This window comes from Cohnella nanjingensis (assembly GCF_014212125.1).
Taxonomy (GTDB): Bacteria; Bacillota; Bacilli; order Paenibacillales; family Paenibacillaceae; genus Cohnella; species Cohnella nanjingensis.
In genome coordinates this window covers 1-46,400 of sequence record NZ_JACJVP010000074.1, presented here as the reverse complement: position 1 = coordinate 46,400, position 46,400 = coordinate 1, and the positions used below count along the sequence as shown (strand labels likewise).

Annotated in this window: 38 protein-coding genes and 2 pseudogenes; 31 read left to right on the top strand and 9 right to left on the bottom strand. The window is 64.3% G+C overall.

Features of this window, described 5'->3' with window-relative positions:
* The first annotated feature begins 6 nt into the window (after window positions 1-6).
* Entirely contained in the window at window positions 7-138 is a 132-nt protein-coding gene (locus H7C19_RS32620) for an IS3 family transposase (protein WP_281385085.1), read from the top strand.
* A gap of 109 nt (window positions 139-247) precedes the next feature.
* On the opposite strand, the gene H7C19_RS32615 is transcribed toward H7C19_RS32620, so the two are convergent.
* The 3 genes from H7C19_RS32615 to H7C19_RS32605 form a co-directional block, all read right to left on the bottom strand.
* On the bottom strand, window positions 248-1,465 hold the full coding sequence (locus tag H7C19_RS32615) for an MFS transporter (RefSeq protein ID WP_185673269.1): 1,218 nt from the start codon (window positions 1,463-1,465) through the stop codon (window positions 248-250).
* 68 nt (window positions 1,466-1,533) lie between these two features.
* Window positions 1,534-2,325 (bottom strand): TrmB family transcriptional regulator, encoded by a 792-nt coding sequence (locus H7C19_RS32610; RefSeq protein ID WP_185673268.1) that lies wholly within the window; start codon window positions 2,323-2,325, stop codon window positions 1,534-1,536.
* Between the two features lie 249 nt (window positions 2,326-2,574).
* On the bottom strand, window positions 2,575-3,117 hold the full coding sequence (locus H7C19_RS32605) for a DUF1572 family protein (protein WP_185673267.1): 543 nt from the start codon (window positions 3,115-3,117) through the stop codon (window positions 2,575-2,577).
* Window positions 3,118-3,323: 206 nt separating this feature from the next.
* Here H7C19_RS32605 and H7C19_RS32600 point away from each other — a divergent pair, with 206 nt between their 5' ends.
* The 5 genes from H7C19_RS32600 (at window position 3,324) to dnaJ (ending at window position 9,016) form a co-directional block, all read left to right on the top strand.
* Window positions 3,324-3,791, top strand: a complete 468-nt coding sequence (locus H7C19_RS32600) for an N-acetyltransferase (protein ID WP_185673266.1) — start codon at window positions 3,324-3,326, stop codon at window positions 3,789-3,791.
* Between the two features lie 153 nt (window positions 3,792-3,944).
* Complete coding sequence (hrcA, locus tag H7C19_RS32595; RefSeq protein WP_185673265.1) at window positions 3,945-4,970, top strand: heat-inducible transcriptional repressor HrcA; 1,026 nt, start codon at window positions 3,945-3,947, stop codon at window positions 4,968-4,970.
* Window positions 4,971-5,098: 128 nt separating this feature from the next.
* Window positions 5,099-5,701, top strand: coding sequence for a nucleotide exchange factor GrpE (gene grpE / locus H7C19_RS32590; protein WP_185673264.1), 603 nt, complete (start codon window positions 5,099-5,101; stop codon window positions 5,699-5,701).
* Between the two features lie 50 nt (window positions 5,702-5,751).
* Window positions 5,752-7,611, top strand: a complete 1,860-nt coding sequence (gene dnaK / locus H7C19_RS32585) for a molecular chaperone DnaK (protein WP_185673263.1) — start codon at window positions 5,752-5,754, stop codon at window positions 7,609-7,611.
* A gap of 277 nt (window positions 7,612-7,888) precedes the next feature.
* A complete protein-coding gene (dnaJ, locus tag H7C19_RS32580) occupies window positions 7,889-9,016 on the top strand; it encodes a molecular chaperone DnaJ (RefSeq protein ID WP_185673262.1) in 1,128 nt (375 codons plus the stop codon).
* A 193-nt stretch (window positions 9,017-9,209) separates the two neighbouring features.
* On the opposite strand, the gene H7C19_RS32575 is transcribed toward dnaJ, so the two are convergent.
* A complete protein-coding gene (locus H7C19_RS32575) occupies window positions 9,210-9,635 on the bottom strand; it encodes a nuclear transport factor 2 family protein (RefSeq protein ID WP_185673261.1) in 426 nt (141 codons plus the stop codon).
* Between the two features lie 195 nt (window positions 9,636-9,830).
* Between H7C19_RS32575 and H7C19_RS32570 the strand changes: the two genes are divergently transcribed.
* The 12 genes and pseudogenes from H7C19_RS32570 (at window position 9,831) to H7C19_RS32515 (ending at window position 22,435) form a co-directional block, all read left to right on the top strand.
* Complete coding sequence (locus tag H7C19_RS32570; protein ID WP_185673260.1) at window positions 9,831-10,781, top strand: helix-turn-helix transcriptional regulator; 951 nt, start codon at window positions 9,831-9,833, stop codon at window positions 10,779-10,781.
* Between the two features lie 253 nt (window positions 10,782-11,034).
* Window positions 11,035-11,847, top strand: coding sequence for a DUF427 domain-containing protein (locus H7C19_RS32565; RefSeq protein WP_185673259.1), 813 nt, complete (start codon window positions 11,035-11,037; stop codon window positions 11,845-11,847).
* 38 nt (window positions 11,848-11,885) lie between these two features.
* Window positions 11,886-12,638, top strand: coding sequence for an IclR family transcriptional regulator (locus H7C19_RS32560; protein ID WP_185673258.1), 753 nt, complete (start codon window positions 11,886-11,888; stop codon window positions 12,636-12,638).
* 138 nt (window positions 12,639-12,776) lie between these two features.
* Window positions 12,777-13,508, top strand: a pseudogene (locus H7C19_RS32555) (ABC transporter ATP-binding protein); the annotation flags it as partial.
* A 36-nt stretch (window positions 13,509-13,544) separates the two neighbouring features.
* A complete protein-coding gene (locus tag H7C19_RS32550; protein WP_185673256.1) occupies window positions 13,545-14,201 on the top strand; it encodes an ABC transporter permease in 657 nt (218 codons plus the stop codon).
* A 50-nt stretch (window positions 14,202-14,251) separates the two neighbouring features.
* Window positions 14,252-15,145: an ABC transporter substrate-binding protein gene (locus H7C19_RS32545; protein ID WP_221469597.1), complete on the top strand. Its 894-nt coding sequence runs from the start codon at window positions 14,252-14,254 to the stop codon at window positions 15,143-15,145.
* A gap of 52 nt (window positions 15,146-15,197) precedes the next feature.
* Window positions 15,198-16,544 carry an LLM class flavin-dependent oxidoreductase gene (locus H7C19_RS32540; RefSeq protein ID WP_185673254.1) on the top strand — a complete coding sequence of 449 codons (1,347 nt, stop codon included), beginning with the start codon at window positions 15,198-15,200 and terminating at the stop codon, window positions 16,542-16,544.
* Window positions 16,541-17,278: a cyclase family protein gene (locus H7C19_RS32535; protein WP_185673253.1), complete on the top strand. Its 738-nt coding sequence runs from the start codon at window positions 16,541-16,543 to the stop codon at window positions 17,276-17,278. The genes H7C19_RS32540 and H7C19_RS32535 overlap by 4 nt, the downstream gene beginning before the upstream one ends.
* The gene (gene ertB / locus H7C19_RS32530) at window positions 17,275-18,984 is read left to right on the top strand and encodes a thiourocanate hydratase (protein ID WP_185673252.1); all 1,710 of its coding nucleotides are present in this window, start codon (window positions 17,275-17,277) and stop codon (window positions 18,982-18,984) included. The genes H7C19_RS32535 and ertB overlap by 4 nt, the downstream gene beginning before the upstream one ends.
* Window positions 18,962-20,077 (top strand): thiohydantoin desulfurase, encoded by a 1,116-nt coding sequence (gene ertC, locus H7C19_RS32525; protein ID WP_246470172.1) that lies wholly within the window; start codon window positions 18,962-18,964, stop codon window positions 20,075-20,077. The genes ertB and ertC overlap by 23 nt, the downstream gene beginning before the upstream one ends.
* Entirely contained in the window at window positions 20,067-21,623 is a 1,557-nt protein-coding gene (locus H7C19_RS32520; protein WP_185673250.1) for an HAL/PAL/TAL family ammonia-lyase, read from the top strand. The genes ertC and H7C19_RS32520 overlap by 11 nt, the downstream gene beginning before the upstream one ends.
* The gene (locus H7C19_RS32515) at window positions 21,620-22,435 is read left to right on the top strand and encodes a DUF427 domain-containing protein (protein ID WP_185673249.1); all 816 of its coding nucleotides are present in this window, start codon (window positions 21,620-21,622) and stop codon (window positions 22,433-22,435) included. Before H7C19_RS32520 ends, H7C19_RS32515 begins: the two co-directional genes overlap by 4 nt.
* Window positions 22,436-22,492: 57 nt before the next feature.
* On the opposite strand, the gene H7C19_RS32510 is transcribed toward H7C19_RS32515, so the two are convergent.
* The 4 genes from H7C19_RS32510 to H7C19_RS32495 are packed head-to-tail and all read right to left on the bottom strand — an operon-like array spanning window position 22,493 to window position 26,607.
* Window positions 22,493-23,596 carry a GerAB/ArcD/ProY family transporter gene (locus H7C19_RS32510; RefSeq protein ID WP_185673248.1) on the bottom strand — a complete coding sequence of 368 codons (1,104 nt, stop codon included), beginning with the start codon at window positions 23,594-23,596 and terminating at the stop codon, window positions 22,493-22,495.
* 11 nt (window positions 23,597-23,607) lie between these two features.
* Window positions 23,608-23,841, bottom strand: a complete 234-nt coding sequence (locus H7C19_RS32505) for a hypothetical protein (RefSeq protein ID WP_185673247.1) — start codon at window positions 23,839-23,841, stop codon at window positions 23,608-23,610.
* Between the two features lie 5 nt (window positions 23,842-23,846).
* Window positions 23,847-25,052, bottom strand: a complete 1,206-nt coding sequence (locus H7C19_RS32500; protein WP_185673246.1) for a Ger(x)C family spore germination protein — start codon at window positions 25,050-25,052, stop codon at window positions 23,847-23,849.
* A 31-nt stretch (window positions 25,053-25,083) separates the two neighbouring features.
* Window positions 25,084-26,607, bottom strand: coding sequence for a spore germination protein (locus H7C19_RS32495; protein ID WP_185673245.1), 1,524 nt, complete (start codon window positions 26,605-26,607; stop codon window positions 25,084-25,086).
* Window positions 26,608-26,755: 148 nt separating this feature from the next.
* On the opposite strand from H7C19_RS32495, the gene H7C19_RS32490 reads away from it, so the two are divergent.
* From H7C19_RS32490 to deoC, 8 genes and pseudogenes are all read left to right on the top strand, one after another.
* Complete coding sequence (locus tag H7C19_RS32490) at window positions 26,756-26,908, top strand: YfhD family protein (protein WP_185673244.1); 153 nt, start codon at window positions 26,756-26,758, stop codon at window positions 26,906-26,908.
* On the top strand, window positions 26,905-27,249 hold the full coding sequence (locus tag H7C19_RS32485) for a hypothetical protein (protein WP_185673243.1): 345 nt from the start codon (window positions 26,905-26,907) through the stop codon (window positions 27,247-27,249). The genes H7C19_RS32490 and H7C19_RS32485 overlap by 4 nt, the downstream gene beginning before the upstream one ends.
* Before the next feature lie 221 nt (window positions 27,250-27,470).
* Window positions 27,471-28,457, top strand: a complete 987-nt coding sequence (prmA, locus tag H7C19_RS32480) for a 50S ribosomal protein L11 methyltransferase (RefSeq protein ID WP_185673242.1) — start codon at window positions 27,471-27,473, stop codon at window positions 28,455-28,457.
* The gene (locus H7C19_RS32475; RefSeq protein WP_185673241.1) at window positions 28,458-29,147 is read left to right on the top strand and encodes a site-2 protease family protein; all 690 of its coding nucleotides are present in this window, start codon (window positions 28,458-28,460) and stop codon (window positions 29,145-29,147) included. It begins immediately after the preceding gene.
* A gap of 94 nt (window positions 29,148-29,241) precedes the next feature.
* Window positions 29,242-30,009, top strand: a complete 768-nt coding sequence (locus tag H7C19_RS32470; RefSeq protein WP_185673240.1) for an RsmE family RNA methyltransferase — start codon at window positions 29,242-29,244, stop codon at window positions 30,007-30,009.
* Window positions 30,010-30,015: 6 nt separating this feature from the next.
* Window positions 30,016-31,368 carry a tRNA (N(6)-L-threonylcarbamoyladenosine(37)-C(2))-methylthiotransferase MtaB gene (mtaB, locus tag H7C19_RS32465; RefSeq protein WP_185673239.1) on the top strand — a complete coding sequence of 451 codons (1,353 nt, stop codon included), beginning with the start codon at window positions 30,016-30,018 and terminating at the stop codon, window positions 31,366-31,368.
* 93 nt (window positions 31,369-31,461) lie between these two features.
* Window positions 31,462-31,806 (top strand): annotated as a pseudogene (locus tag H7C19_RS35900) (NUDIX hydrolase); the annotation flags it as partial.
* Window positions 31,807-31,923: 117 nt separating this feature from the next.
* Window positions 31,924-32,607, top strand: a complete 684-nt coding sequence (gene deoC / locus H7C19_RS35895; RefSeq protein WP_446681765.1) for a deoxyribose-phosphate aldolase — start codon at window positions 31,924-31,926, stop codon at window positions 32,605-32,607.
* Between the two features lie 21 nt (window positions 32,608-32,628).
* Here the strand turns inward: deoC and H7C19_RS32455 are convergent, their stop codons facing one another.
* A complete protein-coding gene (locus H7C19_RS32455; RefSeq protein WP_185673237.1) occupies window positions 32,629-33,612 on the bottom strand; it encodes a Na/Pi cotransporter family protein in 984 nt (327 codons plus the stop codon).
* Window positions 33,613-33,750: 138 nt separating this feature from the next.
* Between H7C19_RS32455 and H7C19_RS32450 the strand changes: the two genes are divergently transcribed.
* The 5 genes from H7C19_RS32450 to H7C19_RS32430 all read left to right on the top strand — a co-directional run.
* The gene (locus H7C19_RS32450) at window positions 33,751-35,136 is read left to right on the top strand and encodes a class I SAM-dependent rRNA methyltransferase (RefSeq protein ID WP_185673236.1); all 1,386 of its coding nucleotides are present in this window, start codon (window positions 33,751-33,753) and stop codon (window positions 35,134-35,136) included.
* A gap of 1,267 nt (window positions 35,137-36,403) precedes the next feature.
* Window positions 36,404-39,940: a helicase-exonuclease AddAB subunit AddB gene (gene addB, locus H7C19_RS32445; protein WP_185673235.1), complete on the top strand. Its 3,537-nt coding sequence runs from the start codon at window positions 36,404-36,406 to the stop codon at window positions 39,938-39,940.
* The gene (locus H7C19_RS32440) at window positions 39,937-43,923 is read left to right on the top strand and encodes a UvrD-helicase domain-containing protein (RefSeq protein WP_185673234.1); all 3,987 of its coding nucleotides are present in this window, start codon (window positions 39,937-39,939) and stop codon (window positions 43,921-43,923) included. The genes addB and H7C19_RS32440 overlap by 4 nt, the downstream gene beginning before the upstream one ends.
* A gap of 22 nt (window positions 43,924-43,945) precedes the next feature.
* Window positions 43,946-45,130 (top strand): exonuclease SbcCD subunit D, encoded by a 1,185-nt coding sequence (locus tag H7C19_RS32435; RefSeq protein ID WP_185673233.1) that lies wholly within the window; start codon window positions 43,946-43,948, stop codon window positions 45,128-45,130.
* Window positions 45,127-46,400 (top strand): AAA family ATPase (locus H7C19_RS32430; RefSeq protein WP_185673232.1); only part of this gene is annotated, 1,274 nt, incomplete at its 3' end. The genes H7C19_RS32435 and H7C19_RS32430, both read left to right, overlap by 4 nt.

The following is a 46,400-nucleotide window of genomic DNA, read 5'->3' as shown; positions in this document are numbered from 1 at the left end:
TACTACCTGAATACATACAGCACGTTTGAAGAACTAAAGAAAGACATTGAAGCCTACATCCACTTCTACAACAATGAGCGTTTGCAGGCGAAATTAAACGGCCTCAGTCTCATGGAATACAGGACGAAGGCCGCCTAATACTTTACTTATTTGTACTGTCTACTTGACGGGGTGCAGTTCAGACCGGGGCAGCCTCTTTGCCTTCGTAGCCGTTTAACGCGGCGTTAGGGGTTTGCTGCGGAAGGCGTCAAGCATTCGCGCGAACGTCGGCGTCCTTCGGCAGGAACAGCGTGAAGATGCCGAGGAGCGGCAGATAAGCGCACATCTTCATGATGAAGGCGATGCTGGTCGCGTCGGCGATCTCGCCGAGCAGCGCGGATCCGATGCCGCCGAGACCGAACGCGAGGCCGAAGAACAAGCCGGAGACGAGACCGACCTTGCCCGGCAGCAGCTCCTGGGCGTAGACCACGATGATCGAGAACGCGGACGACAGGATGAAGCCCGCGCAGATGCAGAGGACCGCCGACCAGAACAAGCTGGCATACGGAAGCGCGATGGAGAACGGCGCGGTGCCGAGAATCGACAGCCAGATGATGTTGCGGCGGCCGAAACGGTCCGCGAGCGGTCCGCCGATGAAGGTGCCGACCGCGGAAGCGGCGAGGAAGGCGAACAGGAACATTTGGGCGTGCTGCTTGGTCACGCCGTAGTCGTCGATGAGATAGAAGGAATAGAAGCTCGTGAAGCTGGACATATAGACGTGCTTGGAGAAGACGAGCAGCACGAGGATGCCGATGGCCCACTTGACCTTGCCCGGCGTCAAGAGAGAGCGGGATTCGGTCTTCGGCGCGGCCTTGCGGCGCGGCGTCAAGCTCTGCGCGCCGTACCAACGGGCGACGAAGGATTGGATCGCGATGCCGGCCACGGCCGCGATGACGAACCACATGACGCCGTGCTGTCCGAGCGGAATGAAGATCAGCGCCGTCATGATCGGACCGAGCGAGCTGCCGATGTTGCCGCCGACCTGGAAGATCGACTGGGCGAGCCCGCGGCTGTTCCCGGCGGCCAAGTAGGCGACGCGGGACGACTCGGGGTGGAAGATCGCCGAGCCGATCCCGAGCGCGATGACGGACAGCAGGATCGTCGCGAAGTTCGGGGCGAGCGCGAGCGAGAAGACGCCGAGCAGCGTAAAGCAGACGCCGAGCGGCAAAATGTAGGGCCGCGGCTTTAGGTCCGAGAACCAGCCGACGACGGGCTGCAAGAAAGAAGCGGTGATGTTCATCATGAAGGCGATCAAGCCGATCTGGCCGTAGCTCAGACCTTGCGTATCGCGCAGAACGGGGAAAAGGGCGGTAACGGTAGACTGCATCGTATCGTTCAGCAAATGCACCGTGCTGATCATGAACAGAATCGGGAAGACGGTGGCTGAAACGGGTAGCGCCTTGGCGGCGATGACTTTGGCTGACATGCGGATACTCCTCTCTTCGGATAGCGGGGTGCCGCGCGAACGGCGGCGGGGAGGGGGCCGGGATCCCGTCAGGGGATCTCCCAGCCCTTCTCGGTGCGGTAATGGTTGAGCAGCTTCTCGTAATTGTCGCCGTAAGCTTCGGCGAGCTCGGCTCCGAAGTCGCGCTCCATGTCCATCATCAGAATATCGTGGTGGAACGCCTGCGTGAGCATCTCCGTGACGGACGGGTGATCGGTCTCGAGCGCCGACATCTTGCGGGAACCGCCGAACGCGCCGAGGAAGCCGGCTTTCCAGTCGCACAGCACGTAGAAGCTGCGGGCGTCGGTGGCATGCCACATCTCCATGCGCTTGTGCGTGAGAACGTGCTTCAGCTTGGATTGCACGGGTCCGAGCGTGATGGCCACGACGGTGACGCCGCGCCGCTCCGCTTCGAGCAGCAGGTCCTCCACGGCGAGGAAGTCCTCCGACCAGATGTCCACGATGATCGTGCGGGCGGCGCTGAGCACCATGCGCTTGATCGCCATCCGTACGGCGTCGTCGCCCTGCCAATTATAGAAGGCGGGAGCGGCAAGCGGGGGCTTCAGCTCCTGCATGAGCGCGTCGGCGGTCTCGTCGAACTCCGAGCGCAGATACTTCACCACCTGTTCGATCGGGACTGCGCTGTAGCGGACGGGATCGCCGTCGATCGTGCGGCAGACGCCCTTGTCCGTCAAGGAACGCAGCGCGGCGTAGACGTTCGTCCGCGATATCGAGACGCGCTTGGCGACCTCGTAGCCGCTCAGCTGCGCTTCTTCGTGAAGCGTCAAGTAGCAGCGGCCTTCCAATTCGGAGAAGCCGAGCTTCTTCAGTCGTTCGAGCATCTCTCTGCATCCTCCTTTGCTAGTCGTACTGAACAATACGACTGGTTAGTAGTATGTCAAAATACTACTTCCGGAGGCGCGACCTGTCAACCTTTTTTATCCGCAAACATGCGAAAAGCGGAACAACCCGGCGCGGATATCGCCGGGTTGTTCTACTATTAATAGAAGAGGCGCATGCGAATCGCCGTCTTGGCCATCCACCGAACGCTTAGTCTTCGCGTCATGCCCAGGGAGGCGGCTGCCGTTTCCTCACGGCTTCTTCATGCCGTCGTTAAAGGTTTGCGACTGTCCCCTGGGGATGCTGAGGGTCTCCCAACCATCCGCCCGGTAAGCTTTGGCGGCATAGACGATCTGGCCGACGTGGCCGCCGTAATGCGAGATCTGGCGATGAATCGCCTCGACGACGGAGTGCGCTTCTCCGCGAATCGTCACGGTGCCGTGAACGTCCTCCGGCGCGAGCGATTCCAGCGCGCCGAACAAGATCGCCCACCCGCGCTCCCATTGCGCGACGATGTCGGCGTGTCCTTCGGCGTCTTCCATGAACTCTTCGTCCCGGTTGCGATCCGGTTTTTCCCCGTCGGTCGCGAGGAAGTCCGTCCAACGAGACGCCATATTGCCCGCCACATGCTTGACGATGACGGCGACGCTGTTGCTCTCCGGAGCGGGCGTCCAGCGGATGCCCGCGTCGTCCAGCTGACGGAGCGCGCCGTCGCCAAGTTTCTTCATGCTCTTGAACGTTAGAATGGACGATGCCAGCAGATGGGCGGCTAACGATGGGTTTGCATCGGTCATGGCGAATTCTCCCTTCCGTTTTCTTGATCATACACGAAGGCGGCGGCGTTGTCCGATGCGTTTTTTTATCGGCGAGATCACGAAATCTTCGCATGGGGGACATTTTATGCTTGAGAATAAATTCGGTATGTTGTATATTTATTCACATCATCCAACGATCAAGGAACGCCTAGCGATCATGGAACGCCGGAAAGAAGGGACCTCTAGTGAACGCGACCATCGCTTGCCGCAAAGCGGAAGCCCGCGACGTCGAAGCGCTGTATGAATTGATTCAAGATTATGCCGCCAAAGGCATCATGCTGCCGCGATCCCGCGAAGCGCTGCTGCGGCATATCGATTCTTTTGTCGTGGTCGAAGACGGTCCCCGCCTGATCGGCTGCGGCTCGCTGTTCCGTCTGGGCGCCGATCTCGTGGAGATTCGTTCGCTCGGGATGACGGAAGGTTACAAAGGAATGGGCCTGGGCTCGATGATGGTCGACGCGCTGATCGAGGAAGCCCGCCGGATGGGCATCCCGAAAGTCATGGCTCTGACGTACGAGGTGAGCTTCTTCAAGAAGAACGGCTTCGACGTCGTGAGCAAGGAGATTTTTCCCGAGAAGGTGTGGACCGATTGCGTCCATTGCACCAAGCAGCATAATTGCGACGAGATCGCGGTCGTGCGCGTATTGGATTGACGCCCCGCTGCACGGGTGCGTGACCTATGCCTAGATCTATGCCAAATCGAACCGATCGTCTTGACAACGACCGGAACGGTTTGGTATTTTTGTTATAGCGATTAGCACTCGACCGATTTGAGTGCTAACGGTTAAAGGGAAGGGGACGACGAGATGTTAAGCGAACGTCAACGGATGATCTTAACGGCCATTGTCGACGATTATATTCGCTCCGCCGAACCGGTGGGGTCGCGCAGCATCTCCAAACGGAGCGACGTTCTATTCAGCCCGGCCACCATCCGCAACGAGATGGCCGATCTGGAGGAATTGGGCCTGCTGGAGCAGCCCCATACGTCCGCCGGTCGCATCCCTTCTATTAAAGGATATCGTTATTACGTGGACCATTTGATCCGCCTGGGCGGCGTGAAGGAGCAGGACGCGCGGACCATGCGCAGCTTCTTCGCCGAGAAGATGATGCACTGGGAAGGCGCCGTCAGCCATGCGGCTACCATCTTGTCGCAGATGACGAACTACACCTCCATCGTGCTCGGTCCGGAGATGTTCCACACGACGCTGAAGCACTTCCAGCTCCTCCCGCTGAACGAGACGTCCGCCGTGGCGATCATCGTCGCGAATACGGGGCATGTGGAGCACCGGAACGTCTCGATCCCCGAAGGCATCGGCATGGACGACATCCAGAAGATCGTCAACCTGCTGAACGACAAGCTGACCGGCATTCCGTTCTTCCGTCTGAAGGCGGTGCTGCACAGCGAAGTCGCGAACGAGCTGAGCCGCTACGTCGATCATTGCGAGCATATCATGACGATGCTCGAGCAATCGATCGAGGAAGAGACCGAGCCGAAGGTGTACTTAAGCGGCGCGACGAATATCCTCACCCAACCGGAATTCAAAGACGTCGACAAAGTGAAGGGCATCCTCGACATGCTCGAGGAGACGCCGAAGCTGATGCAGCTGTTCCATTCGCTGCCCGAAGGGATCCAGGTGCGCATCGGCACCGAGAACGCGCTCGAGGCGATCAATCAATGCAGTCTCATCACCGCGACCTTCTCCGCCGACGGCCAGGCGCTCGGGACGATCGGCATCCTTGGACCTACGCGAATGGAGTACGGCAAAGTAATTAGCTTGCTGAACTACTTGTCCAAGGATATGACGCAGATGTATAGTCGTTGGTACAAATAACCGTCGCCGCCAGAAGACGAAAGCCTGACGCCGCCGGACCGGTCCAGGGTATATCCGGAGAGAACCCGAGGCACGGTAATGCGGTACGCAAGGCGCAGGCACTCATGAGATGAAGGAGCCGGGAAACGATGGAACAAGATTTGAAGCAAGAAACGTTCGCGAGCGAAGCGGACGTTGGATCGGCGGAAGCGGAAGAGCGGCAGGCGCAGGACGCCGCGGCCGGGAACGAAGGCGTGTCCTCCGCCGATCCGGAGACGGGCGGCGCGGAAGCGGGCGAGGATGATCCGAAGTACGCGGAGCTGAAGCGGCTGGCGGACGAACATTACCAGCGCCAGCTTCGCGTGCAAGCGGACTTCGACAACTTCCGCCGCCGGACGCAGAAGGAGAAGGAAGAGCTCGCGCAATACGCTTCGCTGAAGCTCGTCACGGCGCTGCTCCCGGTGATCGACAACTTCGGCCGGGCGCTGCAGTCGGGCGGGGAGTCCGCCGACGCCGGGTCTTTCGCCAAGGGCATCGACATGATCAACCGTCAGCTGTGGCAAGTGCTCGAAGCCGAAGGACTGAAGCTGATGGAGCCGGTCGGGCAGCCGTTCGATCCGGAAGTCCACCAAGCGATCATGCAAGTCGAATCCGACGAATATGAAGAAGGCACCGTCGTGGAAGTGGTACAACCGGGATATTGGCTGAAGGATAAAGTCATCCGCCCGGCTATGGTCAAAGTCAGCGGTTAATCCCGACATTGGAATTCATACGCGTGAAGACGTGAGGAGGAACATTAGACATGAGTAAAGTAATCGGTATCGACTTGGGCACCACGAACTCTTGCGTAGCGGTCATGGAAGGCGGCGAAGCCGTCGTCATCCCGAACCCGGAAGGCAACCGCACGACCCCTTCGGTCGTCGGCTTCAAGAAGGACGGAGAGCGCATCGTAGGCGACACGGCCAAGCGCCAAGCCATCACGAACCCGGACCGCACGGTTAGCTCCATCAAGCGCCATATGGGGACGAACCACAAGGAAACGATCGACGCCAAAGACTATTCTCCGCAAGAGATCTCGGCCATTATTCTGCAGAAGCTGAAATCCGACGCGGAAGCTTACCTGGGCCAGACGGTCACCCAGGCCGTCATCACGGTGCCCGCTTACTTCAACGACAGCCAACGCCAGGCGACCAAGGACGCCGGCGCGATCGCCGGCCTTGAAGTGCTGCGGATCGTGAACGAGCCTACCGCGGCCGCGCTGGCCTACGGACTGGAGAAAGCCGAAGATCAAACGATCCTCGTCTTCGACTTGGGCGGCGGCACGTTCGACGTCTCGATCCTCGAGCTGGGCGCCGGCTTCTTCGAAGTCAAAGCGACGAGCGGCGACAACCACCTCGGCGGCGACGACTTCGACCAAGTGATCATGGAATGGATGTCCGCGGAGTTCAAGAAAGACCACGGCATCGACCTGCTCAAGGATAAATCCGCGGTTCAGCGCCTCAAAGACGCAGCGGAGAAAGCGAAGAAAGAGCTGTCCGGCGTCCTGACGACGACGATCTCCCTGCCGTTCATCACCGTGGTCGACGGGGTTCCGCAGCACTTGGAGCTGAACCTGTCCCGCGCGAAGTTCGACGAGATCACGGCTTCCCTGGTCGAGCGCACGATGGCGCCTACGCGCCAAGCGCTGTCCGACGCAGGCCTGAACGCCTCGCAGATCGACAAAGTCGTCCTGGTCGGCGGTTCCACGCGGATTCCGGCCGTTCAAGAAGCGATTAAGCGCCTGACGGGCAAAGAGCCGCACAAAGGCGTCAATCCGGACGAAGTCGTCGCGCTGGGCGCGGCTGTCCAAGCGGGCGTCCTCACGGGCGACGTCAAAGACGTCGTGCTGCTCGACGTCACGCCGCTGTCCCTCGGCATCGAGACCGCGGGCGGCGTGTTGACGAAGATGATCGACCGCAACACGACGATCCCGACCAGCAAGTCCCAAGTGTTCTCCACGTTCGCCGACAACCAGACGCAGGTCGAGATTCACGTCCTGCAAGGCGAACGCGCGATGGCCCGCGACAACAAGACGCTCGGCCGGTTCATCCTGAGCGATATCCCGCCGGCGCCGCGCGGCGTGCCGCAGATCGAAGTCAGCTTCGACATCGACGCCAACGGCATCGTCAACGTATCCGCGCTCGACAAGGGCACGGGCAAGAGCCAGAAGATCACGATCACTTCCTCCGGCGGCCTGAGCAAGGAAGAGATCGAGCGCATGCAGAAGGAAGCCGAGCTGCACGCCGAAGAAGACAGCAAGCGCCGCGAGCTGATCGAGGCCAAGAACGCAGCCGACCAGCTCGTCTACTCCGCCGACAAGGCCGTCAAGGACCTGGGCGACAAAGTCGACGCGGCCGACGTCGAGAAGGCGAACGAAGCCAAGGAGAAGGTCAAGAAGGCGCTGGAAAGCGACAACCTGGAAGAGATCAAGGCGGCGACCGAAGAGCTCTCCGCCGTGGTGCAGGCGCTGTCCATGAAGGTATACGAGCAAGCGGCAGCCGAAGCCCAAGCGGCGCAAGGCGCAGGCGACGGCGCAGCGGACGCGAACGCGGGCGCAGGCGGCGCGAAGAAAGACAACGTCGTCGACGCCGACTACGAAGTCGTGGACGAAGACAAGAAATAAATCATAAATTGGTTGTGTAACCAGAAAGTCAAAGCCGGTTCCTTTTGGAGGTCTTCCGTTAACCAATCCTTTGAATCCCGAAGAGGTATGTAACTCCTGAAAGAGTTTACGTCCGCTTTTGCGGAGCCCATTGCCACCTTATCATCTCATCATCGGCAATGGGCGGAGCAACGCGGCTGTAAGGAGTTGCATGCCGTCAGAAGGCGGATTCAAAGGATGACGTTAACGGATTCCCTGCAACGGAACAAGCTTTGACTTTCCTCATGGAGGTGGAGGAGTGGCGGACAAGAAGGACTTATACGAGACGCTCGGCGTCGGCCGGAACGCCTCCGCGGACGAGGTCAAGAAAGCGTACCGTAACTTGGCGCGGAAGTACCATCCGGACGTGAACAAAGAACCCGACGCGGAGAGCAAATTCAAAGAAGTCAAAGAAGCGTACGACGTCCTGAGCGACGACCAGAAGCGCGCCCGTTACGACCAGTACGGCCACGAGGACCCGATGGCGGGCTTCGGCGGCGGCGCGGGTGGACAAGGCGACTTCGGCGGGTTCGGCGACATCTTCGATATGTTCTTCGGCGGCGGAGGCGGCGGACGGCGCGATCCGAACGCGCCGCAGCGCGGCAACGATCTGCAATACACGATGACGATCGAGTTCAAGGAAGCGGTGTTCGGCAAAGAGACCGACATCACCATCCCGCGCACCGAGACGTGCGATCACTGCCACGGCAGCGGCGCGAAGCCGGGCACGAAGGTCGAGAATTGCTCGACCTGCCGCGGTACCGGTCAGCAGGAAGTGGCGCAGAACACCCCGTTCGGCCGGATCGTCAACCGCCGTCCTTGTACGACGTGCGGCGGCCGCGGCAAGATCATCAAGGAACGCTGCAACGTCTGCAGCGGCAGCGGCCAAGTGAAGAAGCAGCGCAAGATTCACGTCAAGATCCCGGCCGGCGTGGACGACGGCTCGCAGCTGCGCGTCAGCGGCGAGGGCGAAGGCGGCGTGCGCGGCGGTCCCGCAGGGGACTTGTACATCGTGCTGCGCGTGAAGACGCACGACTTCTTCGAACGCGACGGCGACGACATCTACTGCGAAGTGCCGCTGACGTTCACCCAGGCGGCGCTGGGCGACGAGATCGAGATCCCGACGCTTACCGAGAAAGTAAAGCTCAAGATTCCGGCGGGTACCCAGACGGGCACCTACTTCCGGCTGAAGGGCAAAGGCGTGCCGAAACTGCGCGGCTACGGCCAAGGCGACCAACACGTCAAGGTAACGCTCGTCACCCCGACGAACCTGAGCGAAGACCAGAAGGACTTGCTGCGCGACTTCGGCTCCAAGAGCGGCGAGTCGACCCACGAACAGCATCAGTCCATCTTCGAACGGATGAAAAAAGCGATACTCGGCGATTAAGCGGCGACGCGCATTTGCCGGTGAAAGGCCTCTCGTACCCGTTAGGGTGCGAGAGGCCTTTTTTGGATTGGCGGGGGAGAAAGGAGGTAGAGGCGGTTCGCAGGGAAGGCTTTCGTCAAAAATTCTCGGCTGACCGGGCGTCGCCCTGGCGCAGAGCAGGGGAGTAAGGCTCGTTGTTTTTGGGATAACAAGATCAGTTTTCATATTTTTTTAGCGGCATACCTACGTACTCTCTGAACGACTTGATCCGGTCGCGCTCGAATTCGAAAACGACCGTGAGCTCATTCCGATAAGGCTGGCTGTTCAAAGTCCCTTCCGCCTGAAAGACCACCATCCCAAAATGCGCATCGGCAAGTTCGATCAGGGGAGTAAGCTTCACTTGCAGAACTTCTCGTTCAAAGCGAACCAGTTCTCTAAATCGCTGTTTGCCTGCTTGTTTCTCTCGCCAATCCTCGAATGGCAAAGGAACGGAAAACTGAAAGTCCTCGGTCGCCAGCGCGAGAAAATCGGAAGTGTCTCCTTCCTCAAATGCAACGCGGAAAGCCTGAAATGCCCGATTGCATGGGCTTGAGAAATACGGCTTCCCCGCCTTGCCGTTGTCGTTCCCATTTTCGATCATCGTTCGTTTCGTCTCCTTTTCGATAGAGGCAAATAGGGGGTTCACAATGGGCATTCCGAACGGATTCGCCCTTGTCATTAAGCATTTATCCTTTCCTCGCGAGCGAAGGACACTGTAAGAATATCCGATAAACATGACAAGTGCTTGCATGTTTATGTGCTACCATAGAATAAAAAAAGAGGAGGGGGAGGACGATTGCATAAATCCCAACGTTTAATTCGATTGATGATGATCGTTCATGCCAAAAAATCCTTTACCATCGCGGAGATTGCCTACGAACTGGGCGTTTCGCCGCGAACGGTTTCCCGAGATTTAATGGAGCTTGGCGAACTCGGGGTCCCGCTTTATTCCATACAAGGACGCGGGGGAGGCTACAAACTTCTAAACGAACGCGCGCTTCCGCCAATTACTTTTATCGAAAGCGAAGCGATCGCCATCTATTTCGCCGTCCGGTCCCTTCATTATTTCGGGGCGCTTCCGTTCGGCGATCAGGCCGAGTCGGCACTGGATAAGTTCTATCATCATTTGCCGTCGGATGCGAAAAAACAAATCGACCGGTTAAAAAATAAAGTCATCATTTGGAGTCCCAACCGACCGATGTCCGACGCCTGTCTTACCGTTTTACTGCAAGCCGTCATGATACGGTCTGCCGTTACGATTGCGTACCGTTCAAGCGAAGGCGGCGTGAATACGAGGGATATTCAACCGATTGGGCTCTATTCGGACCGCGGATATTGGTATTGCCCGGCATATTGCTTCGCTAGGCGAGCCATTAGACTCTTCCGGGCGGATCGGATCGCGGAGGCGAAGTTGAATAATTCCCTTACCTATCGCGAGGATGCGGATCGCAAGTCTCTGCTCGACTGGGAAGAGGAAGAACTGGATCATCAAGAAAAGATCCTCTTTCGTGTTCGCTTAACGCAGGCCGGTATAAGGAAATTGGAGCCCAACGGAAGATTCGAAGGGTTCATCGAACGTCAAGATGACGGCAACGGATTCATTCGCATGTCCATTCCGATCAAGAAGCTGGCATTTTACACGGACATGATATGGGCACTGGGACAAGACGCCAAAATCGTGGAGCCCGCCGAAGCGATAGCGCACATCAAGCGCAGCATCGCCGACATGGCGAAACTGTACGATTAAAGAGGGGATAAATTCGTATTCCCATACCTGCGTACGGCTTCGCGAATTCGCTCGCGCAGCTCGGCCCGCGCAGCTCGCGGGCTCCTCTTTTTCGCTATGTCGGGCGGTCTAACCGCTTCTTTCTCCACGCCTCATTTAATTCCGTCTAAAAAGGTAAGAAAAGTTTGAAAAACCCATTGTCATCCTGGAAATCCCATGTTATCATCTGTATACGATAATACATTATCTATATGTGATAAAGGAGTGAGCGCGTTTGACGAAGCAGCATGTTCGACTGGACCGTACGCCGAGATGGATACGGGTCCGATTCGGCGAGGAGACGATCGCCGACAGCAAGCAAGCCATCGTCGTGCACGAACGAGGTCATTTGCCTGTGTACTACTTCCCCGAAGCGGACATCCGCACGGATTTGCTGACGCAGACGTCCCATTCCACGTATTGCCCGTTCAAGGGCGACGCCACCTATTATTCGATCCAGGCCGGCGGACGGACGTCGGAGAATGCGGTCTGGCGCTACCGGGATCCGATTCCGGGCAGCGATGGCGAAGGACTGAAGGGGTACTACGCGTTCTACTGGGATCGCGTCGACCACTGGTACGAGGAGGAGGAAGAGATCTTCGTCCATCCCCGCGATCCCTACAAGCGCGTAGACGCCATCGCGAGCGCCCGCCATATCCGGATCGTCCTGGACGGCGAGGTACTGGCCGATAGCCGCCGTCCCGTCATCGTGTTCGAGACCGGCGTCCCCGTGCGCTACTACCTGCCGAAGGAAGACGTCCGCGAGGAGCTGCTGACGGCGACCGACCACGCGACGAGCTGCCCTTACAAGGGCGACGCGGTCTACTGGAGCGTGAACGCGGGCGGCCGGACGCACGAGAATGTCGTATGGAGCTACCCGTCGCCGATCCCGGAGATTCCGAAGATCGCGGGATTGCTGTCGTTCTACAACGAACGCGTAGAAGTTTACGTGGACGGAGAAAGGGAGCCGGAACCGCAGTGGCACCGTTCGGCGCTGGACTTCTTTAACGCAAGCGAGATTCGGGCCGACGGGGTTACGACGCCATAAACGTACTGACCTGATCACAGGAAGAAACGGGAGATCCCATGAACGGAACACAGACACTAAGCCGGGCGCTCGACATTCTGTTCGCGCTGTCCGAAGCGGAAGGCACCCTCTCGGTGAGCGAGATCTCCGAGAAGGTGTCGATCCCGGAGAGCACCACGTACCGCTTCCTGCAGACGCTGGAGCAGAACGGCATCGTCGAACGCCGCGGCAAGCGGCAGATCGCGCTCGGCCTCCGAATACTGGATCTGGCGCGAAGCCTCAACCAGCAGATGCAGAAGGATCTCCTCTCGTTGTCCTTGCCGCTGATGGAGCGTCTCACCGCGGAGACGGCGGAGACGACCGCCTTGTTCGTCCGTACGGGGAGCGACGTTATCTGCATTCAGAACGTGCGCAGCAAAGGGCTGATCCAATTCGCCATCGAGAACGGCCGCATCCTGCCGCTCCATTCGGGGGCGTCGGGCAAAAGCCTGCTCGCCTTCGAGAGCGAGAAGCTACTGGCCCGCACGGTCGCGGCGGTCGCGAACGCGGCGGAACGGCGGGCGCTCGAAGCGGAATTGCAGACCATCCGCGCGCAAGGGTACAGCCTCACCAAAGGGGAGGTCGACCCCGACGTGTTCGCGATCTCGGCGCCCGTATTCGGCGCGCAAGGGCTCGCGATCGCGAGCCTCTCGATCGCCGGGCCCAGCTTCCGCTGCGACGAGGCCGGCGAACGCCGGATGATCGCCCAGCTCCGCACGGCGACCGACCTGCTGTCCCGCAAGCTAGGCTATCTTGGCGTCTCGGCCGAATGAACGGACCGAGGCGCGCGCATCAAGGATAGGCCCACCTAACGTTAGGAGGCCATGTCATCCCGATCGGGGAGGCATGGCCTTTTCGCGTTTCGAAGGGCGCTGTCCATCCCATCTACGAAACAGAAAGGAGCGATGAACATGGGCGAAGCCGCCGTCGAATTCCGCGGCGTCAGCAAACGGTACGGGACCGGTTACGTCTTCGAAGAACTCGCCTTGACGATCCCGCGCGCGCGCATCGTCTGCATCATCGGCCCGTCCGGCTGCGGCAAGACGACGCTGCTGAAGCTCATCAACCGGCTCATCGAGCCCGAGGCCGGCGAGATTCTGGTCGAAGGCCGGCCGATCGGCCGGCAGAATCCGGTCGAGCTGCGCCGCAACATCGGCTATGTGATTCAGCAGATCGGGCTGTTCCCCCACATGACGATCGAGGACAACATTACGGTGGTCCCCCGCCTGAAGGGCGAGAGCCGCAAGCGGCTGGACCATCGGGTCGACGAGCTGCTGTCGCTCATCGGCCTCGCGCCGGACCAGTTCCGCAAGCGATATCCGCACGAGCTGAGCGGCGGCCAGCAGCAGCGCATCGGAGTCGCCAGGGCGCTCGCGGCGAATCCTTCGATCATCCTCATGGATGAGCCGTTCAGCGCGCTCGATCCGATCAGTCGGGTGCAACTGCAGAAGGAACTGATCAAGCTGAACGAGCAAGTCAAGAAGACGATCGTATTCGTGACCCACGATATCGACGAGGCGCTCAAGATAGCCGACCGGATCGTCCTGCTGAAGGACGGCAAGCTCGTGCAGGACGACGCTCCCGAAGACTTGCTGAAGCGGCCCGCGAACGCTTTCGTCCGCGAGTTTCTAGGCACGGAGCGCTTCGCGGCGAATTTCGAGATTTAGAAGGAGAACCTCATGGATCAATTCTGGAACACGCTGCAGGCCGATTGGCCGCTCATCATCGACAAGACGCTGGAGCACCTGTATCTCTCGGCCGTCTCCGTCCTGATCGCCTGCCTCGTCGCCATCCCCGCGGGCGTCCTTCTGACGCGATTCAAACGATTGGCCAACGGCGTCATCACGGTCGTCTCGGTCATCCAGACGATCCCGAGCCTGGCGCTGTTCGGATTCATGATCCCGCTCGTCGGCATCGGCGCCAAGCCGGCGATCATCGCCTTGACGCTGTACGCGCTGCTGCCCATCGTGCAGAACACGTTCGTCGGCATCAGCGAAGTCAATCCCGCGCTGACCGAAGCCGGCGTCGGAATGGGGATGACCCGCTGGCAGGTGCTGCGCATGGTGCAGCTGCCCATCGCCAGGAGCGTGATCATGGCGGGCGTCCGGCTCGTCACCGTCCAGACGATCAGCATGGCGACGATCGCCACCTATATCGCGGCCGGCGGGCTCGGCGACATCATCACGCGGGGCATCACGATGATCAATACGATCACTATTTTCGAAGGGGCCGTTCCGGTCTCGCTGCTGGTTATTCTCGTGAATTTGCTGCTGCTGGCTTTAAACCGCGCGTTGACCCCCAAGGGGCTGCGCGGCCAAAGAAAAATAAACGGATAGGGAGAAAGGCGAGGGAATCCATGACGACAAGCCGGATCTTATGGCGCAAGATGAAAAGCGTTGCCGCGGCGGCGGCCATCCTCTCGGTGGCGGCGCTGGCGGCGACAGGCTGCAGCTCGGGCGGTTCCAAGGCGGATACCGTCGTCGTCGCGACGAAGGGGTTCGCGGAATCGGACATTTTGGGCAATGCCTTGAAGGTGCTGATCGATCGCGATACGAAGCTGAAGACGGAGCTGAAGACGCTCGACAATACGCTGCTGTGGAACGCCATCGACAACGGCGAGGTCGATACGTACGTGGAATATACGGGGACGGCGCTCTTGAACATCCTCAAGGAGAAGCCGGAATACGAGCCGCGGAAAGCTTACGACGTCGTCAAAAAGCTGCTGAAGGAGCGCAACGGCATCGAAGCGCTGGATCCGATCGGCTTCAACGACACGTACCGGTTCACCGTCCGCAAGGAGACGGCTGACCAATACGGCCTGAAGACGACGTCGGACCTGGCCGCCAAGTCGGGCGAGCTCGTGTTCGGCACGAGCCAGGAGTTCCTGAAGCGCGAAGACACCTGGCCGCTCGTCGAGAAGGTCTATCAACCGAAGTTCAAAGAGACGAAGACGATCCAGAATCCCGGCATCGCCTACGAGGCGATCAAGGATAAGCAGATCGACGTCATGGCCTCTTATTCGACGGACAGCAAGATTCTGGCGCAGGGACTCGTGGCGCTCGACGACGACAAGAACGTATTCGTGCCTTATTACGCCGTTCCGGTCGTCCGGGAAGAGACGCTGAAGGCGCATCCGGAGCTGCGGGATGTCCTGAACAAGCTGAAGGACAAGATCACGGACGCCGAGATGCAGAAGCTGAACGGCGAGGTGGAGCTGAAGAAGCGGCCTCCGCTGGACGTCGCCAAGGAATGGCTGAAGAGCGAAGGACTGATCGATTGACGCGAGCCGCGGAGGCGGCAGCCCGAGCGGCGATGAAGGAGGATCTGCGGATATGACACGCAAACGGCAATTGGCGCTTGGCGCCATGATGTTCTTCCCGGCGGGAGAGCATATCTCCAGCTGGCGGCACCCCCGCGCGGAGGCGGCGGGCCTGCTGGATCTGAATTATTACAAGCGCATTGTCCAGACGGCGGAGCGTGGCAAGTTCGACATGTTCTTCTACGCGGACGAACTGTACGTCTGGGATCGGTTCGACTCGAGCGTCCGGCATGCCAACAGCATTCGGCCCGAGCCGTTCACGCTGCTCTCGGCGCTCGCCGCCGTGACGCAGAAGATCGGTCTCGCCGCCACGATCTCGACGACATACAACGAGCCCTACCATATCGCGCGCAAGCTGGGTACGCTGGATCATCTCAGCGGCGGCCGCGCGGGCTGGAACGTCGTCACCTCGCAGACGGACGAGGAGGCGAACAACTTCGGGCAGGAGAAGCACCTGTACCATGCGGTGCGGTACGAGCGGGCGCGGGAGTTCATCGACGCGACGCAGGGACTGTGGGACAGCTGGGAGGAGGACGCGCTGGTCCGGGACAAGGAGAGCGGCGTCTTCGCGGATCCGGCCAAGCTTCACTACCTGAACCATAAGGGCGATCACTTCGCTGTCCGGGGACCGCTGAACGTCTCCCGTCCTCCCCAGGGCTATCCCGTCCTTATCCAAGCGGGCGCGTCGGAGGCCGGCCGGGAGCTAGCCGCGGCGACCGCCGAAGTCGTCTTCGCCCCGGGCGGGGATCTGGAGGAAGCCAAGAAGCTGTACGCCGACCTGAAGGGCCGAATGGCCAAGTACGGCCGGCACCCCGACGAGCTGAAGATTTTGCCGGGCCTGATGCCGATCATCGGCGCGACGGAGGCGGACGCGCAAGCCCGATGGGAGACGATCCGCGACCTGACCCCGCCGCGGCTCGGCCTGGACCTCTTGTCTCACTATCTCGGGCGGGACGTCTCCGGCTACCCGCTGGACGAACCGCTGCCCTTCGTGCCGGAGGTCGAAGGCTTCAACCAGAGCCAGACGATGCTGCGCCGCCTGCGCGAGATGATCGTTCAGGACAACCCGACGCTGCGGGAGCTCGTCAAACGGGCGAACTCGGCGTTCTCGCGCGCCTTCGTCGGCACGGCCGTTCAGATCGCCGACCGGATGGAGCAGTGGTTCGAAGAAGGCGCGGCGGACGGCTTCAACATCGCGTTCTCCCATCTGCCCGGCAACCTGGACGACTTCGTCGATCAGGTGATCCCGGAGCTGCAGCGCAGAGGGCTGTTCCGGGAGGAATATGCCGGCACGACCTTGCGCGATCACCTGGATCTGGCGCGTCCGGCGAACCGCTACGCGGCGGTGCGGACGCCATGAAGATCACCGACCTGTCGCTCACGATCGCCGAAGACGTCGCGTATGCGGGATTTCCGCGCAGCCTGGTGTACGGCAAGCCGGAGTCGGGCACGCGGATCGAGCGGGTCGCTTCGCTCGAGGAGAACAAGGTGCTCTCGCACAACTTCACGATGTGCACGCAGCACTTTACGCACTACGACGCGCCGGCCCACTTCATCGCGGGCGGGCTGCGCAACGACGAGGTGCCGCTCGATTCGTTCATCGGCCCGGGCGTCATGATCGACCTGCGGCACAAGCGGCCGGGCAGCACGATCGCGGCGGACGATCTGACGGCTTCCGGCGCCGACGTCCGGCCGGGTGACATCGCCGTTCTCCGCACGGGATGGACGGACGAGGCGTTCGGCACGTTCCGGTTCTGGGACGAGATGATCGGCCTGTCGACCGACGCGGCGGATTGGCTGATCGCGCGCGGCATCAAGTCGATCGCGGGGGATTGCATGCTGTGCGATCCGCCGCTGCATCCCCCGGAGGGCCGGACATGGTCCCACGCGGACTGGAGTCCGAACCATAAGGCCTTCCTCTCCCGCGGCATCGTCATGCTGGAATGGCTGACGAACCTGGGCGCCGTGCAGTCGCCGCGCTTTCTGTTCGGCTGCGTGCCGATCAAGCTGAAGGGCACGGACGGGGCGCCTTGCCGCGCGTTCGCCATCGAAGACATCGTAGACGATTCCAAACGGAAGGAGCTGGCGATATGACGGACGGTACCGAATGGACGCCCATTCGCGCGGAGCGGGGCAGCGGTCTGCGCTGCAAGGGCTGGCGGCAGGAAGCGCTGCTGCGGATGCTGGAGAACGTGCTGGAGAACGGCGAGAATCAGAAGGAGCTCATCGTCTACGCTTCCTTGGGCAAAGCCGCGCGGAACTGGCCTGCCTACCGTGCGATCGTCCGCACGCTCCTGGAGCTGGAGGAAGACGAGACGCTGGTCATTCAATCCGGCAAGCCGATCGGCGTCTTCCGGACGCACGCGCGGGCGCCGCTCGTCGTGATGGCGAACTGCAATCTGGTCGGCCGGTGGGCGACCAGCGAGCACTTCTACGATCTGCAGGAGAAGGGCCTCATCATCTGGGGCGGCCTCACCGCCGCCGCATGGCAGTATATCGGTTCGCAGGGCGTCATCCAAGGCACGTACGAGATTTTCCGGAGCATCGCCCGGCTCCGGTTCGGCGGCGATCTGCGCGGACGCTTCGTCCTGACCGCGGGCTTGGGCGGAATGGGGGGCGCGCAGCCGCTGGCGGGGACGCTGGCCGAAGCCGCGATCCTCTGCGTCGAGGTGCCGGAGGACCGGATCGACAAGCGGATCCGGGCCGGCTACCTGCAGCGCAAGACCGATAGCCTGGAGGAGGCGCTGGACTGGATCGCGGAGGCGATCCGCGCGCGCGTCCCCCTGTCCGTCGGGCTGCTGGGCAACGCGGCCGAAATCTATCCCGAGCTGGCGGGCAGGGGCGTCGTGCCGGATATCGTCACCGACCAGACCTCGGCGCACGACCTGCTGTACGGGTACGTGCCGAGCGGATACACGCCCGCCCGGGCCGCGGAGGTCCGCGCGTCGGATCCCGAGCGGCTCCAGGCCGACGCGGGCGCGTCCGTCGCCCGCGAAGTGGAGGCGATGCTCGCCTTTAAAGAAGCCGGCGCCGTCGTCTTCGACAACGGCAACAACATCCGCACGCAGGCGCTGAAGCACGGCGTCGCCGGGGCGTTCGAGATCGACATCTTCACCGAGGCGTTCCTGCGCCCGCTGTTCGCCCGGGCGATCGGCCCGTTCCGGTGGATCGCGCTGAGCGGCGACCCCGCGGACATCCGCGTCATCGACGACTATATCTTGCGCGAGTTCGCGGACAACGAGATCGCGGTCAACTGGATTCGGCTCGCGGGCGCGCACGTCCCCGTCGAGGGACTTCCCGCGCGTATCGGGTGGTTCGGCCACGGCGACCGGACGCGGCTCGCGCTCGCGGTCAACCGGCTCGTGCGGGAGGGACGTCTCGCCGGACCGGTCGCCTTCTCGCGCGACCATCTCGACGCGGGGGCGATGGCCCATCCGAACATCATGACGGAGCGGATGAAAGACGGCAGCGACGCGGTCGCGGATTGGCCGCTCCTGAACGCGATGCTGAACTGCTCGTCGATGGCCGACCTCGTCGCCATCCATTCGGGCGGCGGCGGGTACGCCGGCTATATGACAAGCGCCGGCGTGACGATCGTGGCGGACGGAACGATCGCCTCGGACGAGCGGCTGCGGACCGCGCTGGACAACGATACGGGCATCGGCGTGCTGCGTTACGCCGACGCGGGCTATGAGGCGTCCGTCGACGAGGCGGAACGCAAAGGCATCCGCCGCATCAAGGCGGACGGCAAGGCGGACGACAACGGGAGGAATGAACTTGCGCGAACTCACGAAGCATGACGTAGCGGCCGCCGTCAAAGGCGGATCGGTCTTCGCCAGCGGCGGAGGCGGCTGGGTCGATCACGGCCTGGAGATCGGGAACGCCGCGCTCGCGGTCGGACGGCCGAAGCTGGTCTCCGTCGACGAGCTGCCGGACGACGCCATCATCCTGACCTGTACGGCGATCGGGGCACCGGCGGGGACCGGCTGGCAGATGCTCGGCAAGGACTACATCAAGGCGGTCGAGCTCGTCATCGAGCGCTACGAAGGCCGCATCGCGGGGGTCATGACGCCCCAGAACGGGATGTCCAGCACGATCAACGGCTGGCTGCCCGCGGCGGCGCTCGGGCTGTACGTCGTCGATGCCACCGGCGACATCCGGGCGCATCCGACCGGCAAGATGGGGTCGCTCGGGATCGCGTCGCGAACGGACTTCGAGACGATCCAGGCGGTAGCGGGCGGGAAGCCGGAGAACGGCACGTACCTGGAGCTGGTCGTCGCCGGGTCGCCGGCCCAGACGTCGAACATCCTGCGGACGGCCGCCGACATGGCGGGCGGCTTTATCGCCGCCGCCCGGCACCCGCTCCCGGCGAAGCACATCCGCGAGCATGCCGCGATCGGCGGCATCAGCCGCGCGCTGGCGCTCGGAGAGGCGATTCTGGGGGCCGAACCCGGAGGACCCGAGCGGGTGCTGGAGACGATCGTGCGGCATACGGGCGGCAAGCTGCTCGTACGCGGACGCGTCTCGCGCAAGGACGTGCGCTACGCGGGCGCCTTCGACATCGGCACGATCGAGGTCGCCGCGCCGCGGCGAAAGCCGGTCGTGCTCCACGTGATGAACGAATACATGGCGGTCGACGACGGCGCGGGCAAGCGCCTCAGCACGTTCCCCGACGTCATCGCCACGTTCTCGCTCGAGACGGGCGCGCCGGTCAGCGTCGGCCATCTGCGGGAAGGGCAGGACGTCGCCGTGTTCGTCATCGACCGGTCGCTCATCCCGCTCAGCGCCGGCGTCACCGATCCTACCGTTTATCCGGAGGTCGAGCAGGCGCTGGGTATTCCGCTCCTGCGCTACGCGTTGGACGACGGGAAGGTCAAGGCTCATGGCCGCTGATGCGCTCGTCCTGGACGGCGTCGGCTTGACGCTTGAAGACATCGTCGCGGTGGCCCGTTATCGCCGGCCCGTGCGCATCGCCGAGCAGGCCGGGCAACGGCTCGCGGAGGCGAGGTCGCTCGTCTTCGCCGTCGCGGCGCGCGGCGATCCCGTCTACGGCTTGAACCGGGGCGTCGGCTGGAACAAGGACAAGGTCGTGGACGCCGCCTTCTTCGAGACCTACAACCGCAACCTGATCCTCTCCCATAGCGCAGGCGTTCAGCCTTACGCCACGGCCGAGGAAGTGCGGGCGGTGCTGCTGGCCCGGCTGAACGGGCTGCTCGCCGGGAGGACCGGCGTACAGCCGGCCGTGGCGCTGCGCTACGCCGAATTCCTCAATCTCGGCATTCACCCGCGGCTGCCGCTGCGCGGTTCGGTCGGCGCGGCGGACATTACGAACCTGCCGCATATCGGTCTCGCCCTCATCGGGGAAGGCGAGGTCGAGGCGGGCGGGACCGTGAAGCCCGCGCCGGCCGCCCTGGCGGAAGCGGGACTCGCGCCGCTCGTACTCGGGCCGAGGGACGGGCTTGCGATCGTCAGCTCGAACGCCCTGTCGGCCGGGCTCGGCGCGCTCGCGCTGCAGGAGGCTGCGTCCGCCGTCTCGCTGGCTGAGACCGCCTATGCACTGTCGCTCGAAGCGCTGCCGGGACAGACGAGCCCGCTGGACGAAGCCGCGCACCGGCTGCGCCCGTATCCGGGCCAGCTGGAGAGCCTGCGGTACGCGCGGTCGCTCGTCGAAGGCGGCGGCCTGTGGCGGCGCGAAGCGCCGGAGAAGCTGCAGGACCCGCTCAGCTTCCGGGCTGCCTGCCAGATCCATGGCGCGGCCCGGGACGCGCTGCGCTACACCCGAGATCAGCTCCTCCTCCATCTGAACAGCAGCGACGACAACCCCGCGCTGCTGTGGGACGAAGAGCGCTTCGTGGCCAACGCGCACTTTGAGCCGGTCGTCTGGACGCTCGGATTCGAGATGCTCGGCCAGGCGCTGCATCACGTGTCGCGCTGCTCCAGCTTGCGGACGATTAAGCTCGGCACGCCCGCCTTCACGGGGCTGAGCCGTTTCCTGACGCCCGACGAGGCGCGGTCGATCGGCTTTTGTACGCTGCAGAAGACCGCGACGTCGCTGGACACGGAGATCCGGCATCTGTCGAACCCGGCATCCGGCGATTACGCTTCGCTCGCCGGCGACATCGAAGACCACGCGGCCAACGCGCCGTTCGTCGTGTCCAAGACGAGAGAGATCGCCGATCGGCTGCTGTATGTCGTCGCCATCGAGCTGATGCACGCCGCTCAGGCCGTCGATCTGCGGGGGAGCCCGAAGCTGGGCAGGGGGACGGAAGCGGCCTATCGGGCGATCCGGGAGGCCGTGCCGTTTCTGGCGGAAGATCGCGCGCTCACGGGCGACGTGGAGCGGATCTACGGCTTGCTGAAGAGCGGCAGCCTGCTGTCGCAAGTAGAATCAGCCTTACGGCAACCAACGATACGAGAGAGCGAGGAGATCGGAAGATGACGCATCTGGATCCCCAATGGGGTCTTCGGGACGGAGACGGAGGCGATTGGCAGCTCCGCGCGGAATACACGCCGAAGCGGCTGCGCGTTCTGTTGGGCGGCGTCGCGATCGCGGACAGCAGGCGGGCGCTGATCGTGACGGAGTCGGGGCGGCTGCCCGTCTATTATTTCCCCGAGAACGATGTCCGGACCGACTTGTTCGAGCCCTCCGGCAAACGGAAGGCGCACGCGGCGCTCGGCGAGGCCGTCTACTGGCGCGTGCGCGCGGGAGGCAAGCTCGCGGAAGACGCGGTCTGGCGCTACGAGCCGCAGGGCGGAGACGGGGCGGTGCTGCGCGGCTATTACGCCTTCGTCTGGCGCTTGGCGGATGCCTGGTACGAAGAAGAGGAAGAGGTATTCGTCCATGCGCGGGATCCGTATAGCCGGATCGACGCGATCCCAAGCTCGCGGCACGTGCGGATCGTCATCGGAGACACGGTCGTCGCGGACAGCCGGCGTCCCGTCATCCTCTACGAGACCGGACTCACGCCGCGCTACTACTTGCCCAAGGCGGACGTCCGCTTCGATCTGTTGACGCCGTCCGAGACGTCGTCCCGATGCCCCTACAAAGGACAAGCGCGGTATTGGCATGCCCGAGTGAACGGACGCACCGTCGAAGACGCCGTTTGGAGCTATGACGAAGCGTTGCCGGAGGCGCGCGAGATCGCGGGAAGGGTCGGTTTCTACAATGAACGGGTGGACGCGGTGATCGTGGACGGGGAGGCGTGGACGTTGTCCGACAAGGATCGGCTGCCTTACGGCGGCGTCAAATAGCAAGAGGCCGCGTCGCCTTCCGAACCGGGGATTCCCCCGTCGGGAGGCGATTCGCATTTAACGGGCTGCGGGCGAAGGCTTCTTGCCGCGGATAGCGAGGGCGGCTAGCAGCGCCAGCGGGATCGCATACGCGAACGTGATGTCCCAGTAAGGCCAGAAATGAATGCCGACATCGTTGAAATAAACGAGATTCGGCGCCATCGCGAAGGCAAGTCCATAGACCACAGTAGCGAGCGGCGTCGCCAACGCCCGCGATTCGCGCAAGCCGAACAACCGCGCGATGCCCGACAGGGAGGCGTAGAAATAGAGAATCCCTTTGAAAAAAAGGGAGATCATCCAACTGATCGCGAGCAGCGCCTCCACGCGCTCCAGGAAATGCCCGATGCTGATCTTCTTCGCGAGCGCATAGGTAGGGTAAACCTGGTGCGCGGTCAAATAAGGCCCGAGTACCAGCACGGAGATGAACACGACGAGGAACATAACGATACCGCCGATCAGCGAGGCCAGCATGAAATCCCGCGCCAGCTTCTTGGCCGGACGGATCGCGGGCCAGAGCATGGCGAAGACGATCAGCTCCGCGAACGGATAGACGACCGCGACGATCGACCCGTGCAGGATCGTGGGGAAGCCTTCGGCCGCGATCGGCCGGATGCGGTCGACCTCGATCCGCGGGATGAGGAGTACGATGAGCGCGGTCATGAAGAGGACAAACCACGGGAATAGTACCTCCCCGGCCCGGGCGATCGTCGGAAGGCCGCACCGCACGCCCCAGACCAACACGAGGATGAACAGCAGGTGCGTCGCCCGGATAGGCGTCTCCGGCATGATCTGCGTCGCCAATAAGTCGCCAAGCTCCCGGGTGACCGCTGCCGTGTTCAGGACGAGAAAGTAAAGGAAGGCGAGGCCGACCGCGCCGCCCGCCCAGCGTCCGAATCCGGCGCGCAGCAGCTGAATCAGGTCGGCTGAAGGATTCAGCCGCCGGAGGCGCAGCATTAGCCAACAGCCCGCGGGCCCGAACAAGAGCACGAGCAGCATCGACAGCCAGGCGTCCTGGCGGGAGATGCCGGCTACGCTGGAGGGCAGGATGATGATGGAATCGCCGATCAGCGCGAAGATCGTAAGCGCGCCGAGCTGCTTCATCGTCAATTTTTCTTCGGACATGGCTTTCCTCCTCACCAGACATAGCGCGACAGCCAGATATCCAACGGCGCGTACAGCCATTCCACGAGCTTGAGCGCGCTCGGCAGCTGAATCAAGTTGATGGCGCACACGCTCAGCCAAGCGCCGATGAACAGCAGCGCGGCGAATACGGCGATCTCCCGTTTCCGTTTTTTGCGCCATAGCGCAGGCGACTCGAATGCGGCGATGCCGATCATGACGGCCAATACGCTGATCGTAGAGAACATGGCGGTTACTCCTTCGTCTGCCCGACGAACGAATTGTTGACGGTGGCCGTTCTTCGCAGGTGGAAGTGAATATGGTAACGGACTTGGACTAGCGGGAGGACGTTTTGCCAATCGCCCCGCCATTTCTTCCAAACGCGCGGATGGGCCATGTAGATCGCGTGGCCGAATCCGAGCGCATCTACCCGGAAGCGGTGCTGGACGGCGTCGACGGTCGTATCCATAAGCCGCTGCGCCTCCTGCGCGAACTGACGCTCCAATTGGCGAATCATCGCCGGATTGTTCAGGTCGATCTTGCATTCCACTTCGGCGACGTCCGCCACGGTCGTCACGTGGACATCGATGACGGGGCGGCCGTTCGCGAGCCGGGCCTTCCGCTTCGTGCGGTTGCGTAACACTTCCGTCACCACCTTCCCTCCGTCCGGACAGGCGACATGGCCGACGGTGCTCTTGACGTGATTCATCAGGATGTTGTAGCCGATACTCTCTTCCTCGTTCAACCAGCCGACGAGCTTATCCCTGCGGAAGAGAGCCAGACCCCGGACGACGAGATGGGCGGAAGGCTCGACTTCCTGCACGTTGCGGTTCGATTCGCCCTGCCGCTGGTTGCCGACGAGCTGTACCCCCGTCAGCACGGGATTCTCGCCCTCGGTGACGAGCTGGTTGACGAAGTCGTCCATCGTGAAGGTCGTCGTCGGCGCCCAGACTTCGTTGGACGCGTTCAGCGAGAAGAAGAGCTTGTTCGCCGGGATCTTCTCGAGCGGCGTGAGGATCTTCAGGACGTTCTGCGCGGTCGTGCCGCGCGCCACCATCAGGTAGAAGTCGGTCCGCGGCTCCGAATCGCGCGACAACAGGTCCAGCGCTTGCGCGATCCCCTCGCGGGCCAGCGCCTCGCCCAAGATCAGGACGCGGATATGGCCGGCGTAGATCTTCCGGGGACTCGTTTCCGTCATCTTGCGGATGGCTTCGAATACGGTCGGTCCCGTCGCGGTGTACATCGTGACCGGGGAGCGGCCGCTGGCCGCCCCCTTGACCGCGACTTCGGCCGGATCGACGACCTGCGCGGACACGCGATAACCGCCCGCTTCCTTGTCGATCGCCGTCCCCATCATAATGCCGAGGTCGTTCAGCTCGCGGCGGTTCCAGCAGCCGCTCAGCAGCAGGGCGGAGCTGGCGGCGCAGATGGCAAGCAGCAATATCACGATGCGCTTCATGACCATGACGATCCTTTCTGCGTTTGCGCGTTTATCGCTTGGCGCGCCGCTGCCGCTTCACATTGCCCGGCGCGAGCGCGCGAGGCCTTCCCCTCATGCGGGGCATCGCGATCCGGAACAGCGTATCCTTCTGCTCGTCCAGCTCGAACGGCGCGATCGGGCTCATGTAGGGCACCCCGAACGAGTGAAGGCTGCATAGATGCAGCACCAGCGTCAGGATGCCGATCATGATGCCGTACAAGCCGAAGGAAGCGGCCAGTCCCATGAGCAGGAAGCGGATCATGCGCACGGAGATCGACATGCTCACGTTCGGAATGACGAAGCTGGAGATCGCCGTGATCGAGACGATAATGACCATGGCCGCGGAGACGATGCCCGCCTCGACGGCCGCCTGCCCGATGACCAAGGTGCCGACGATCGAGATCGCCTGTCCGACCGGCCGCGGCATCCGCACGCCCGCTTCGCGGAGAATCTCGTACGTGATCTCCATCATGAGCGCCTCGATGAAGGCGGGGAACGGCACGCCTTCGCGCTGCGCGGCCAAATTGATCAACAGGCTGGTCGGAAGCATCTCTTGATGGAAGGTGGTGATGGCGACATAGAAGGCCGGCGCGAGCAGCGCGATAAATAAGCAAAGAAACCGCAAGATACGCAGCAAGCTCCCGATATCGGCCCGCTGCGCATAGTCTTCCGCCGATTGGAAGAATTGCGTGAACAGCGCCGGCACGAGCAGGACGAACGGCGTTCCGTCGACGAGGATCGCGACTCTGCCTTCCAGCAAGCCGGCGGCGATCGCGTCGGGCCGCTCGCTGTTGAAGACGGTCGCGAACGGCGTCTGCGTCCGGTCCTGGATGAATTCTTCGATGTTGCCTCCTTCCAGCACGCCGTCGATCCGGATCGCCGACAGCCGGCGGCGCACTTCGGCGGTCACCTTGTCGGGAGCAAGCCCCTGCACATACATGATCCCTACGTTGGTCTTGGTTACCGTCCCGATCTGCATGCTTTCCAGCCACAAACGCGGGTCCTTGATCTTGCGCCGGATCAACGCGGTGTTCGTCCGGATGTTCTCGGTGAAGGCCTCCATCGGTCCGCGGATCACGGGCTGCGAGATCGGCTCGGATACGCTGCGGTCTTCCCAGTAGGGGATGCCGATCCGCAGCGCCTCCCGGCAGCCGTCCAACAGCAGGATGACGTTGCCCGAGAGCAGTCCGTCGTACAGGTTCTGCATGTCCGACAGCGGCCGGATGTCCCCCGCGCTCAGCACGTCTTCCCGGAGCAGCTTCAGCGGATCCGTTCCCGGGGCGGCGCCCGGCCACTCCGGCAGCTGCTTCAGCCGCTGCATCGGTTCGACGATCGTGCTGTGGATGAGGCGGTTGTCCGACAGCCCGTCGATATAGACCAAGGCCGTTCGAAGATCGCCGGGCAGCGTCATCTCCTTCGCGATGAGATCCTGACTGCCGCCGAGCGCGGTTCGGATCGCGTCCAGATTGCGCGACGCCGCCGGATCGATCGGATCGGCTGCGGCTGTGACTTTGGCGGTTTGCGCGCTTGGCATGTAGCGACTCCCTTCCGAATAGCTGATTTCCCTAATATAACCACGCCAACGATTTCCTATCACAGCCTCGCATATCGCGCGGGCGAACGCGCATCCTACGTTGAAGGCGTGCCTGAACGCCATTTTGGAAGATCGGGAGGATCAGCATATGAGCGATAAACGCAACGACGGCAAGCGGCTGCCGGTCGCCAAGGCGGAAGACGTCGAGTTCGCGCGCGACCAAGCGGACGCGGAGGATCTCGAAGCGCGGGAGCGGGCGGCGGCGGCCGACCGCCGCGCCCAGGAATACGAAGGGACGTGAAGACGTTGGACATGCAGCGGTTGCAGGCCAGCTTCACCTCGCAAGACCAAGCCGAGGAGGCGATCCGCAAGCTGACGGCGCTGCGGGGCAACCGGTTCCGCATGGCGCGCGAAGGCGCGGGCGCCGACTTCGGCTCCGGCGTCGTGGACGCGAACGCGCAGATGAACGCGATGGCCAACTCGCTCCTCTACGGCGCGTCCGAGCCGGAGCTCGGCGACGAATTGGGCCGGTCGGCCGTCCTGGAATCCGAGGCGGCGTTCAGCTTGTCGGCCGACGTGCCGGCTTCGGCGATCGAGCAAGCCAGGCAGGTCGTCGCGCAAGCCGGCGGCACCGTGGTCTAAACGAGCGATTCGCAACGCCGGGGAGCGGGATTTCGCTCTCCGGCTTTTTTCGCGCGCGCGAAAGCGCCCTCGTTTCCGCTCGGTCGATGCCGGTCTTGCCGTCTTCGTTTGCGGCGCATGCCGTGTTCATTGGCGGTCATGCGCGGAAGGCACCTTTCTTTTGCGTCCGCTTCCAAGGTAGATGTATAATGGGGGTCAATGACGCGGGGGAGGAAATCGATTTGCGCTGGTTCGAAGTGACCGTCCTTGCGGCGGAACAAGCTCAGGAAATGATTGCCCACTATATGCACGAGATGGGCGCGGGCGGGGTGTCCATCGAGGAATCCTGGTCGCCCGACAAGCCGCGGGATACGTCCCTCGGCCAATGGTACGACAAGCCGCTGAACGACATTCCGGCCGGGCTCGCCGAGATCAAAGGCTATTTCAACGAAGAATCGAACGCCGAATCCGTCGTGGAGGAGCTGTCCGCGGCGATCCGCGGGCTGCCGGAATTCGGCTATGACGCAGGCGACTTCACGATCGGGTCGCGCGAAGTGCGCGAGGAAGACTGGGCGCACGCCTGGAAAAAGTACTTTAAGCCGCTCCCGGTATCCGAACGCTTGACGATCAAGCCGACTTGGGAGGAATACGAGCCTCGGCCGGACGAACTCATCATCGAGCTCGATCCCGGCATGGCGTTCGGCACCGGCACGCATCCGACGACCGCGCTCTGTCTGCGGACGCTTGAAGGCGCCATTCGCGACGGCGACGAGGTGATCGACGTCGGCACGGGCTCCGGCATTCTCGCGATCGGCGCGATGAAGCTGGGCGCCAAGGGCGTGCTGGCGCTGGATCTCGATCCGGTCGCCGTGTCCAGCGCGACGGAGAACGTAAAGCTGAACGGATTGCAGGACGACATCGAGGTGCGGCTTAGCGATCTGCTCGGCGTGCTGCGGTCGGACAGCGGGGACGGCGTCCGCGCGAACCGCGTGCGTCCGCCCGTCGACCTCGTCGTGGCGAACATCCTGGCCGAGATCATCCTGCTGTTCATCCCGGACGTGATGGACGTGCTGAAGCCCGGCGGGATCTATATCGCCAGCGGCATCTACAAGAACAAAGAAGATGACGTCGAGGCCGGGCTGCTGGCCGCCGGCTTCGAGATCGTCGACCGCGTCCGCCAGGACGACTGGATCGCGTTCGTGGCGGGCAAGCCGAAGGGAGGGGCGTAGATGAGCTTCTTCTGGTTCCCGCTCGCGGAACTGCCCTTCGTCATTCTGACGATGCTGATCGCCTTCACCGTGCATGAATACGCGCACGCATGGACCGCCTACAAGTTCGGGGACACGACGGCCTACGAACAAGGCCGGGTCACCTTGAATCCGATGGCGCATATCGACCTGTTCGGGCTGCTGTTCCTGCTCGTCGCCGGCTTCGGCTGGGCGAAGCCGGTGCCCGTCCGCCGCAGCCGGTTCAAGCGGCCCCGGCTGATGAGCATCATGGTCACCGCGGCCGGACCGGTAAGCAACCTATTGATGGCCTTTATCGGATTGTTCCTTTATTTTCTCATGATCAAACTCCACGCCTTCGATCATTCGGACGCGCTGTACCAAACGGTCAGCACGTTTTTGATCAAATACTTCGTCAGCATCAACGTGACGTTGTTCCTATTCAACCTCATTCCGCTGCCGCCGCTCGACGGCTACCGGATCGTCGAGGAATTCGCTTCGCTGCGTTTGCGGATGAAGCTGGTGCAGTACGAGCAATGGGGCGCTTTTATCTTCCTGCTCTTTATCTTCCTGCCGCCGCTTCGCGCGGTGACCTTGACCCCGCTGTTCTCGCTCGGAAACCCGATTATCGAAGGGATGGCGGAGTTCTTCGTACGCATCCTCGGTATCGGCCGTACGCTGCTGACCGCCTGATTCCCAGATGCTGGCGAATGGCGGACGCCTGTAGCGCGGTTAGGCGAATCGCGGTATGATGGGGGATGGACAACAAGCGAGAGGACAATCGACGATGCAGCGATATTTCGTTACGCCCGCTCGGCTTTCCGAGCGGGAGGTCACCCTGGAGGGAGACGACGCCCGGCATTTGGCGACCGTCATGCGGGCGAAGGCTGGCGAGGCGTTCATCGCCTGCGACGGCGAGGGACGCGAATGCGTGGCCGAAGTCGCCGCGATCGAACCCGGCCGGGTCGTCGGGCGGATCGTGGAGCGGCGCGCGTCCGAGTCCGAGATGGCCTGGCGCGTGACGGTCGCGCAGAGCCTGCCCAAGGGCGACAAATTCGAGACCGTCATCCAGAAGGGAACGGAAGCCGGCGCGGCTGCGTTCTTGCCTTTTCTGTCCCGGCGAACCGTCGTGCAATACGACGAGCGCAAGGAAGCGAAGCGGCTCGAGCGCTGGCGCAAAATCGCGAAGGAAGCGGCCGAGCAGGCCCACCGCGGCAAGCTGCCGGAAGTCGGCGGCGTCATGACCTGGAAGGCGCTCCTGGCGAGCTTCCCGGATTACGACCAGGTCTGGCTCTGTTATGAAGAGGAAGGTCGCCGGGGCGAGGGGCTGCGGCCCGCGCTGCTGCGTTTCCGGCAATCCCTCGGCGCGGACGCGCAGCCTCGCGTGCTGCTGGTCGTCGGTCCCGAAGGCGGCTTCGCGCCGCAGGAAGCGGAGCAGGCCCAAGCCGCCGGCGCCGCATGCGTCGGGCTCGGCAGGCGCATCTTGCGGACGGAGACGGCCGCGCTGGTCGCGCTCGCCGCGATCGGATACGAGTCCGGAGAGATGGGAGGATAATCGGCCATGTCCAAAGTGGCATTCTATACGTTAGGCTGCAAAGTCAACTTCTACGATACGGAAGCGATGTGGCAGCTGTTCAAGAACGAAGGCTACGAGCAAGTCGACTTCGAGGCTTCCACGGCCGACGTCTACGTCATCAACACGTGCACCGTCACGAATACCGGCGACAAGAAGAGCCGGCAGATCATTCGCCGCGCCGTGCGCCGCAATCCGGACGCCGTCATCGCGGTGACCGGCTGCTACGCGCAGACGTCGCCCGCGGAGATCATGGCGATCGAGGGCGTGGATCTCGTCGTCGGCACCCAGGACCGCGACAAGCTGATGACGTACGTCGCGGAGATCCGGGCGGAACGGAAGCCCATCAACGCCGTGCGCAACATCATGAAGACGCGCGAGTTCGAAGAGCTCGACGTGCCGGACTTCGCGGATCATACCCGCGCGTTCCTGAAGATTCAGGAAGGCTGCAACAACTTCTGCACCTTCTGCATCATTCCCTGGTCGCGCGGCCTGTCCCGCAGCCGGGACCCGCAGAGCGTGCTGAGCCAGGCGCGGCAGCTCGCGGCGTCCGGCTACAAGGAGATCGTGCTCACCGGCATCCATACCGGCGGCTACGGCGACGATCTGGAAAACTACCGGCTGAGCGATCTGCTGGCCGACTTGGACCGGATCGAGGGGCTCGAGCGGATCCGAATCAGCTCGATCGAGGCGAGCCAGATCGACGACGGGATGATCGCCGTCCTCAACAGCTCGCCGAAGATGTGCCGTCATCTGCACATCCCGCTGCAGGCCGGGGACGACGAGATTCTGAAGCGGATGCGGCGGAAGTATACGACCGCCGAATTCGAAGAGAAGATCGCGAAGATCAAGGCGGCGATGCCGGGCGTCGCGATCACGACCGACGTGATCGTCGGCTTCCCCGGGGAGACGGAGGCGCACTACGAGAACGGCTTCCGCTTCATGGAGCGCATCGGCTTCGCCGAGATGCACGTGTTCCCTTACTCCAAGCGGACGGGCACGCCCGCCGCGCGCATGGAGGACCAGGTCGACGAGGACGTGAAGCACGAACGCGTTCACCAGCTGATCGATCTGTCGGAGCGAATGCAGGCGGCGTACGCCCAAGACTGGGTCGGCCGGGTCGTCGAGATCATTCCCGAACGCGGCGAGAAAGGGGAGGCCGGGAGCGGACTCATGTCCGGCCATTCCGACAATTATCTGAACGTCGTGTTCCAAGGAGATCCGTCGCTCGTCGGCAAGCTGTGCCGCGTCCGCATCGCGGAAGGCGGCGTCAACGAGGTTCGCGGGGAACTGCTTGAGGTGCTGGACGGGGCGGGAGCGGCGCTCGCGGCGAACGTCTAAGAGAGTAAGCGTCGAGGATTTCACCCGGCCGAGCCGAGCTTCGGCGCCGCGCCGGGCTGAAATCTTTTGTTGTACATACGAGGAGGAGTCGGAATGAAGGAGATATCGGCAGGCGGCGTGGTCTACCGCAACCGGAACGGCAAAGTCGAAGTGCAGCTGATCGAGGATCGGTTCGGCAAGATGACGCTGGCCAAGGGAAAGATGGAGCAAGGCGAGACGATCGAAGAGACGGCTCTGCGGGAGATCCGGGAGGAGACGGGCATCGTCGGCGCCATTCGCGGGCCGTTGTCGGTCATCCGGTACCAGTACGAGACGGCCGATCGGGTCACCGTGCAGAAGGAAGTGCACTACTATCTGGTCGAAGCGAGCGAAGGCGCGCTGCAAGCCCAGGTCGAAGAGATCAAGGGCGTCGCTTGGTATGCGCCCGAGGAGAGCTGGCGGCTGCAGCGGTCCGGCGGATACGACAACAACGACGAGGTGCTCCGGCAGGCGCTGCAGAAGCTGGGATACGCGCCGGCCGACGCCGCGGACGGCGCTCCCGCCAGCCGGTTCCCGATCTGGACGCCGGGACAGTCGGTCGCGTCGTTCATCGATCACACGCTGTTGAAGGCGGAAGCGCGTGCCGCGGACTTCGTCAAGCTGTGCGAGGAAGCGCTCGCGCATCGGTTCTTCAGCGTCTGCGTCAACGGAAGATGGGTGCGTCTATGCCGCGAGCAGCTCTCCGGCACGGACGTCAAGGTGTGCGCGGTCGTCGGCTTCCCGCTCGGCGCGGGCGCGACGCGGGCCAAGGCGTTCGAAGCGGCGGCCGCCGTCGAGGACGGCGCGTCGGAGATCGACATGGTGATCGCGATCGGCAAGCTGTTGGATCGGGACTTCGATTCGGTGCAGCGCGATATCGCGTCCGTCGTTCAGGCGGTCCAAGGCGGCGCCCTCGTCAAGGTCATCCTCGAGACGGGCGCGCTCACGGACGAGCTGAAGCAGGAGGCTTGCCGTCTGTCGGAAGCCGCGGGCGCCGACTTCGTCAAGACGTCTACCGGCTTCGGACCCGGCGGCGCGACGGAGGCCGATATCCGCCTCATGCGCGCATCCGTCTCGTCCCGCCTCGGCGTGAAGGCTTCCGGCGGCGTGCGGGACACGGAGACGGCCGCCAAGATGCTGCTGGCCGGCGCTAGCCGCATCGGCACCAGCTCCGGCATCGCCATCATCGGCGGCGGGGCGGCCGCTTCCGGCACCTATTAAAGGCGACCCGGAACCCGCCCGTCAGCGGGAACGATAGACGGGCCGCGAGGGTTTGCGCAGGCGCAGGTAAGCCAGCGGCAAAGCGATCGCCGAGCAGGCGAGGTTGAAGATCGTCTGCGCGTGCGCGATCTGCGCCGCGGGATCGGCGGGCGCGAGGTAGGCGGCGCCCGCGAGCAGCTCCCGCATGAACGGGTAGAAGAGCAGCGCGCCTCCGACGTTGAGACCGATCTGCGCGAACGCGACGAGCTTGCCGCCTCGGCTGCCGCCCAGGGAGACGATGAGGCCGGTGACGCACGTCCCGACGTTCGCGCCGAGCACGACGGCGACGCCGGTCAAGGGGGACAGCGCGTCCGTCGAAGCGAGGCCCATCGCGATGCCGATGACCGCCGAGCCGGAGTGGACGAGCGCCGTCAAGGCCGCGCCGCCCAGCAAGCCCCAGACCGGCTGCTGTTCCGCGACGGTCATGAGGCGCTGGAACGCGCCTTCCTGCTGGAGCAGGGGACCGATCGTCCGCAGGACGGCGAAGCCGACGAGGAGGAGGGCAAAGCCGGCCAGCGCGGCGCCGCCGTACCGGAAGGGCGCGTGAAGGCCGCCGGGCAGCTTCGGCAGCACCGCGAGCTCGTCGGCGAGCGCCGTCCACAGCCATAGCGCGAAGCCGGCTGCGAGGAGCGGGAGGCCGTAGCGGTGCAGCTGCAGGCTCATCAGCTCCGTCGTTAGACACGTCCCGACGTTCGTGCCGAGGATGATGCCAAGGCTTCGGGCGAAAGGCATGACGCCCGCGTTCACGAGGCCGATCGTGAGCACCGTGACGGCCGTGCTGCTCTGCAGGAGCGCCGAAGCGACGGTCCCGAGCGCGAAGCCGCGCAGCGGCGTCGACGTCAGTCTGCCTACGGCGGCGGATAGCCGGCTTCCGGCCCATTCCTTCAAGGCGGCCTCCATGATCTTCATGCCGCCGAGGAGCAGCGTCATGCCGACGAGAGACAAGGCGGCGAGGGTTAGGACCATGAGGAGCCCTCCTTCAGGCATCATTATCGGTCTCGCAACAAGATGGAGCGAATGGCAAGCGGTCTCGTTCGCGTTAGATCCACTTGCCATTTTATGCGGATATAGGACAAGACATGTTTAAGAAAGGGGTTGAAGCCGATGACGAATATCGCGCAAGCGCGCGTCATCTTGAACCGTTCCCGCCGTCCGCGGCTGGAGCTGGGACACCCGTGGATCTTCGCGAACGAAATCGAACGGACCGAGGGAGAAAGCGAGCCGGGCGGCTTGGTCGAGGTGCGCGACCATCGGGGGCAATTCCTCGCGACGGGCTACTGGAATCCGGCCTCGCAGATCGCGGTGCGCATCGTCTCCTACGGACCGCTAGAGGCGTTGTCGGAAGACTGGTTCCGCGACCGGTTCAAGCAATGCGCGGAGTACCGCGAACGTTTCGTAGGAGAAGAAGAATCCTGCCGGCTCGTGTTCGGCGAAGCCGACTTCCTGCCGGGGCTGGTCGTCGACCGGTTCGCGGGCGTGCTCGTCGTGCAGGTCCTCACGCTCGGCATGGACAAGGCGCGCGAGCAATGGCTGCCCGCCTTGGTGGACGTATTCGCGCCGAAGGGCGTCTATGAACGAAGCGACGTCGGCGTCCGCACGCTGGAAGGGCTCGAGGAGCGCACCGGCGTGCTGTACGGAGAATGCCCGCGCTACCTGGAGATCGAGGAGAACGGTCTGAAGGTGGAAGTGGACATCGAGGGCGGCCAGAAGACCGGCTACTTCTTCGATCAGCGCGAGAACCGCGCGGCCATCGCGCCGCTCATGCGCGGCTGGGGGAGACGCAGCGGCGTGACGGTACAGGAACGGGAGACGGAGGAGGGCGTTCGGCGCGTGCCGGTGAACGCCAAGGGCAACGAAGTCGCCTTCCCATACTGGGACGGCGCGACGGTGCTGGAATGCTTCGCGCATACAGGGAGCTTCACGCTGCACGCCTGCCGATACGGCGCCAAAAAAGTCACCTGCCTCGACATCTCCGAGCACGGCATCGAGACGGCGCGCCGCAACGTCGAGCGCAACGGGTATACGGACCGGGTCGAATTCGTCGTGGCCGACGCGTTCGAATACTTGCGGCAGCAGGTCGGCGGCCGGGAAGCCCGCGCCGCGCGCGCCGGCGGCGCAGGCAAGGTCGATACGTCCAAGCCGTTGGAGCAGCAGGGCCGCACGTGGGACGTCATCATCCTCGATCCGCCGGCCTTCGCCAAGACCAAGCGGGCCGTGCCCAGCGCGATCCGCGGCTACAAGGACATCAACCTGCACGCGATGAAGCTCATCAACGAAGGCGGCTATCTCGTGACGGCCAGCTGTTCGTACCACGTACGCCCGGACTTGTTCCTCGAGACGCTGCTCGAAGCGGCGCAGGACGCCGGCAAGACGCTCCGCCGCGTCGAATGGCGCGGCGCGGGCAAGGATCACCCGCAGCTCGGCGGCGTCGAGGAAGGCCACTACCTGAAGTTCGGCATTTTCGAGGTGCGCAGCCGCAAGAGTCTGTAAGGCGAAAAGCGGCTTGCGCCGCTTCGCCAACGCGCAAGAGGCTACTTTTCAGCCGGTTCTCGGCTGGAAGGCGGCCTCTTGTTCGTTGGGGGAAGCTGCAAGGGGGGCTGGTAAGGAGAGTTGGTAAGGAGAGCTGGCAGTGGGTGGCGGAGCGTGGATGCAAGCGGGGGTCTGCGCGAGGAAGCAGATAGCTGCGTGAGAAAGGCGGACGACCACGCGAGGAAGCAGATAGCTGCGTGAGAAAGGCGAACGACCACGCGAGGAAGCAGATAGCTGCGTGAGAAAGGCGGACGACCACGCGAGGAAGCAGATAGCTGCGTGAGAAAGGCGGACGACCACGCGAGAGGTGGATTGCGCGTAGACAGCGGGTTTCGCGGATGGCCATCGTCTCTCGTCGCCGCGTAACCCGAAATCGGGTCACGGCCCGCCCAGAAGCCGTCTCGGCACCGTGTAACCCGAAGAAATCGGGTTAAGGCCGCTCAATGGCCGTCACGGCATTGCCTAACCCGAAGAAATCGGGTTAAAGCCGCTCAATGGCCGTCATGGCACCGTGCAACCCGAAAAAATCGGGTTAAAGCCGCTCAATAGCCGTCACGGCACTGCGTAACCCGAAAAAATCGGGTTAAAGCCGCTCAATGGCCGTCACGGCATTGCGTAACCCGAAGAAATCGGGTTACAGCCGCCCAGAAGCCGTCTCGGCACCGTGTAACCGGAAAAAAATCGGGTTAGAGCCGCTCAGAAGCCGTCTCGGCACCGTGTAACCCGAAAAAATCGGGTTAGAGCCGCCCAGAAGCCGTCTCAGCACCGTGTAACCCGAAAAATCGGGTTACGCCGTCCTAAATCCGTCACGGCGCGTAAACCCCAAAAAACTGGATAGAGCCGCCCTAAGGTTACGACAGGCCAAGATTCCGTTTTGCTCGGAAGAGGGAGTTCCCTCCCCCCGCGATCCCCTTCGCTCCTCTTCCGCGGGATGCGGCGCTCTCTCGGGAAAGCAACGGCATTCCGAGAGGCTGGTAGATACGAGTCTGCCGGCCTGCTTGGCGATGTTGAGATCCATAGGGACATTGCGTCTCGAAGTTTCTTGACCGTCCGCGTCCAAAGGGGCTGGCGTGCGCTTTTCTCCATGCCCTAAACGTTCGCGGATCTTCGCAAATGCGCGCGGGCGACTCGATTTGGCCAAATGCGGGGCTGGCGAACGCCTGTGCGCATGTGCGGCGATATGGTACAATGATAGACAAACTAATAGAACGGCAGGAGGTTGGACAACGTGGCGCTCAGGCTTCTCACCGGGCGATCCGGCAGCGGCAAGACCCGGACTTGCCTCGACGAGATTCGGCACCGGCTGCAGTCCGATCCGGCCGGTCCGCCGCTCTTGCTCCTCGTGCCGGAGCAGGCGACGTTCCAGGCCGAGTACGCGATGGTCACCACGCCGGGACTGGGCGGCTTCATGCGGGCCCAGGTGCTGAGCTTCCGGCGGCTCGCCTTCCGCGTCATGCAGGAGACGGGCGGGGCGGCGGTCGTCCCGATCGGCGAGAACGGCAAGGCGATGCTCATACATAAAGCGCTGGAACGCCGGCGCGGCGAATTGAAGCTGTTTCGGGGAGGGGCGTCCGCCGCCGGCCTCGTGACCAAACTGAACGAACTGATGACCGAATGGAAGCGGTACGGCATCGACGGCCGGACGCTCCGTCAAGCCGCCGCGGCCGCCGCGGCCCAAACGGGCGAGGACGAGGCGTCTAGCGACATGCTCGCGGACAAGCTGCAAGACCTGACGCTGCTGCAGGCGGACGTCGAACGCGAATTGGACGGGCACTATCTTGACGGCGAAGACGCGCTCGCCTGGCTCGTCCAGGGCGCGGCTTCTTCTGGCATGCTGGAGGGCGCCGAAGTTTGGCTGGACGGCTTCCACGGCTTCACCCCGAACGAATACGCCGTCATCGAAGCGCTGCTTCGCCGCTGCGCCCGCGTGACGGTGACGCTCTGCGTCGACCGGCCGTACGGCGCGGGCGAACGGCCCGACGAGCTGGCCCTGTTCCACCCGACCGCGGAGACGTCCGCGCGGCTGTGCGAGCTGGCCGAGTCGGCCGGCGTCCCCGTCGAACCGTTCGCGGTGCTGACGCCGGACGTGCTTCCCCGTTATGCGGACAGTCCCATGCTGGCCCACCTGGAGCGCGCCGCGGATATCCGGCTGCGCTGGTCCGGCGATCCCGCGCTGCTGCAGCCCGAACATCCCGATTGCGGCGTGTCGCTTCACGCCGCCGCCAACCGGCGCGCCGAGGCGGAGGCGGCGGCGCGCGACATGCTGCGCCGCGTGCGCGAAGGGAGCAGCCGCTGGCGCGACATGACCGTGTTCGTCCGGCGGCTGGAGGACTACGCCGACTTGCTGGCGACGGTATTCGGCGATTACGGCATCCCGTTCTTCCTCGACGGCAAGGCGTCGGCCGCGCATCATCCGCTCGTCGAATTCGTGCGCTCGGCGCTCGAGACGGTGACCGGCGGCTGGAAGCTGGAGGCGCTGTTCCGCTGCGCGAAGACCGATCTGCTGCATTCGCCGGGCCGGAGCGTGGGCCGCGCGGAAGTCGATCTCCTTGAGAATTACGTGCTCGCGGCCGGGATCGACGGTTGGCGCTGGCACGACGATCGGGCCTGGTATTCGCTGTCCGGCCGCGATCTCGAAGCCGAGGAAGAGGAGGGCCGCGAGGACCGAACGATGGAGCGAATCCGCGGCTCCCGCGACGCCTTGATCGGTCCGCTGCGCCGCCTGGAGGCGCGGTTCAAGAAGGCGGACACGGTTCGCGATCTGTGCGAGGCGCTGTTTCTGCTGCTGGAGGAGACCCAGGCGGCGGACCGCCTCGAGCTGTGGAGCCGGGCCGACGAAGCTTCGGGCGAACCCGGCAAGGCGCGCATGCACCGCCCGCTGTGGGACGGCGTGATCGGCCTGCTCGACCAGCTCGTGGAGCTGATGGGCGAGGAGAATGCGAATCCGTCCCTCTTCGCCGGCATGATCGACGCCGGCCTGGAGGAGCTGAAGCTCGGCGCGGTGCCGCCCGCGCTGGACGGCGTGCTGATCGGGAGCCCCGAACGCACCCGGTCGGACCGAATCTCGGTGCTCTATCTGCTCGGGGTAAACGACGGCGTCATGCCGATGGCGATACGGGAGAACGGTCTCCTGTCGGAGACGGAGCGCGAACGGCTGGCGCAGGCCGGCATGCCTTCGGCGCCCGGCGCCCGCAGACGGCTGCTCGACGAGCGCTTCCTGGCGTATCTGGCCTTAACCACGCCATCGCGCCACCTATGGATCAGCTATCCGCTGGCGGATGAAGAAGGCCAAGGACTCCTCCCGTCGGAGATGATCCGGCGGCTGCGGGGCTGGTTCCCCGGGCTGCCGACGGGCGCCTTGGCGGCGGAGCCGCAGCCGGGAGACCCGGAGGCGCGCCAGCTCGCCTGCGTCGCCCATCCGGGTCGCGCGCTGACCTATACCGTCGCCCGGCTGCGCCATTGGCGCCAAGGCGGCGAGCTCGCGCGCGGCTGGTGGTCCGTGTACCGGTGGCTCGCGGAGCGGGAGCCTTGGCGCTCGCGGCTCGGCACGCTGCTCTCGTCGCTGCGCTACGCGAACGAAGAGCAGCCCCTGACGCCGTCCACCAGCCGGCTGCTGTACGGCGATCGCCTGCTGGCCAGCGTCTCCCGGATGGAGCGGTTCGTGGCTTGTCCGTTCCGGCATTTCGCGGCGCATGGCCTCCGGTTGCACGAACGGCGCCTGTACCGGGTCGACGCGCCCGATATCGGCCAGCTGTTCCATGCGGCGCTGCGCCAGACGACCGAGAAGCTGCTGTCCGAAGGGCCGGCCGGCCTCGAGGCCGAGCGCTGGCAAGGCGAGGCGGCCGCCGCCGTGGAGCGGCTGCTGCCCAAGGTCCAATCGCAGATTCTGCTCTCCTCCCACCGGCATCAGGCGATGGCGCGCAAGCTGCGCGACATCGTCTCGAAGACGTCGACCATGCTGGGCGAACATGTCCGGCTGTCGGCCTTCCGGCCCGTCGGGCTGGAGGTCGCGTTCGGTCCGGACGGCGCTTTGCCGCCTCTGTCACTGGATCTCGGCGGAGGCCGCTGGATGGATATCGCAGGACGGATCGACCGCGTCGATGCCGCGGAGACGCCTGAAGGCGTGCTGCTGCGGATCATGGACTACAAGTCGAGCGCCGTGAAGCTCAAGCTGGACGAGGTCGCGCACGGCCTGTCGCTGCAGATGTTGACTTACCTGGACGTCGTCGTGACGCACGCGCCGCATTGGCTGGGGAGGCCGGCGCATCCGGCGGGCGTGCTTTATTTCCACGTGCACAATCCGCTGCTGCATACGGCGAACGGCATGGGCGAGGCCGAGGCCGGGGCGGCGATGCTGAAGGAGTACCGGATGCAGGGACTCGTCCTGGCGGACGGGGAAGCGGTGCAGCTGATGGACGAGTCGCTCGCCGTCACAGGCAAGTCGGCGATCGTCCCGGTCGAATTCAAGAAGGACGGATCGTTCTCCGCCCGTTCCCAAGTCGCCGAACCCGGCCAATGGGACGTGCTGCGCAAGTCGGTGCGGAGCAGCATCCGCCGCATCGGCAAGCGCATCGTGGACGGGGACGTCGGGATCGCGCCTTACCGGTTGGACAAGAAGAGCCCGTGCACGGTGTGCGAATACCGGCCGGTCTGCCAGTTCGACGGGCAGCTCGAGGGCAACCGGCATCACGCGCTGCCGAAGCCCGGCAGCAAGGAGCAAGTCTGGCGGTGGCTGGCCGACCAAGAGGAGGGTGAGGCGGAATGAGCGTACATACGGAAATGCCCGATCTGTCCGCGACCTACGCCAAACCGGCGGGCAGCCGCTGGACGGACGAGCAGTGGGCCGCCATCGCGGCGGACGGCACCCGGCTGCTCGTCGCGGCCGCCGCCGGGTCCGGCAAGACCGCCGTGCTCGTCGAACGCATCATCTCCCGCATCGCCGACGAAGCGCGGCCGCTCGACGTCGACGCGCTGCTCGTCGCGACCTTCACCAAGGCGGCGGCCGCGGAGATGAAGGAGCGCATCCGAATCGCGCTGGAGGACGCGCTGGAACGGAAGCCCGATTCCGCCCATCTCCGGCGCCAGCTGGCGCTGCTGCCCCGCGCTTCGATCACGACGCTGCACTCCTTCTGCATGGAGGTGTTGGAGAAGTACGCGCCGCTCATCGGCCTCGATCCCGGCTTCCGGATCGCGAACGAGACCGAAGCCGAGCTGATGCGGATGGACACGCTCGACGCCTTGTTCGAAGAGCGCTACGAGACGGAGGGCGAGCATGGCACGCTGGCCCGATTGGCGGACTTGTTCGGCGGAGAGCGCAGCGACGAGCCGCTGCACCGGCTCGCGCTCGAGCTGTACGACTTCTCCCGGAGCCATCCGGAGCCGGATGCGTGGCTGGCCCGGACGGCGGCCGGCTTCCGGGTCGCGAACGCGGAGGCGCTGGCCGACACGCCTTGGGTGCAGAGCATGCGCGCCGACGTGCTGCTCGCGCTCGAGGGAGCGGTCGAGCTGCTCCGCGGCGCGCAGGGGATCGCGGCGCTGCCGGGCGGTCCGCAGCCTTACGCGGACACGCTCGCCGACGATCTGGATGTCGTCTTGTCCCTGCTGGAGACGGTGCGCGCGAAGCCTTGGGCCCAGTGGCGCGAGGCGTTCGCCGAATTCGCGTTCGGCCGCCTCAAGCCGTGCCGCGGGGACGGATACGATCCGGCGCTCCAAGAGCAGGTCAAGCAAGCGCGGGACGACGCCAAAAAAACCGTGAACCGGCTGGCGGACGAATGGTTCGTGCGCACGCCTGAGCAGTACGCGTCCGAGATGCGGGCGCTCGCGCCGGATATGGCCGAGCTGGCGGCGCTCGTCATCGCCTTCGGCGAGCGGTACGAGGCGGCGAAGCGCGCGAAGGGGCTGCTCGACTTCGGCGACCTCGAGCACTATGCCTTGCGCATCCTGCGCGATCCCGCCTCGGTACCCGGGCGCGTCGTTCCGTCGCCGGCCGCGCTGGACTATCGGGAACGGTTCAGGGAGATTCTCCTGGACGAATATCAGGATACGAACGAGGTGCAGGAGGCGATCGTCTCTCTCATTGCGAAGGTAGAACCGGGCAACGTGTTCATGGTCGGGGACGTCAAGCAGAGCATCTACCGGTTCCGCTTGGCGGAGCCTGGGCTGTTCCTCGCGAAGTACAAGTCCTACGACGTCTGGACCCCGCAAGGAACGGAGCGCGGAGAGCGAACGACGGGCGCGGGGCTGCGCGTCGACCTCGCCCGCAACTTCCGCAGCCGGGCGCGCGTGCTGGACGCGGTCAACCACGTGTTCCGCCAAATCATGCGCGAGCCGGTGGGGGAGATGAATTACGACCGCCGGGCCGAACTCATCTACGGCAACGGGTATCCGCCCGACGAGCTGGACGCCGAAGATCTGGGCTTGACGTCCGGCGAGCGCAATCCGTATCAGGTCGAGATGATCCTGATCGAAGCCGGCGCCGGAACCGTTGACGAAGAGGGGGATGCCGCTCCCGCCGCAGGCGAGCGGGAAGAAGCGAGCGAAGCGGGCGAGACGCCGGCCGTGCCCGAGGAGGACCTGGCGGCCGTGCAGCTCGAAGCGCGCTGCATCGCCGAGGAGATCCGTCGCCTCATGGGCACGGACGGGAGCGGCAAGCCGCCTTTTGCCGTCTATGACGGCAAATCCGGCCTTCATCGCCCGCTCGCCTATCGCGACGTCGTCATTCTGCTGCGCGCGGCGACCTCGCTCGCGCCCGCCGTTCTGGAAGAGCTCCAGGGGGCGGGGATTCCGGCCTACGCGGATCTGGCGACGGGCTACTTCGCGGCGACCGAGGTCGACGTGATGCTGTCCTTGCTGCATCTGATCGACAATCCCGATCAGGACATCCCGCTGGCCGGCGTCCTGCGTTCGCCGCTCGTCGGCCTGGACGCGGAGCAGCTCGCGCGGATCCGCATCGTCCGGCGCTCCGGCTCGTTCTGGGATGCCGTGCGGACGGCCGCCGGCGACGATTCCGGAACGGTCGAGGCGGAGCTGCGGGCCAAGCTGTCCGCGTTCGCGGCGGCGCTGGAGAGTTGGCGCAACTTCGCCCGCCGAGAACCGCTGGGCGAGCTCCTCCACATGCTGTACCGCGATACCGGCTATTACGACTTCGTCGGCGGGCTGCCGGGCGGCGTCCAGCGCCAGGCCAACCTGCGGGCGCTCGTCGACCGGGCGCGCCAATACGAGCGGAACTCCAGCTTTCGGGGACTGTTCCGCTTCCTCCGCTTCCTGTCCCGCATGCGGGACACCGGCGCGGATCTCGGGGCCGCCCGCGCGATCGGCGAGCAGGAGGACGTCGTCCGGGTCGTCTCGATCCACAAGAGCAAGGGGCTCGAGTTCCCCGTCGTGTTCGTGGCGGGGCTCGGGCGCCAGTTCAACCGGCAGGATCTCAATGGCATGTTCCTGAAGCACAAGAAGCTCGGCTTCGGGCCGCGCATGGTCGAGCAGGTGACGCGCGTCGCCTATCCGACGCTGCCGCAGCTGGCGATACGCCGGCGGCTCCAAGCGGAGATGCTCGCCGAAGAGATGCGCGTGCTCTACGTCGCCCTGACGCGCCCGAAGGAGAAGCTGATCCTCGTCGGAACGACGAAGGACGCGCAGAAGGAGCTGCAGCGGTGGAGCCGGACGGCGGCCTCGGCCGCGGAAGGCTTGCCGGCGCATGCCGTCGCGGCTGCCTCCCGCTATCTCGATTGGCTGGGGCCGGCTTCGCTGTCGGCAGGGTCCGATTGGCGCTTAGGAACCTCGTCGGGCGCGCCGCTCCCGGCAAGCGCGGGAGAGTCGGGCGCGTCGTCGACGCCGCCGTGGTCGTGCAGGGTCGTCCCGGCGGCGGCGTTCATGCGCGCGGCAGCCGCGGCGGCGGAGACGCCGGCCGACGGGGAGCCGCTCTGGAATCTCGTGCAGAGGCTCGAACCCGTTCCGGTCGCGCCTTCGCCTGCGGGGGAGCAGGCCGCGGCTGCGCTGTCCTGGTCGGATCCGCACGCGGCCGCTGCCCGGGCTGCCGCCAAGACGTCGATCACGGCGATGAAGCAGCAGCGGCAGCCCATGGCGACGGCATCGGACGGTCTTTCTCCGGAGGAGTTCAACAACGAGGAAGCGCGCCATCCTGCCTGGAACCCGGAAGAGCTGCCGGACGCGGCGACGATGACGTATCGTCTGCGCCGCCCCAAGTTCCTGTCGGCTAAGCGGCTGACGCCCGCGGAGCGGGGGTCGGCGGTGCATCTGGCGATGCAGCACTTGCCGCTGCGCGAAGATCTCGGCGTCCCGGACGTCGAGGCGTGGCTGGAGAAGCTGGTCGCGGACCGGATCCTCACGCCCGAACAGCGGGAGGCGATCGGCCCGGAAGCGATCGTCGCGTTCGGCCGTACGCCGCTGTTCGCGCGAATGCGGTCGGCGGAGCGCCTCTGGCGCGAATGGCCGTTCAGCGCGGGCATTCCCGCCGAGGAGGCGCATCCCGGACTGTTCGAGGGAGAGCGTTCGCAAGAGACCGTCCTCATCCAAGGGGTCATCGACGTGCTGTTCCCGGGAGAGGACGGGCTCGTTCTGGTGGACTACAAGACCGATACCGTCTTCGGCGACGCCTTCGCGGAAGCGGCAGAGAAGCACCGGTTCCAAATGGAGCAGTATGCGGGCGCGATCGGCCGGATCATGGGAGAGCCGGTGGCGGAAGGCTATATATATTTCATAGACGGCGGTCGTACGGTTAGGCTGTTCTAATAGAGAGAGGAAGTGAAGCGGCATGAGGGTGCTGCATACGGCGGATTGGCATTTCGGCCGGACGCTGGAAGGCCGGAGCCGGATGGCGGAGCAGGAAGCGTTCGTCGACGAGCTCGTGCGTCTCTCGCGCGAGGAGCAGGCGGATCTGGTGCTCGTCGCCGGAGACGTCTACGACTCCGTGAACCCGCCAGCCGCGGCCGAAGGGTTGTATTATGACGCCCTGGCCCGGCTGTCCGAAGGCGGACGCCGCGCCGTGGCCGTCATCGCCGGCAACCACGACCACCCGGACCGGGTCGCGGCGGCGACGCCGCTGGCGGCGCGGCACGGCGTCCGGCTCATCGGCCTCCCGCAGGCGGAAGCGGTCCGGGTGGGGATCGCCCGTACGGGAGAGGAGGCGATTATCGCCGCGCTGCCCTATCCGTCCGAGGCGCGGCTGAACGAGCTGCTGCATGCCGCGATGGACGAAGAGGCCTTAAGGGCGGCGTATTCCGACCGCGTCGGCCGCTTGATGCGGACGATGGGCGGGGCGTTCCGCCCGGACACGGTGAACCTGGCGATGAGCCATATTTACGTGCTCGGCGGGAGCGAGACCGAGTCGGAGCGTCCGATCCAAGTCGGCGGCGCCTACACGATCGACCCCTCCGCGTTGCGCGCGGGACAGCAGTATACGGCGCTCGGCCACCTGCACCGTCCGCAGCGCGTCGCGGGAGACGAGACGATCCGCTACAGCGGCTCCCCGCTCGCATACAGCTTCTCGGAAGCCGGCCAGGCCAAGTCCGTCGTGCTGTTCGACGCGGTTCCCGGCGGGATCGTAGAGCCGCGGGAAGTGCTGCTCTCCTGCGGACGTCCGCTCGTTCGCTGGCAGGCGCAGGGCGGTCTCGCCGAAGTGCACCGCTGGCTGGACGAGAAGCGGGATCCGGGCGCCTGGATCGAGCTTACGCTATGGCTGACGGAGGCGCTCACCCTGGAGCAGATCGGCGCGCTCCGAACGAGCTGCGACGGCCTGCTGCAGATCCGTCCGGTCTACGAGAACGCCGCGGAGAACGGCGAGTCGCCGAGCCGCGAGCGAGGCGGTTTGCCGCCGGAGGAGCTGTTCCGCCGATTCTATCGCCGTCAGACCGGCGGGGGCGAAGCCGACGATGCGCTCGTCTCGTTGTTTCTGACGCTCATCCACGACGAGGCGGAGAAGGAGGAGAGCGAGACGTGAAGCCCATTTTGCTAGAGCTGGCGGGAATACAGAGCTACAGGGAAAAGCAGGCGGTCGACTTCGAGCGGCTCTGCCAAGGCGGCGTGTTCGGCATCTTCGGACCGACCGGCAGCGGCAAATCCTCCATCCTCGACGCCATGACGCTCGCCCTCTACGGGCGGGTGGAGCGCGCGCCGAAGGGAACGCAGGGCATCCTGAACGGGGCGGAGAACAAGCTCTCCGTCGCCTTGACGTTCGAGATGTCGGGAGCGGGCGAACGGCTGCGCTACCGCGTCGAACGGCAGTACAAGCGGGCCGGCGAGTCGGCCGTCCACGGCGCGCTCTGCCGGTTGATCGAGCTCTCGCCGGAAGGCGAGCGCGTGCTCGCGGACAAGCAGTCCGAAGTCGATGCGGAGGTGGAGCGGCTCATCGGCTTGACGATGACCGACTTCACGCGCGCGGTCGTGCTGCCGCAAGGCAAGTTCGCCGAGTTCCTGACGCTTGCGGGGAAGGATCGACGGCAGATGCTGCAGCGGCTGTTCCGGCTGGAACGCTATGGCGACGCGCTCGCTGCGCGCCTGTCGGCGCGCAGCGACGGCGTGCGGATGCGGCTGAAGGAGACGGAAGCGGAGCAGCTCGGGCTGGGCGACGCCTCGCCCGAAGCGCTCGCGGCCGCGACCGAGCGGCTCGCGTCCGCGCGTGCCGAAGCCGCACGGCTGCGGGCCCTGCTGACGGAGACCGAAGCGGCGCACGAGGCGCTGGGCCGCCGCCGCGAGCGGGAGATCGAGCTGCGGCGCCTGGAGGCGCAATGGGAGGCGCTCGCCCGGCAAGCGCCGGCGATCGCCGAGCAAGAGGCGGAGGCCGCTAGGCTCGAGCGGGCGGCGAGCGCGCTGCCCGCGGTCCGCGATGCGGACGAGGCGGAGCGCGAGCTGGCGGCGCGGACGGGGGAGCGCGAAGGCGCGCAAGCCGCGTCCGCGGCCCAAACGGCGCGCGCGGAGACCGCCGCGGCCGCGTGGGAGGCCGCCCAATCCGAATCGGGCGCGCAGGAGCCGGGACTCATTCAGCGGTTGGAGCGGCTGGAGCAGGCGGTACAGCTCGAGAAAGAAGCGCGGGTGTGGCAGGCCCAATGGACCGAAGCGACCGGTATACTGGCGCAGGACGAGCAGCGCGGGCAGGCGCTCGAAGAGCGGTTCGCGCACACGGGCGACCGCCTGCGCCAAGCCCGCGACAAACAGCTGCGGCTGCGCGCGGAATGGGAGGCGCTGCAGCCGCGCGCCGAAGCGTCCAGCCG

Excerpts from the sequence above, each read along its gene's own strand:
- H7C19_RS32615 (WP_185673269.1), bottom strand. The coding sequence starts at position 1,465 with ATGTCAGCCAAAGTCATCGCCGCCAAGGCGCTACCCGTTTCAGCCACC.
- H7C19_RS32610 (WP_185673268.1), bottom strand. The coding sequence starts at position 2,325 with ATGCTCGAACGACTGAAGAAGCTCGGCTTCTCCGAATTGGAAGGCCGC.
- H7C19_RS32605 (WP_185673267.1), bottom strand. The coding sequence starts at position 3,117 with ATGACCGATGCAAACCCATCGTTAGCCGCCCATCTGCTGGCATCGTCC.
- hrcA (WP_185673265.1), top strand. The coding sequence starts at position 3,945 with ATGTTAAGCGAACGTCAACGGATGATCTTAACGGCCATTGTCGACGAT.
- grpE (WP_185673264.1), top strand. The coding sequence starts at position 5,099 with ATGGAACAAGATTTGAAGCAAGAAACGTTCGCGAGCGAAGCGGACGTT.
- dnaK (WP_185673263.1), top strand. The coding sequence starts at position 5,752 with ATGAGTAAAGTAATCGGTATCGACTTGGGCACCACGAACTCTTGCGTA.
- H7C19_RS32575 (WP_185673261.1), bottom strand. The coding sequence starts at position 9,635 with ATGATCGAAAATGGGAACGACAACGGCAAGGCGGGGAAGCCGTATTTC.
- H7C19_RS32560 (WP_185673258.1), top strand. The coding sequence starts at position 11,886 with ATGAACGGAACACAGACACTAAGCCGGGCGCTCGACATTCTGTTCGCG.
- H7C19_RS32550 (WP_185673256.1), top strand. The coding sequence starts at position 13,545 with ATGGATCAATTCTGGAACACGCTGCAGGCCGATTGGCCGCTCATCATC.
- H7C19_RS32545 (WP_221469597.1), top strand. The coding sequence starts at position 14,252 with ATGAAAAGCGTTGCCGCGGCGGCGGCCATCCTCTCGGTGGCGGCGCTG.
- H7C19_RS32540 (WP_185673254.1), top strand. The coding sequence starts at position 15,198 with ATGACACGCAAACGGCAATTGGCGCTTGGCGCCATGATGTTCTTCCCG.
- H7C19_RS32535 (WP_185673253.1), top strand. The coding sequence starts at position 16,541 with ATGAAGATCACCGACCTGTCGCTCACGATCGCCGAAGACGTCGCGTAT.
- ertB (WP_185673252.1), top strand. The coding sequence starts at position 17,275 with ATGACGGACGGTACCGAATGGACGCCCATTCGCGCGGAGCGGGGCAGC.
- H7C19_RS32520 (WP_185673250.1), top strand. The coding sequence starts at position 20,067 with ATGGCCGCTGATGCGCTCGTCCTGGACGGCGTCGGCTTGACGCTTGAA.
- H7C19_RS32515 (WP_185673249.1), top strand. The coding sequence starts at position 21,620 with ATGACGCATCTGGATCCCCAATGGGGTCTTCGGGACGGAGACGGAGGC.
- H7C19_RS32510 (WP_185673248.1), bottom strand. The coding sequence starts at position 23,596 with ATGTCCGAAGAAAAATTGACGATGAAGCAGCTCGGCGCGCTTACGATC.
- H7C19_RS32505 (WP_185673247.1), bottom strand. The coding sequence starts at position 23,841 with ATGTTCTCTACGATCAGCGTATTGGCCGTCATGATCGGCATCGCCGCA.
- H7C19_RS32500 (WP_185673246.1), bottom strand. The coding sequence starts at position 25,052 with ATGAAGCGCATCGTGATATTGCTGCTTGCCATCTGCGCCGCCAGCTCC.
- H7C19_RS32495 (WP_185673245.1), bottom strand. The coding sequence starts at position 26,607 with ATGCCAAGCGCGCAAACCGCCAAAGTCACAGCCGCAGCCGATCCGATC.
- H7C19_RS32490 (WP_185673244.1), top strand. The coding sequence starts at position 26,756 with ATGAGCGATAAACGCAACGACGGCAAGCGGCTGCCGGTCGCCAAGGCG.
- H7C19_RS32475 (WP_185673241.1), top strand. The coding sequence starts at position 28,458 with ATGAGCTTCTTCTGGTTCCCGCTCGCGGAACTGCCCTTCGTCATTCTG.
- H7C19_RS32470 (WP_185673240.1), top strand. The coding sequence starts at position 29,242 with ATGCAGCGATATTTCGTTACGCCCGCTCGGCTTTCCGAGCGGGAGGTC.
- mtaB (WP_185673239.1), top strand. The coding sequence starts at position 30,016 with ATGTCCAAAGTGGCATTCTATACGTTAGGCTGCAAAGTCAACTTCTAC.
- H7C19_RS32455 (WP_185673237.1), bottom strand. The coding sequence starts at position 33,612 with ATGGTCCTAACCCTCGCCGCCTTGTCTCTCGTCGGCATGACGCTGCTC.
- H7C19_RS32450 (WP_185673236.1), top strand. The coding sequence starts at position 33,751 with ATGACGAATATCGCGCAAGCGCGCGTCATCTTGAACCGTTCCCGCCGT.
- H7C19_RS32440 (WP_185673234.1), top strand. The coding sequence starts at position 39,937 with ATGAGCGTACATACGGAAATGCCCGATCTGTCCGCGACCTACGCCAAA.
- H7C19_RS32435 (WP_185673233.1), top strand. The coding sequence starts at position 43,946 with ATGAGGGTGCTGCATACGGCGGATTGGCATTTCGGCCGGACGCTGGAA.